Genomic DNA, 41,430 nt, shown 5'->3' on the forward strand with positions numbered 1-41,430 from the left:
AGGAAGAAGGAAGAAGGAAGAAGGAAGAAGGAAGAAGGAAGAAGGAAGAAGGAAGAGGGAAGAAGGAAGAAAGATTTAGCTATATAACAACCTAGAACTAATTACGTAACGCCACCTTCTAGACGGTATTATTACTGCCCAGAGGGCGGCGTTGCGTAAGTTCTTCAAGCAATAGAAATAGCTTTGTCTATCTTCGTGATTGTTATATTTCATAATTTAAACAATAGTTAGGAATAGGTAGTGTAAACCAGAACTTTGAACCAACTCCGAGATTACTATCAACTCCCATTTCGCCACCGTGAGCTTTAATAATTTGGCGAGAGATATATAGTCCTAAACCTAGACCAGTCAATTGTCTATTATTAGGGTCTTGAACGTAAAGTTCAAACAGAGATGCACATTGCTGAGGACTTATCCCTACTCCATTATCTTCAATCGTACAACGTATTATGTTACTTTCGCTTGTGCTTTTCCCTAAAGTATAAGTCGATGGATGGGGGATTGAGCATTGTCTTGTTTTGATAGCTGCATTAATTACATCTATCTTAAGGCTTAAATTTATTCCGGGTGGGTTGTGTTTGAGAGCATTCGTCAGCAGGTTTTCAAATACGCGCCGCAACTGTTTAGCGTCGCCATTTACTAGCGGTAAATCTGTGGGTACGCTTTGAGTTAAAGTTGCGTTGTTTTTACCTAAAATATGTTCTAAATCCTTTACAACGTCTGCACTCAAATCGCTTAATTGTAGTGGGGTGCAGTTGAGGACAATTCCGTTTACTTCGCTGGCGTGAGCATCTAAAAGAGAATTAACCATACTTAACTGGTGTTCGCTACCCTGCACCATCCGTTCCAAAATTGAGCGGAGAACTGGTATCTTTTGGTGATTTTCCGCTGTTGAATTGCCCGTGCAAGGCTTACTAAGTAAACTTTTCAGTAAAATTAACATTCCCATAAGTGGGGTGCGGAGATTATGAGAAACTGCGTGGATAAATAAGTCTTTAAGCCTGTTACTTTCTTGCAGTTCTTGCATTTTTTGCTGAAGCTCTTGGGTGCGTTCTTCCACTTGGCGTTCCAGGTTAGCATTGAGAGTTGTTACTTGCTTTAACAACTGCGCTTGTTGGAGAGCGATCGCGACTTGCGTGGCTAGTTTTTCTAACAAATCAATTTCAAATTCTTGCCAATGGCGCGTTCCCGAACACTGATTGACTACCAACAGTCCAAATAGCTGTTCTCCTAGCATAATTGGTACGTTTAATGTCGCCCGCACTTGGTAATCCTTATAGTATTCGACCATTGCGGCGGGTATTTCTATTTGAGTCGTATCAGCGATGGCACGCACGGCATTATGGGCGTAAAATCTTTTGACTTCGTTAATATGATTTTCATCCGCAAATTTCCAGCCTAAAATTGTAGGAAAAACGGGATTTACGGACTCAGCAACTATTATACTGTACTGAGGATTTACCTGTGATTCTTCTATACTATTTAAAGTAGTAATAAAGGCGCGGTCTGCTTTCAAAAATTGTCGGACTTCGGCGACAGTGGTATTAAGAATTTGGTCGAGGTCAAGCGATCGCCTAATCCGTAGTGCAATCTCACCCAACAAGCGATCGCGCCAAGCTGACATCCGCAGAGCTTCTTCTGTCCGCTTACGCTCCGTGATATCCTGCACCACCGCCGCAATACCATTCTGCTTAAAGGCCGAGTGTTCCCGCAAGGTGCGATCGCTTCCATCAGGGAGAACAATTCTATACTCAATGCAGTAATGTTTCTGCTCAAATACTGCTCTCTGATGCGATCGCGCCACTAATTCCCGATCTTCTGGATGCACTGCTCGTAAAAACGCTTCCTCGCTGGGTTCACAGCAACTAGGACTGTAACCTAGCAAACGGTAAAGTTCCGCCGACCACCGCAACTCAATTATAGATTTTATTTCCCCTCTTAATTTAGGTGCAGAAAGATAGTCAATTAAGGAGTGAAAATTATCGCCTGGTGCATTACAAATTGCATATTTTAAATCCCAGTTACCTAATTGGGCAATACGTTGAGCATTAGCCAAACTCGCTTCACTCTCCCGCAATAAAGAAGCCGTCCGATGTACATCTACCAATGCTTGTTGGCGTTCCGCTACAGCAGCAGCTAATATTAAAGCAGTACTCGCGATCGCACCCATAAAAACTTGTAAAAACAACACAGCCTGATTGAGATTTAAGCTCTTAGTAACAAAAGGGCCGCCTCCCTGCACAGCACCAAAAATCGCCAGAGTCGAAACAATCACGCTAGCCAAAACGGCACCTTTCTGACCAAATCTTAATGCCGCCCAAACTACTAGAGGAAAAGGCAAATATTCCAAGGGATAAAGTGCGATCGCTGCGTCATTTTTCGAGCAAAATACCAACAAGCTCACGCCTATCAATAAACTTAACCAGATACTCACCTCAAAATAATTAGCAATAAAAAGTTTAAAGTTAAAATTGGGATAACAAGTATTTTTTATCTTTAATTTGAAGCTTTTAATTCCCAGACTCCCCATCAACAACAAGGGAGTCACAATCAAAATTCCCATGCCATCTCCGATCCAAGTCGTCCACCAATTCGTCCAAAAATTACTCCACTTACCCAGACCGAAAATACATCCACTCAAGTTGCCCAAAGTAGCAACCACGATTGTAGAAATCACAGCACCAGCCAGTAATGCCATCACATCTCGCAGACGTTCCAGACGGGGAGAAAAACCGATGCGATCGAGCAGCATTTTCCCAGCGATCGCTTGTAGGGTGACGCTAAAAGCACTGGTAGCGATCGCCGGCCAAGGTATCGCCACTCCTCCTGTTGAGTTCAATACAAAAGAACCGATCGCTACTCCCGGCCAGATCCTGGGGCCCTTCAATAACATTGCTCCTAAAGCGATTCCAGCCGGTGGCCACACCGGGGATGCCTCTGCTTTCACCAGTCCCAACATCGACGCGGCCAGTTTTCCCGTCAACAAGTAGGCTAAGGCGAGAATACCGATGTGCAATATCAACTCATAGCGGTTATTAAGCAGTTTCATCTGAACTATTGATGCTACATCTGCCAGAGGTAGTAGAATTATTAATCGAGCATTACTTTTAAATTACCCTTTACCAAAGCGATCGCACTTCCTCCCACTGCATTACCTGATTGGGGGAAGACCGTGAGTAAGGGAGCCAGGGCAATCGCGAGGAAAACGAGGGAGAAGGTGGAATTTCTGAGTTTTTTAACTCAAAACTCAAAACTTTCCTAAAGCCCAAAGCCCCGTTTACCGTCCGGCTTCACCGTCATCCAATTCGTCTTAGCCATAGCTAATTGCTCGTCAGAAACCGTTGCATCGATCAGATTCGCCCCGCACAAATTTGCCCCCCGCAAATTTGCTTTGCTCAAGTAAGCGCCCGCGAGATTAGCACCTCTAAGATCGGCTGATTGCAGATTCGCCGTACTACAATAAGCTTGAGTTAAATTCGCATCACGCAAGTTCGCTTCCACTAATCGCGCGTGACCCAAATTTGCCTCCGATAAATCTGCTCCTTGCAGATTTGCTCTAGTTAAGCGAGCCTCGTAAAAATTTGCCCCCGCCAAATTTGCTCCTTTCAAGTTCAAACCGCCCAAATCGCAATCGGCAAAATCTCTCTTGCCTTTAAAATAGGCAGATCGCAGCATATTCGCATCCCACTTCGGCGGAAGTTTCGAGCCTTTTCCGCCCGAAGTGTGACTCGTCATCCCTGTCATTCCAGTTCTCGAAGCAGTGGGATTGCGCCCATTTTTAGACTGCATCCCCGTTCCCCCAGTTTGAGAGAAGGAGCTTTTATTACCCAAGCGAGTTTGTCTAGCCCGAATATCCTGAGCCATTTTCGCCGCCGGAGACAGCCATGCCGAACCCTCAGCGTTAAACACAGTCGGGTCTTCCGGCTGCTGATGGGATCTTCTTTGGCTCACCATACCATCGGAGAGGCTAGAAGTATCTTCTAGTTCGTGATTGAGGGCTCTGAGAACTTCGTTAGCTGACTGGTAACGGTAGCCAACCATCGGCTGAAGCATTTTGTCGAGGATACCCTCAAGGTGCTTGCTGACGTAAACATGGGACTGCCAGATAATTTCGCCGCTTACTGGGTCGAAATCCAAATCTTTAGGGGATTTGCCTGTCAGCAGGAACAGGCACGTCATGCCCAAAGCGTAGATGTCGCTGGCATAGACCGGCCGCATCGCCATCTGTTCGGGCGGCGCGAAGCTAAATGTGCCGACGGAGAATTTGGTATTGGCCGTCTGATCCGTCATGTCCAGCAAGATGGTCTGACCAACTTGATCTTTTACCGCTCCGAAGTCAATCAGTACCAGGCGGTTGTCTTGACTGCGGCGGAGGATGTTCGCAGGTTTGATATCCCGGTGGATAACTCCTTGACTGTGGATGTAATTGATTACTGGTAGTAGTTCTGTGAGAAAGTCTTTTATGCCAGCTTCATTGAAGGGGCCGGATAATTTGACCTCCTGTTTCAAGGTCGCGCCTTTGATATACTCTTGAACCAAGTAAAATTGCTGACCGGCTTCAAAGTAATCTAGCAGTCGCGGTACTTGGGGGTGATCGCCCAATTTGCCGAGGGTTTTGGCTTCGCGCTTAAATAGCTCCCGCGCCATTTCTAAAATTCGCGGCGATGTGGCGTTAGGGCGTAGTTGTTTGACTACACAAGTCGGCTGACCGGGCAAAGAGATGTCTTTGGCTAGGAATGTGGCTCCAAAACCCCCTTGTCCTAGGGGTTGGATTACTTGATAGCGAGCTCGCAGCAGCAATCGCGAACCGCACGCCTGACATTGGATGGCTTCAGGCGGGTTCTGAGGTTGGGGGCAGGCCGGATTTATGCAGTAGCTCATGTTAATCAAGTGTGCCTAAGTTTTGCTAATCTAGCCAGAGCAGCTTGACTACACAGACCCCTTGTGGATACAGCAGCTAGAAATATGATTTTCTACCAGTTGTCGGGGGGTAGTGGGGGCTGCTAATTTTCGATGCACCTACGTCTTTTAGCTTGATATCCTTACTATATTTTAATTATCTCGCTATTCTGGTCGATTTTTCGATAAATTCTTTAAAGACTCTTTAAAGACTTGCGGAATTTAGTATCTATTATAGAATTTATTTGTAAACTTAAGTGCTTTTTGCAGTTTTGGATACTTTTATAGCAGAAGGCACAAGGCACAAGAGGCGAGGGAAATGCAATCTTCGACAATGGTTTGAGCAATTAAGAATGTCAGTCAGCTTTGCCGTTGCTATATCGTCAATCATTCTCTGTTGAGAATGTTGCTTCTCCCCCTAGGGGCTGTGAGCCTTTAGCTAATTATTAAAATTTATTATAGTCTCGTTTTCCGGTTGACACTTTTAAGTAAATATGCTGTCAAAAGTGGGAAGCGATCGCGATCGCCCTCTGGATGCTACGTTACGGAAAGGACAAGGAAAGAGGACAAAGGATAAAAGAATGCGTATCTCTATCAACTGGTTGCGGGAACTGGTAGACATCGCCTTAACGCCAGAAGAACTAGCGGAAACCCTGACAATGGCTGGGTTTGAGGTAGAAGAAATCGAAGACCGCCGCACTTGGGCCGATGGCGTAGTATTGGGCAAAATCATCACTTGCGAGCAGCACCCTAATGCTGACAAGCTGAGAGTCTGTCAAGTGGACATTGGTAAGAGCGAACCCTTAAACATCGTTTGCGGAGCTCCCAATGCTAGAGCTGATATCTATGTAGCTGTCGCCACTGTCGGAACTTACCTACCGAATATCGACTTGAAAATTAAACCCGCTAAACTTCGCGGCGTTGCTTCTGAGGGGATGATTTGCTCTGTGGCGGAATTGGGACTGGCGAAAGAGTCCCCTGGTATTCACATTTTTGACCTAGAAAATCCTGAATTGGGCAGTGATATTCGGTCACTATTGGGCTTAGATGATGTAATTTTAGACTTGACAGCAACGGCAAATCGCGCTGATGCTTTGAGCATGGTGGGCGTGGCCAGAGAAGTGGCGGCGCTAACTGGATCGAGTCTGAGAATTCCCGAAGCGGCGGGGGTGCTAATTCAAGGGAAAGAAGGTGGCGAGAGTGGAAGTTTAGCAATCGATATTTCCCAGTCTCAAGCTTGCCCAATTTACATCGGTACTGCAATTGAAAAAGTGAAAATTGCGCCTTCTCCAGCATGGTTGCAGCAGCGGTTGCAAGCGGCGGGAGTAAGACCAATTAGTAATGTAGTTGATGTTACTAATTACATTCTTTTAGAATGGGGTCAACCGCTACACGCTTTCGATAGAGATCGGTTGGAAGCTGTTGCAGGTAGCAGCGATTTAACTATTGGCGTTCGTTTTGCCAATTCTGGGGAATCGCTGAAAACTCTTGACGGTCAAACACGGAATTTGCAAGCACAAACGCTTTTAATTACTGTTAATGACAAGCCCGTAGCTCTAGCTGGTGTTATGGGTGGGGAAGAGACAGAAGTTTACGAAGGTACGCAAAATTTGGTTTTGGAAGCGGCCATTTTTGAGCCTGTAGCAATTCGGCGTTCTGCTCGCTCTCAAGGTTTGCGAAGTGAAGCTTCGACTCGCTACGAAAGAGGTGTAAATCAGGCAGAACTAGCCTTAGCTTGTCGCCGTGCTTTAAAGTTGATTGTTGAACTGGCAGAAGGAGTTCCTGTTGTTCAGGAAACTGCGAGCATTGGTGTAGACAAGTCAAATTTAACCCGCAATGTAGAATTGCGTTTGGATCGAGTAAATCGGGTTTTAGGACAACTTAAACGTGGCGAAGGTACGCTTTATGAAAAGTATCTGCAACCTGATGAAATTAAGGGAATTCTGACAGCTTTAGGTTGCGGTGTTGCTCCAAGTATTGAGGAAAGAGTCTGGACAGTGACAGTGCCAGTTTATCGCTATCGGGACTTAGAACGGGAGATTGATTTAATTGAGGAAATTGCGCGGCTTTACGGTTACGATCGCTTCTGCGATACTTTACCGAGTAAGACGGCGGCGGGTTTTTTACCTTTAGAATATGCAGCAATTCGTAATATTCGGGCAGCTTTTCGTGCTGCTGGTTTAACGGAGTTGATGCACTATTCACTTGTGAAAACTGAGGGGGAAAATCAAGTAGTTTTGGCTAATCCACTCTTAGTTGAGTATTCAGCTTTGCGGACGGAGATGCTATCAGGATTGATTGATGCTTTTGAGTACAATTTAGAACAAGGAAATGGGCCATTAAATGGGTTTGAAATTGGTCGTATTTTCTGGAAAGATGGCGAGGAAATGCAGGAAGGGGACAGAGTTGCTGGCATTATTGGCGGCGATCCCATGCAAGGTAAATGGCAACAGGGGGGACGCGATCGCGCTTTGACTTGGTTTGAGGCGAAGGGACTCTTAGAGAGTGTGTTTGAGTCCTTGGGTTTGGCGGTGGCTTATGAGAGCGATCGCAGTGATTCACGACTGCATCCAGGCCGGACAGCAGTGTTATCTTTAAAGGGTAGCCGGTTAGGAATATTCGGGCAATTGCACCCACAATTGCAACAGGAACGAGGTTTACCAGAGGCGGTTTATGCCTTCCAATTTGATTTGAAGGTGTTGTTAGCGGCGTTGAATGAAGCTGATAATTTAACTCGCAAATTCAGTGTTTATTCTAGCTATCCTGCGGCTGACAGAGATTTAGCTTTGTTTGCACCTATTGAGGTTTCTGTTGTTGAGATTGAAGGTGCGATGAAAAAGGCTGCTGGCAAGTTGTTAGAGTCGGTAGAATTGTTCGATGAATATCGCGGCGAGAATGTACCAGAGGGTCAAAGAAGTTTGGCTTTTCGGCTAATTTATCGGGTAAGCGATCGTACTCTTGCTGACGGTGATATTGAACCTGTGCAACAAAAAGTTCGCGATGCACTGGTGAAGCAGTTTGCTGTTAGTTTGAGAAGTTAGGCGATTGTTAATGATCGCAACATTTCGCTAACGATAAAGCAAGTGTCAGGAAAGTGCAAAGGTGAAATGCTGACGCTATCGGCAAGTATTAGCTCACTTTTGTAGCCTTCCTGACTCGGTTCTCTAAAGAAGTGGAGTTGGCGGTCATCGACATCTATTTAGTATAACAGATTAAATAACAACAGTATCAAACCAGATGGAAGAATTAATAGAATTAAAAGAGTTATTGCACCGAGGCAAGGTTACAGAGGCGCTGCTACTGGTGGAAGAATTGGAAGAGATGAGTAAATCTGATAAGCTGAATAAAATTTTTAGTTATGGTATAATTTTGCTGTTGCATTTAATTAAAAAAGTTGCTGAAAACCGCACTACTAAATCTTGGGAAACTTCGATTTTTAATGCAGTTAAGCAAATTCAACGTACCAACAAACGGCATAAGGCTAAAGGAAACTATCTCACAGAAGAGGAATTGCTGGAGACTTTACAGGATGCTTATGAATCCGCGTTAAAGTCGGCGGCTTTAGAAGCTTTTGAAGGGATATATAATTTTGAAGAACTTGCCAAAATGATCGAGGAAGATGATATTCTAACAAGGGCAATGGATTTGATTTTAGATCGACAATCGGAAAGTTAAATTATTAAGGAGATTGAAGGTTATGACTAAGTATGTGATGTGGGGAAGTTACTGTGAAGATGTTCTTGAAAAACGCGCGCCTTTTCGGGATGCTCATTTGGCAGGATTGGCGAAGCAAAAAGAGTCAGGTGTGTTGATTACGATTGGGCCAACTAAGGATTTAACTAAGGTTTTTGCGATTTATGAGGCTGAGAATGAGGCAAGTGTGAGACAATTGGTGGAGGCAGATCCTTATTGGGAAAATGGGGTTTGGACTGAGTATGATGTGAAAGAGTGGATTCAGGCTTTTTAATTGCTTAGCGATCGATTAATGTAATACTCCGATCAATAAAAGAAAAACTAAGTACACTTGGAGACAGCAAAAGTGTAAAATCAGAACACGGATTATACGGATTAAAGGATTACACTGATTTTAAGATCGAAGAAAACAATCAGTGAAATCAGTGTAATCCCTATAATCCGTGTTCTGAATTATGTACGATCGCGAAACCTACGAAAAAAATGCGCTAAAAGTCTTCAAACTCTACTAGAACTTCATGGAGTGAGATATCTATAAACTGTGATGATTTTGAAAGTAGCGTGCGTAATTTTGTCTAAAGTATTGTTAGCTAAAATCCCTGTATATGCTCCACATAATCTCAGATTTTATTGACCAAAGTTATCATATCAATAACTCAGCTCCCACCTATTACTACGAAGGAATCTCTCCTCAAAATGGTGAATTACTCAGACTTCCCCGCACTCCCATAGCTAAAGAAATTGCCAAAGGTTTAATGCAGCAACTCGCAAATAATGATGATTATTCCCGCGAAGGTAAAATGTATGGCATACTCTTAGTTGAACTCCCTAATGGCGAACAACGGATACTCAAAGCCTTCTCAGGCCTTCTCAATGGTTGTCACACCATTGATGGCTGGGTTCCACCAATTCCGGGACGAGATAAAGTAGCATTAGCAGAAGCTTATACCTTAGCTGAATTAGATGCTATTAAACAAGAATTAATTACTCTAAAGCAACTTCCGCAATGGCAACAATACCAAACATTATCTAGCGAGTTTGAGCAGCAGTTAAAATTAATGAGCGATCGCCATCGCAGTTGCAAACAACAGCGACAGGAAAAACGCCAAATTCTCAGCCAAATTCTCACAGATGATGCACTTAATTTAGCTATCAATAATCTCGATAAAGAAAGTCAACAAGAGGGAATTGAACGACGGAACCTTAAACGCGATCGCAATGAGAAATTACAGCCTTTAAAGGCAATAATTGAGAATGCTAATGCACGAATCACTGAACTGAGACAACGGCGAAAAATGCTATCAAAGCAACTCCAAACTCAGATGTATGCTGCTTATAGGATCGCTAATTTTGCTGGTCAGTCTCGTTCATTACAAGAATTAATGCCAAGGGGTTTAATGCCTACGGGTACTGGAGATTGTTGTGCGCCTAAGTTACTCCACTATGCAGCGATAAATAACCTTAAACCCTTGGCAATGGCAGAATTTTGGTGGGGAAATTCATCAATAAATATGGATAAAATTCAGGGCGAATTTTATGGAGCTTGTGTAGAGCGTTGTCAGCCACTAATGGGGTTTTTATTGTCAGGATTATCTCAAAATTGTTTTTTAGAAACCTCTAAAAATCCCAGAAAAGTAGGGACACGGCATTGCCAGATCCCTACCATAACAGAAGATTTGCCAATTATTTATGAGGATGAATGGTTAATTGCAGTTAATAAACCATCAGGTTTACTTTCTGTTCCTGGTCGTTATCGCGATAGGCAAGATAGCGTTTTAAGTCGCTTGCGTCAGTTATTACCGGATAGCATGAATATTATCCCTGTCCATCGTTTAGACCTCGGAACTTCGGGGATTATATTATTAGCGCGTTCCTTACCAATTTATCGGGAATTAAGCCGTCAATTTCAATATAAATTAGTTAAAAAAGTTTATGAAGCGGTACTTTCTGGTAATGTGGTAAATGATTGTGGCGAGATTACATTACCACTCTGGGGAGATCCCGATCGTCGTCCTTATCAGCAAGTTGATATAGAGAGGGGTAAACCTAGTTTAACTCATTTTCAGGTGATGGCGAGGGAAGGAGAATACTCTCGTGTGAAATTTATACCGCTAACCGGTCGTACTCATCAAATTCGGGTTCATGCAGCAGATAAAAGAGGGTTAGGAATACCAATTTTAGGCGATCGCCTTTATGGATGTCAAGCCGATGTAAGTAGGTTACACTTGCACGCGAGGGAGCTTTATTTTCAGCATCCGCAGTTAGGAAAAAACATTAATTTAGAGGTAGAAACTCCTTTTTAATGTGAAATCAATTGTTAACTATTGCGTATAATCAATTCTAAAGTTTTGAATGAATCTCTACTATATCTCAGTAAGTTAATAGTAGAGACTCATTCAAAACTTTAGATAAACACGAAATTCTCAGTGGTAAAGTTGCCTTGAATTACAGCAATTTGATCGGAAGTACCAGCCAAGTTGATAGAATTACCAACAATAGTATAATCAGAGAGCTGCCCGTGTAACTGAATGACATCTCTGTTTTGCTGGAAATCCTGAATGAATGTAACTCCTGCTCCCTTATAATATGTATTTGTGGCATCACCGAGCACAAAAGTATCTCTACCTTGACCGCCTATCAATACATCTGTTTCATCACTTCCAGGTGTAGCACTAGATCGATCGACTCCAATCAAAGTATCATTACCACGCAAACCTGAGAGGGTATCGTTACCGCCTCCTCCTACTAAATTATTATCTTGGCGATTGCCGGTAATCACATCTACATTGGGAGTACCGACGACGTTAACGAAATTGTCTACAGTAAAATTCAGCGTGCCAATTCCAGGTAGATTGTTAACGGCTAAACTATTCGTTGACAAATCTACATTAATAGAAGCTACGCCGCTACCTGTAGAAGCATCAATGGTATTAGCCTGTCCTAAAGGAGCGGTAATGTGTTCGATACTGTTAAGGAGATCGCTACCTGCTGCACCTTTGTCTACAATACCTTTAGCCTGAAGATTAATGGCACTATTTAAGGAAAGATAGCTAACTGTATCGGTACTTTCTCCTCCACTCAAAGTATCGCTGCCAGTACCACCTAGAATGAAATTATCGGAAGCGTCCCCAGTAATATTGTCATTCCCTGATGTGGTACTAATACTATTAGCTGGTGGAGCTGGTGGAGTTTGATTTTGAGGAGGATTGGGAGGATTAGGATTGGGAGGATTTTGATTTTGAGGAGGGTTGGGAAAATTGGGGTTGGGTGGTATTTGGCTTTGCGTAATAGGATTATTGCCCGGTGCATTGGTTAAATTAGGAAATAGTGTTGCCATTGGGTAATTGCCTCAATTAGTTTTCTCAATGTGGTTAAAGAAGCTTTTTGGCTAAGGGAATGTAGTATCAATTAGCCTTTAATTGCCTCTCTATAATCATTGAGCTTGCTCAAGATGACATTTATCCCTGTATTTGAATTACAGTTTTGTAATATGGAGCAACTAACTTTTTCCTAATTGTGAGCTATACAGGACTTACGTAACGCCGCCCTCTGGGCGGTAAAAAACTACCCAGAGGGCGGCGTTAGGGAGATTAGTTATAATTACTTTGCTGGTTTCTATATATTGCGATCGCTACTCTCAACCTCCTCTGGTAATCGCCAACTCGTGAAACATCAACAGCGATAAAAAGAAATCAGCCATAAAAATCGACACCCAAGAAGTCACCACCGCCGCCGTTGCCGATCGCCCTACACCCTTCCCTCCCCCAGTCGTTGTTAACCCCCAACCGCAACCGATAATGCCAATAATCGCGCCAAAAATCACTCCCTTAACTACCACTGTCACCAAATCCCAGGGTTCCAAAAAAGTTCGCACTGATTCCAAAAACATCCCCGGAGGTAAATGGTAAAAAGTAGCCGCCGCAAACGCGCCGCCGCCAATACCCACAACCACAGAAAAAATAGTTAAAATCGGCAACATGATGCAGCAAGCTACCACACGCGGTAAGACTAAATAATCAACGGGATTTGTTTTCAGCATATAAAGAGCATCAACTTGCTCCGTCACCTGCATTTCGCCAATTTCCGCCGCAAATCCAGAACCCACCTGTCCCGCTACCACACCCGCCGTTAAAACGGGTGCTAACTCCCGACAAAATGCGATCGCAAAAGCACCTCCCACCGCCCCCACCGCCCCAAACCGAATCAATTCCCGCGCCGATTGAATCGTAAAAATCATCCCTGCAAATAGAGCAATCAACAATACCGCCCTCAGCGAACCCAACCCCACCGTTACCAAATGCTCGATCACCAGCTTGCGGCAAACCTTGCCCTTAAGCAGCCGCAACCACACCTGCCCCCCCAATAACAAGGTTACGAAAAACCGCTGAAACCATCTATCATCCAATGTTTCATCAAAGGTGCGATCGCGCCCGTCGCGGTATTTAGCCAACTCAGTTTTGACTGGGACAGATTTCTTAACTAAACCATTCTTAAAATTCAAGCTTAACTTCAACATGATGACGCTCCCCGGTAGTCTGGGTACAGCCGATGTTAATATACCTTATACCTTTGATATTAATTTATATCTTCCCAAAATTAGAGCTACTTTAGGCCAAAGACGGATGATTTTTAAGGAAAATTAATGAATTGGAGCTAGCGAAATTAATCTGGGCTTCCCATTTAATTAAAGCCTAATCTGTAGCAATTTTTACTTAAAAACTTACGAGTTACTTACGTAGCACTGCTGAGGATCGCAGTATTAAGGCCTCTATACCAGTTTTCCAGTGCGTAGGTAATGCTTTTAATCAGCAATTACCAATTAGCCATTAGCGAGCTGCTACCATATAGCGAAAAATATACTCAGCAACTTCAATATGATTGTAAGCTTTAGCTGTGGAGTCACCCCAGACGGTAACACCATGATCGCGGATTAATAAAGCGGGTATTGGTGGCGGCGAAATCGCAAATCTATCGCAAATCTCATCAGCAATTCGCGGCACTTCAAAATGATTAGTAAACAGCGGTATTGCTACCTCTGGATTCTCTTCCCACACCCCCAAACCTTTGAGCATTTCAATCGCAGGTAAAGGTAATCGATCTTCATCAGTAAATCGAGAGACTAAATTAGCCTCAATCGAGTGTACGTGATAGCAAGCTTGAGCTTCTGGAAAAGATTTGTAAATTGCCTGATGAATACTGGTTTCAGCAGAAGGACGACAATCTGAATGCGGTTGCTCGATAATTTTACCATCTACATTCATACGAATAAAATCTTGCTCTGTTAATTGTCCTTTTGCACGGCCACTAGCTGTAATCCAAAAGCTACCGTCAGTCAAACGAGCGGAAAGATTACCAGCAGTACCAACCATCCAACCGCGATTATAAAAGTGGCTTGCTGCTGCAATTAAACTTTGTCTTAAATCACTATTCATTGTTAATTGTTGGTTGTTAGTTGTTGGTGGTTGGTTGCTTATACTAATTCTCTAAATACTTGAAATAGGTAATTTAGCTATATAATAGCTTAACAGTTCAGGACTTACACACCCAACCAAAGAAACCGGGTTTTTTGACGAAAATACTTCGTTTTGACACCCAGATTCTCTCAAAAACCCGGTTTCTAAGACTCTCTGTGTAAGTCCTACAGTTAACAGTTAACAGTTAACAGTTAACAATTAGCAATTAACTCCATCGCTGGGATAAACTCTCAATTACATCAAAAAAATCATTCCAGTATATGTAAGATTTCTGCTCCTTGTCCAAATATTCCGCCAAGCGATCCCGCGCAAAGACCACAGGCGCAACCCTAGCCATATTCAAATCCGTCACCGAATCTCCAATTGCCACCTGCTCATCAGCCTCATACAGCCCCATTACCCGCACCTTAGAGACAAGTTCCGTATCCCCTTCAAACTCAGAACACACTTTCAGGTGAGAGCCGCTAGGGTCTAAATCTACCGCATAAATAGCTTCTGTACGAGCCGCCAAATCGCCCATCACTGTCTCTACCATCACCCGAATACCACCTGAAACTACCACAAAAGGTACTTCGCGATCCTTAAGAAAATCTAGGAGTTCTACTAATCCGGGCCGCATTAACTTCCCTTGAGAAAACTCGATAATCTCCTGATAACGTTCCGAAGGAATAGACTCTAATAACTGTCGGACTCCTGCCCGCAGCGTCAGCCTTCTAGCGTACATTTCTGGGATTAGTTGAGCCGACAACTCCGGTGCGAAGTGCTTTAGCATCCCGACAAAAGTTTCCTCAATGGCGATCGTACCGTCAAAGTCACAGAAGACCACTCGTTTCAGTTGATTGGAAGTTAGAGATATTTGTCGGTCATTAGTCATAATTAATCGTACCCTGCAAGAATGCCAAGGGATTACAGAATTAATCGTACATTATTCCCATACCGTTACAGTCAACCGCCCACAATTAAACAGTTAAACAGTTAAAATCTTTTTAGTTTTGGTCAGAGTCGGTAGGCAGACAAATTAAATTATCATCTTGGGTATAAATCAAACCTTTGGAGCGCAATTTGCCCATTAAGCGCGTCACTGTCACTCGTGTAGAACCGATCGCACTGCCAATTTGAGCATGAGTTAAAAGCCAAGGCAAACGGTAGCCCCGGACTAGATCGGGATCTGCTTCATTAATGTAAGGTTCGCCAAATTCCTCGATCAGCAAAGTTAGAAATCCGTACAATCTGTCAAGAGTTCGCCGTTGGCCTAATGTACTGAGCCATAAAAGTTTTCGCTGATGCTGATAGCGAAAGGCATCTAAGACTTCCCGGCGGAAGTGGGGCCAGTTGTCTAGATCGTGCCAATACATCCACAGTACATTTGTTTGGTCAGTATGGGCGTAAGCTTGGAGTGTAAAAGGCGACTGAGCTACGAGTTCAAAGGGTTGACCTGCACCCACGAAGCCTAAAAAAGCTTCTTCAGGATTGCGACGCGGGGATTTTTTGGTACCGCTGGCGCTGATTAGGGAAGATCCTACCAGTCGGATAGAACCGCGCTCTACTAAATATAGCAAGCCGGGTCTGGCAGGAATCCGCTCGTCTTTGTTAAAAGTTCGATAGCGGTAGTGTTCTTGTGCCCAGTCTATAATGCGCTGCCAAGTTAAAAAAGGTCGATTGCTGTCTGAAGTTGTGGAAGTTGTTTGCATAAAAGGGATGTTGGGAGATATATCCACAAGGGACGAATATGGCACGCCCCGCTGTGTCGGGAAGTTAGATACTCAAATGCTCAGAACTTGCGATCGCGATCGCGATACATCTGACTATGTAAGTCTGAGGTGGAATTTCAATGTAGCAAAAAATACATCGCAATGGTTAAGTTGAGGAGACAGTTTGGTTTGATGTAGATATACCGAATACAAAAAAACTGTAAGAGTGCCCATCACTTAGATATCCTGCTACACAGAAGTACAGAGGCCTCACGGAGGTTAAAGTTAGCTGTAAGACGTACTTAAGTAGGTCTAGGGAAATCCTAAGTAATCCCTCTTTTGTCACTTCGGGGAGAGGATAAGACTATAAAGCAGCAGTCCGATCTGGTGTATGATAGAGCCACATCATCGGTAATATGTATGGGTCGTCTTACCAATCGGGCTTTTGATATCCTACGGGCAGAAGTTGATCGATGTGCCGCCGCTGAAAGTTTCGGGGGTCAAGTGCAGCAGCAAATTGTGATGAAGCGGTTAGAAAAACTGCGATCGCAATCAGGGACTTTTGCTTCGGGGGAAGAATTACGCCAGACGGTGAAAGATATATTTCCCAATTTTAGTAAGAAGGCGATCGATGCAGCAGCCAAAGCCAATCGTCCAGCGGGGATATTAAGTAAAATAGTTTGGGTCGGTACTTTTGTAATTGGGGCGGCTGGTTTTATTTCCGTACTCAATCTGCCTTTTCCGATGATTAGATGGCCAGTAGCGAAAACAGCACCGATATTATTGTTACCTAGCTACATTAGCATGGATTACAACTATCGGCAAGCGATCGCTAAAGTCGAACAAGCAGATCAACTTGTTAATAAAGCTACGGCCAGTGCCGATTTCGATTTAGGGGAAATTAAAGCTAAAGAAGCACAAAAACATCTCGACGCTTTACCCGTTTGGTTTTTAGGATATTATCCTAGAGCCTACTGTACTTTTTTTGGTTGTACTTGGCGATTTACCTTCGATGAATTTGAAGCTGCACGCAAAAATATAGGGCGCATGGAAGCCCAAATTTTCCAGCAGAAAAATGCCCTAACTCAGCTAACTAAAACAGAACAAGAACTTAATACAGCCAAACAACAATATCAGCAAGCAAAAACAGCCCCAGATCGACAAAAAGCTAGTGCAGCTTGGCAAAGTGCAATCGATCGATTGGATGAAATTCCTAACGAAACTTTGGCAGGAGAAATGGCAGAGAAAAAACTGCAAGCTGCTAAAAGAGACTTTCAAGAAGTTGGTGGTGTCGCTACTGGAAGTCAACTTACTGATAATTTAATTGAAGCAGCAAAAGAATTTGGGATGTCAGCCGCAGTTGCTTCTCAAAATCCACCCCATTCTGCCGAAAAATGGGAACAAATAGCAGATTTATGGCAAGAATCTATCCAGCGACTTGAGCAAGTGAGTTCCGATAATCCCGGTTATCTTGATGCTCAAAATAAATTAGCTCAATATAAAACAAATTTGGGGACTGCACAGTTAAGGCAGAAGATTGAGCAACAATCGGCGGAGGCTTTAAATGAGGCAAAATCAGCGATTGCAGATTGGCAAAATTTAGCTCTTTCTGAGAGTCCAGATCGCGGTAACTTAGTTGGTAAACTGCGCGAAATAATTAACAAGTTGGAAAATATAAAACCTGGGACAACTACATATTTAGAAGCTCAAAAACTGCTACAATTTGCTAAGAAAAAGCAGCAGGAGTTGCAGAGGTAAAAGACGACTTATTTCTCTGGAAATTTATATTTTTTGGGCGAACTACACAGGAGACAAAAGCACAGAGTATGTTTTCAGATATTCAAAATCATTGGGCGAAAGAATGTATACTCCAATTGGCGGAACGATCGCTCGTTAAAGGCTATAGTGACGGCAAATTTCGCCCGGAAGCGCCCCTCACCCGTGCCGAATTTGCTTCCTTGATGGTTGGCGCTTTTGGCAAGTCTCCAGATGTACAAAAAGCAGTTAATTTTAAAGATGTTCCTAAGAATCACTGGGCTTGGCAATTCATTCAAACAGTTTCTAAAAAGAGATTTTTTAGCGGTTATCCCGATGGAACTTTTCGGCCAGAACAGCCTATTTTGCGCGTGGAAGCTATTACAGTGATTGCATCTGCGCTCAATTTACCAAGCCCTAAATTGCCAGAAGTAACTTTAAAGGATGCCTTCGATGATGCGGCTGAAATTTCCAATTATGCTAAAAATGTGATGGCAGCAGCAACTCAAAGAGCGATTGTGGTCAACTATCCTAATGTTAGAAAGCTTAGACCCAATCAAAACGCTACCAGAGGTGAAGTAGCTGCTTTATTGTGCAGGGCCTTAAGAATTTTGGTCGTTGTGCCAAAAAAATACATTGCTGTCAGCATTGCAGGTACTACAACACCGCGTCCTATCTTTGGTCGCACCCCCGAAATCATAGAAAGTTACTTTGGAATTCCCATAGACGGGACATCTGGAAGTAATTATGCTTCACCAGCTTATGCTTCAACAGCTATTGAACGTTTTTGCTGTACGGATTTTATTGGAAATACATATTTTTCGGTAGGGTTTGAAAACGGCAAAGCTGTGAGGATAGGTTTTGACCTGGGTGATTTTCAGCAGACTAAAATTAGTATAGATCCTAAAAAAGTATTTGAGTATGTCTTTGGCTACCAGCCCCCTACTTGGAAATCTATGAAAGATCCATATACTCTGGACGGAGGCTTTTTAAATTTTGATTATTGTTTAGGAGATGGAGTACGACTATTTTGGATGGATTATGCAGGAGAAGCAATAGTTAGCACTGTGTTATCCTATGATTCCGCCTGTGAGCCTCCTTACAATTAGCAATTAGCAATTAGCCATTAGCAATTAGCCATTAGCAATTAGCCATTAGCAATTAGCAATTAGCCATTAGCAACTACCAAGTCGGATCGAAATTAAGATTTACTGTCATTTGTTCGCGTCCTCTGGGAACTCCTGCGATACAAGCACAAATGATATTACCGCCATCAACTTCTACCTCACAGGCGTGACAGGAACCCATTAAGCAACCTGTAGGAATGCAAACTCCCGCGCGTTCGGCCACATCCAGCAAAGCTTCTCCTGCCTCAGCTTCAATTGTTATATCATCTGGTAAGAAATGAATTTTCATTTTCTAAGCAACTTATTGACTAACAACCAACAACTAACAACTAACAACTAACAACCAACAACTAACAACTAACAACTAACTAACTCAAAACGTGCTTTAAATCCAAGTGACTTTCAATTGTATCTGCGAGAGAATCTAAAAGAGCTTCCCGCTGTTCGCGATAGTTAGGGATGCCAGTAGGTAAAGCTTGTAAACCTCTTTGTTGGCGCAAATGATTTAACCAAGAACGCCGCCAAGCGCCATTATCAAAAATACCGTGTAGATAAGTACCCCAAACTGATTGAGAATTATTAATAACCCCTAAACCAGTGTCGTCAAACAGGGGTTTAGTCATATCAGCCTGTAGCAATTGAGTTCGTCCTTGATGAATTTCATAACCTGCAACAGGTAAACCAGGTTGCGGATAATTGGAAGTTACTACTCGCTGACGCGCAATTTTCATCGGAGCCATGATGGTTTTTAGGGGCAATAATCCGAGTCCATCGCATTGTCCTATTTCGCCTTCAATGCCATCTGGATCTGTAAGAACTTGTCCTAACATTTGAAAGCCTCCGCAAATTCCCATGACTGTACCCCCTGCACTCATATAGTTTTTAATAGCATCTGCCATACCAGTTTGTCGGAGTACGATCAAATCAGAAATTGTCGTTTTAGAACCAGGGATAATCACCGCATCAGGGTATCCCAAGGAGTCTTTAGGGTTAATATATTTTACTGTTACTGTAGATTCTGATTCTAGGGGGTCAAAATCTGTAAAATTAGAAATTCTAGGCAGGCGGATGATAGCAACAGTAAGATCGGAATGGGAATTGGTAGAGCGCCGCTCTAGTAAAGTTAGGGAATCTTCGGCGGGGAATACTTCATCTATCCAGGGAATAACGCCAGCTACGGGAATACCTGTGCGCTCTTCTAACCACGTAATACCGGGCTGTAAAATTGAGCGCTGGCCTCGAAATTTATTAATTACAATGCCCTTAATTAAAGCTCGTTCCTCTGGTTCTAGCAACTCTAAGGTACCGACGACGTGAGCAAAAGCTCCACCTCTGTCAATATCAACTACTAGCAGGGTTTTAGCTTGGAGATGTTTAGCTACCCGCATATTAGTTAAGTCGCGATGTTTAAGATTAATTTCCGCAGGTGAACCAGCTCCTTCACAAATCACCAAGTCAAATTCGTGTGATAAAAATTCGAGGGATTCTTGGATTGCTTGCCAACCGATATCAAAAAATTGTTCGTAGTATTGGGCCGCTTTGACATTGGCTACGGCGCGGCCTTTGATAATAACTTGGGAAGTCATATCTCCTTGCGGTTTTAATAAAATTGGGTTCATTTCTACCCAAGGGGCAATCCCAGCCGCCCAAGCTTGTACCGCCTGAGCGTAGCCAATTTCGCCGCCATTAGCTGTAACATAGGAATTCAAGGCCATATTTTGACCTTTAAAGGGAGCAACGCGCCAACCACGACGAGATAGAAGCCGACATAAAGCGGCGACGAGTAGAGATTTTCCTGCGTGGGAGGTGGTACCCACAACCATAATTGCTTTCATAAATAGTTAACCTAGCTATTAGTTATTAAGTGGTAAATTCTCGGCAAAGGAATTTAAAGATTTGACTATCTCAATTATAAGCGCTAGGGAGTTAAAAATTAATAATTAACAACTCGGAATTGACGCACTTGTACCATTGCATAGATGAATGCGTCAAAAGCGGTCGATCCCTATACTTAAACTAAAAGGGTAGTCGCAGCCAACGGCTTAAGGTATTGTAAATGCGATCGCGCCAAGAAGGGGGCGGTAAAATGTCTCCTTGCTGTTGGAATTTCTCGATCAGTTGGCGACCTAATGGGGTGAGACGGAAACTATCGGTGATTCCCTGTCCATCTACTTCTCGCCGCAGTACGCCGACTTGGATTAGCCAAAGTAGGGAGTTTTCGGCGGTTAATTCTGATAGGGGCGATCGCGTATAGCCGCTTTCAACACCGGGATGTGATGCGATCGCGCCGAGAAAAACGCTGGTTTGGCGCATTGTCTTGAATAATTGTAATTGAAAAGGAGCACAGCGGATCGCGCGATCGGCTCTTTCTACGGTGCGGCTGGGGTAATTAATAGATTTAAGTTGTGAGGAGGGGATAAAAGTCATTGATTTGCCTGGAATTAGGTATTATATTTTTTATTATTACCGATTTTAAAGCCAAAAAGGAAACGCTGCGCGATACTCCCAAAATTAACCTCCTATAGGATTAATCTAGAAAATCTATTATTCTATATTATGACAGATTAGACAAGTTCGGCTGTAAAAATAATTCTCAGATCGCCACTGTCTACTTCACAGAATCCCAAAATCAATTAAACTATCCTTATAAACCACAAGAAGAAGAAAACTATGACCTTACCAGTTGGGTGTGCTGCTCCTCCTTTTACTGCCAAAGACACAAACGGTAACACCGTTTCCCTCTCCGACTTTGCCGGTAAAACCGTAGTCTTATATTTCTACCCCAAAGACGATACTCCCGGCTGCACTAGAGAAGCCCAAAGTTTCAAAGCCGCCCACACCCAATATCAAGGTAAAGATATGGTAGTGCTAGGTGTTAGCCGCGATAACGAAAGCTCTCACAAACTCTTCACGGAGAAATACGGTTTACCTTTCACCCTATTAGCCGATGTTGATGGGGCAATTACTAAAGCTTACGATGTCGAGAAAGGTGATTATTCTAAGCGTGTCACCTTTGTCATCGACAGCACCGGCAAAATCACTCAAGTTTATGAAGGTGAAACGCTCAAAGTAGATACTCATGCTCAAGATATCTTAGCTGCAATTAGCTAATTTCTAGTAATTTTTCAACCGTAACGCCACCCTGCTTATTTTACCGCCCAGAGGTGGCGTTACAATAATAATAAAAGTATCAACTCCAAACCTCAGTTAAATCTAAAATAAACCCAGGTAAGACATCTTCCCCTGACAAAATAGAAGGACTATCCAGCACTTCCACAACCATAACGGTCTCTCCATATCTAGATTTCTATTCCCTGTCTCGCTTCCCGTCGGTGGCATCACTATCAATTCTCCGGTAGCAGTTCGTTCTAATTGTAAATCTTGATTTGCTTGCGCTAACTCAAAAAATTGTTCGTGAGTAACTGTAAGTGTTACTGTTGTTGGGATATTGACTGCAATAGCTTGCATAATGTTTACTGGTGTCATAGTTTTGTCCTAAAATTGACCCAATGCTTTCAGCTCCATCCAAATTGTACAAAATTTCAATCTAAAGCTGCTCAGCAGACGTAAAGTTAGTATGGGCAGTTTTGTTAAAGCTTGTACAATAGGTGCCGCCCTTGTATGCTAAGGCAGAAGGCAGCTATGCTGAAGGCAAAAGGAAAATGCAATAAAATCAATGGTTTTAGCAATTAAAAACATCCTCATCACCTTAGCAGTTGCGATATCTGCAAGCTAAACAATAAAAATCCCGAAAATTATACCCTACGCTAATTGACAAATATGAGCAGTGTAAGTTATTTAGGCCCCAAAGAAATTGCAGTCAATCAAGGAAGCGTCCTTGTTGGCACTTTTGACCCTAGTTTAGTATCAGCCATTTCTCTAGTAGCCGAAGATAAATATCCGCTTCCCATTACGATCAACGGAACGTTAGGCATCTGGTATTCTAGTTTAGAAAAAGGACTCAATCAAATAGGGATTCGCAGCCTCCGCCTCAAAGGAACTAACAAAGCTGGTCAAGTTATTAGCGAACAGGTAATTAAAATTTTAGTTGCCAATGCTACATCCAATGAGCCAATTATCAACGCGATTCCTCTGAGAGAAACCTTCTTTAAAATTAAACCAGCCGACAGCATTAGCTTGACTCAGCAACAAAAAATTCCCGTCCCAGCAGGTCAAACTTATCAAGTAAAAAGTTATGAGTTTACTAATGGTCATCTAAAAGTAGAACTGAGCAATCCAATTTCTCCTATCGGCAAAATTGGCTACTTCTACGAACTGCACTTACTCCTAACTAAAGGTTCACAAATTCTCAGCTTTAACCAATCTAGCTTGCCAACCCCCCCGTCAGGGACGCAGTTATTGTGGATAACTAAAACTACAAAAATCAAACTTTATCCCGAAGATTCTTCCAGTCTAGGGCAAAGTCAGCAAGTAGAAATCGGTCAAGGTGAAACTTACACAATTCTTGGCTACGCCTGTATTGAAGATCATTTTCGAGTCACCTTATCTCAACCTATACCAGGGTTTGGAAATTCTGGATACCTCTACTGGCCGCACGTCCAAATCTTACAAGAAGGCAAATCAGTAGTCTTCAATCAAAATGCGACGACCTTAACAGTTCTCAACACCACTCCTTTCAAAAAGCAACCTATAGATTCTTCTAAACTCAAACTAGAAGACAAAACTACTCTGCCAGCGGGCATGATTTATGGAGTTTCTAGCTACAGCCTTGGAGACGGACATATCAAAGTTTCACTAACAGAAAACCTGCCGAATTTTGGCAATACTGGTTATGTCTATGCTGACTTTGTACAGCTAAGTCGTGGAGGCCAACCCTTCAATCCTGCTCCTAATTTAACTTATACTGGGCCGAGAGAAGTTTTGGTCAACCAGCAAACTCAATTAACCGGTACTTTTGACCGCCGCGAATCAGTTAGGGTTAGTGTGGTAGCAGAAGATAAATATCCCCTCAATGTTGCGATCAATAGCAATGCAGGCACTTGGCAAGTCTATTTACCCAAAGGATTTAGTACCCCTGGTTCTCGCTGGTTAAGAGTGAAAGCTACTAACAGTAAAGGGAACGTTACTGGCAGTCAGATCGTTTATATTACAGTCACTTCCGATCCCTTAACTGTAGGGCAATCTTTAAAACTGCAAATCCTCAAAGATACATTATTTAAAGTAGCGCCGATTGATTCTTCTTTGCTCGATAGACAGCAAAAAATTCTTGTCAAAGCTGGTCAGACTTTTACTGTTAGTAAATATGGATTAGTTGACGGCCATTTAAAGGTATTGCTCGATTCTACAATCGCACCTATTGGAAATTTTGGCTACTTTTACGAGCCCGCCGTTCAGCTTAGTAAAGGCTCAAAAACCTTGAAGTTCGACATTGCCGATATCCCCGACACGCACCTGACTGCCCAGATGTTGGTAACGCGAACAACTCAGATTAAAGCTAGTCCTCAAGATTCATCCAATCTAGCAGCTAATCAAAGTGCTGAATTAATTTTAGGTAGCACTTATCCCATTACTGGTTATGCCTGTGTTTCCGGCCACTTTCGCGTCACTTTAGCCGAATCAATTCCGGGTTTTGGGAATGTTGGATATATCTATTGGCAACACATTCAAATTAAGCGAGATGGCAAGGTTATAACTTTTGATACCGACGCAATCACGATGACCATGATGCAAACTACTGTGTTCAAAAAAAGACCAGTAGATGCTGTAAGTTTAAGCGATTCAGAGAAAGTAACGCTGCCTTTAGGTCGAGTTTACGGAGTAGAAAGTTATGGGATAGATGGCAATCATTTAAAAGTTTCCCTCACAGAAGAATTGCCTAACTTTGGGAATACGGGTTATATATTTCCCAGTTATGTTGTGTTTAAGCGTGGAGATAAAACTTTCAATCCGATTCCAAATTATGTGGAATTGAATGTAGCTTATTTTTCGCAGCGCGATAATCCCCGTTTTTACTGGTCTACTTGCAATGTCACATCGATCGCAATGGTGCTTTATTATTATGGCGCGCGCTCTAAGGGGGGCGGCGATTTCGTAGATGAGTTGTTGCAGTGGTGTTTCAACTACGCGGGGCAAGGTTCTCAGACAGATCATAGCGTACTATCGGCAATGATCCGGGCCTACGGATTCAAGACAAGTTTTAGCACGACTCGCGGTTGGTCGGAGCTTAAGTCAGAATTAATTAATCGGCGGCCAGTGGTATTAGCGGGTAGTTTTACCGCCACGGGCCATATTTTGACCGTCATCGGCTACACTTCGACTGGTTATATCGTCCAAGATCCTTGGGGTAATGCTCTGACTGGTTATAGCGATACCGAGGGCCGAAAATTGCTCTATCCCTACAGCTATCTAGATCAAGTCGCTGGGCCTGATGGTAATATCTGGGCGCATTTTATCAGTCGGTAAAGTTTTATTACAAAAATCGGCATTTCGCGTAAAACCGAGGAGGTTCTGGAGATATAGATATAGTGAAGGTCAAATCCTGAAGGCCTCCAATAAGTAGATGTTGACAGTACAAACCTGCCTGAAAAGGCGGGTTTTTTATTGTTTAGACTGATCTGATAATTTTTCTAAACCTTTCTTCACTTCGAGTCCTATACAAGCTACAGTTAATAGGTTTTTGTGAGAATTGATATTCTTTAGTATGGTCTACATTCTAATATCTGTCGTGTGCTAAACTGGTACAGCATATAACAAAATGCTGAGCGCTTATCGAATTTAGAGGCTGGATTGTGACCATTAACTACCGAGTTGCAGAAATTACCGATATCACTATCCTTTTAGAACTTATTAAAGAATTTCATGAAAAAGAAAAATTAGCCTTCGATGAAAAACTAGATGGCAATGCCTTAGCAATTTTTTTAGCTAATGCCTCTTGGGGACAAGTGTGGCTAATTCAGCAAGAAGATGAGGCGATTGGCTATATGATTTTGACGCTAGGTTACAGTTTGGAATACCGAGGACGAGATGCCTTTATTGACGAGTTTTACCTTCGCCCCAAGCATCGCGGACAAGGTATTGGAACTCAGATGTTAGCATTTGCAGAGGAAACCTGCCGAGTTTTGGGAGTCCAAGCACTTCATCTAGAAGTAGACTTTGAAAATCCCGATGCACAGCGTCTTTATCACAGAGTCTGTTATCAACGTCATCACCGTTTTCTGATGACTAAAATTTTGCCAGTCCCTTGATTATAATTCGTTATAGAGTAGTTGAAAATTGACTTTTAATTTTCGATCCTTACTTAAAATCCAAATCTGTTACACCATCCCATCCTTCAGGAACTCCATATTGTTGATATTTTTGACAGCGTTTTACATAAAGCATAGCTGCTTTATCTTGAGAATTAATTTGTAAAACCTCTTGAAATATTCCCTGCGCTTCTTCAAACTGCTGCTGATAGTAAAGAAATACTGCTACTTCAAAACGTGCCTGAGTTTGTGTTTTTAATTGTTTGATATTTGCCGGATCTCCATCATAAACTTCAAACACTGCCACCGCCGATTTTTTGCCTTTGACCATTACCCGATCCAAAAATCGGAAGCATTGTTCTTGAGAATAGTCAAGACAACAAAGAGTGTTATGGCTGATTAAAATTCCTGCTCCATAGAGCTTAGTTAAACCTTCCAAACGAGAAGCCAAATTCACAGCATCAGCAATTACTGTTGTTTCCATACGTTCTGACTCGCCAATGGTTCCTAGCATTAAGTTACCTGTATGTAAACCAATGCCTATAGCAATAGGAACCGTATTTTCTTGTTGCCTTTGTTTATTATAAATTGCTACTTGTTTTTGCATCGCGATCGCAGCTTGCACTGCATCATTAGCCGACTCAGGAAATAAAGCCATAATCGCATCGCCAATATATTTATCAATAAAGCCCTTATGCTGGCGAATAACTGGACTGACTTGACTGAGATAGGAGTTAATAAAATTAAATGTTTCTTGAGGTGTCATTGATTCTGACAAGGTAGTAAATGAGCGGATATCAGAAAACATTACTGTCATTTCTTGCTGGACTTGATCTCCAATTTGGACATCAATAATGCTTTCTTTCTCTAAAAACTTTAGAAAATTACGCGGCACAAATCTACTATAAGCTAAAGTCAGTTTGGCAAGAGAGATATGGGTTTTAATCCTGGCCAGCATTTCTTGTTTTTGAATCGGTTTAGAAAGATAATCATTTGCTCCTGATTCAAATCCCTCCACGATATCTGCCACTTGATTTTTAGCCGTGAGCATGACAATGGGTAATTCATAAGTCGGAAAGCGAGCGCGGATTTTTTGACACACCTCATAACCCGTCATTTGCGGCATCATCAAATCGAGTAAAATCAAGTCGGGGATAAAACCATTTTCCATTGCTGTCAAAGCTTCTTGTCCGTTACTAGCTTCGGTAATAGCGTAATTATAAAGCGAGAGATTATTGATTAGTACCTGACGATTAATCGGTTCATCATCTACAATCAAAACTTTAAACTGTTTCTCGTTACTAATTTTTGGATCTAAGTTTTTACTGGTAATTGATGTCAGCAACTCTAAATCGGGATTGTATTTACTAGCATTTATTTGGGGTGTAGATTCAGCTTTAACAGTGGACGCTGGTAGAGTAAAGGTAAATTGCGAACCCAATCCAAGTTGAGATTTAACATTAATTTTACCTCCGTGCAATTCTACCAGTTGTTTAGTCACAGCTAACCCTAGTCCTGTACCACCATATTCTCTAGCCGTAGAGCCTTCTGCTTGTTCAAAGGATTCAAATATTCTGTCAAATTTATCGGCAGGAATACCAATTCCTGTATCAGATACAGTAATAGCTAATTGGTAATTAGCAGTGGGTAATTGGGAATCGGTAATTGGTAATTGTTCAGAGCCTATTACCACTTCTGCTGACACTGTAACAGTACCAACAGGGGTAAATTTAATAGCATTGCCTACCAGGTTATGCAGTATTTGTTGCAGGCGATCTTCGTCGGCTGCTGCGGGGGGAAAATCAGCAGCAATAGCATTGATTAATTGTAAGTCTTTTTGATCGGCTAGGGGCTGGCTAAGCGTTAAAACTACATTGGTAACTGCCCGCAAATCTATAGGTTTTAGCCGTAGTTCTAAGTTATTATGCCTGAGTTTTGAGAAGTCGAGAATATCGTTAACTAGGTTAGCTAGACGGCGACCACTAGAGGCAATTAAAGTAAGGTTAGCTTGTGTACTTTGGGGAAGTTCTCCAGTAGCACCATCAATTAGAGATTCAGCAATACCAATGATACCATTAAGAGGTGTACGAAGTTCATGAGAAGTGTTAGCAAGAAATTCATTTTTAAGCTTGTCGAGGTCTTTTAAGTCTTCGTTTTGCTTCTCTAAGGCAGCAAAGGATTCTTGGAGTTGCTTTGCCATGCTATTAAATGAATTTGCTAGTTTTTCGATTTCTATAATATTCGTAGGTTCAATGTTCTGCTCTAACTTACCTGTTGCAACTTCTGCGGAGGCTTGAGAAACTTTTAGAATAGGGCGCGTAATCCAACGAGCTGTAAGAATACCGACAATAATTGCCACTATCAAAGTAGCAATACATAGCAGGAGACTGGTACGAGTATTGGCATCAATCTCTGCGGTGAAGTCTGATTCTGGTACAACCACGATAACTAGCCAATTTAAAACACCTAATTCATCTTGAAAGGGGGAAACTTGTAAAAACTGTTTCTCACCATTGAAAAGAAATTCCATTTGTTGAGGTCGATCGATTTTATTTAAATCGCCAAATTGTCTTAATAAATATTGAGTGGTTTTTTGTGTTAAAGTATCGCCGACTTTCTCAGCATTAAGTCGTTCAACTTTACCATCATTAGAGAGAATAAAAGGTTCTTTGATACTGGAACTGGCTACTAAAAGCCCGTTGCGTTCGATCACAAAAGTCTTCCCTGATTTACCAATAGTAAAGCTGTGAAGAAAGTCACTAATTTGTGAAAGGGAAAGATCGGTAAGAAAAACGCCCTGAAGCTCTCCTGTACTGTTGTAGAAGGGGGATACTGCTGAAAGATCCAGCCTTTTACCTAATGCCGATGGTTCAATCGTGCTCCAAGTTTGTTTGCCCGCACTAACAGCAATTTTATACCAGTCGCGAGTCCGAGCATCATAATTGGGTCTTTCTCGAATAAGGTTGAGGCGTTCGCCTTGATTATCGACCGCATATCTGCGAATAGCATTACCTGTGATTTCATTGGCTACAACTGTATATTTTTCCGCTTTATTAGCTCCTACAAATTCTCCTTTTGCATTGGCAAAAGCCATCGTTCCAATATTTGTATCCAGAAATTGGCTTTGTAGCCAGAAATAACGCTCCATTTGGTCAAAATTACTAGGATCTAGTAATTGTTGGCGAATGGTGTTGATATGAATTTGCTGAATTAAATGAGGTTTTGCCAAGTAATTTCTGAGGTGAACTTGGACGCGGGCAACTACTTCACGTCGTAGCTGACTGGCAACATTGTTGACAGCTTTCTGTCCGTTGCGGAAGGAAAGATAGCCCACGAGTCCAACAGCGGCAACTATTTGCAGGACGAAGGGTACGACTAGCGCCGTGCGGAGACGGAATTTGCGGGTGGGGTGGCTCATAGGGGCGCAAGGAAGATGATACTGGAGCTTATGATGCAGTATAACTCTATTGATTTAGGGACTGCCGCAATTTATAAATTCCTTAGTCGTGCTAGATAAATTATTCTGATCGTTTAGCGAGCAACAATTGGTGTAAAGTTCTTAAATATAGATGTGACATTCTATAGTGGGTTTGAATTGGATATCTAGTGCTAGCAAATTAGCCATAAGCAATTCGCAATTCTGTACTTATTCAAGTCAAACCCGCTATATCTCACTGCTATAAATTGTCTGGACTCACTACTTTTTAGTTGTAGAAGATGCAAATTACCAATAAGATTCATTTCCGAAATCTTCAAGGTGATATCTTTGGTGGTGTCACTGCTGCCATTGTTTCTTTACCCTTAGCTCTCGCCTTCGGGGTTGCTTCTGGTGTTGGCCCTGTGGCGGGTCTTTATGGTGCGGTTTGTGTTGGTTTCTTTGCTGCACTTTTTGGTGGGACACCTACCCTAATTTCTGAACCCACTGGCCCAATGACAGTGGTGATGACTGCGATTGTTAGTTCTCTAATTGCTGCTAGCGATCCAAAAACTGGCTTGGCAATGGCTTTTACCAGCGTAATGTTAGCGGGAATTTTCCAAATTATTTTTGGAGTTTTTCGCTTAGGTAAATATATTACGTTGATGCCCTACAGCGTAATTTCTGGCTTTATGTCAGGGATTGGGGTAATTTTAATTATCCTACAAATTGCCCCATTCTTGGGACAAGCTACCCCCAAAGGTGGGGTGTTGGGAATATTACAAAATTTCCCTCAATTGTTTGCTAATATCAATCCTGTTGAGACAATCTTAGGGCTGATGACGATAGCAATTATCTTTTTGATGCCCAAAAAATTAAAACGCTACGTCCCCCCACAATTAGTAGCTCTAATTGTGGGGACGGTTGTCTCATTGACGGTATTTGGGGATGCAGATATTCGCCGCATTGGGGAAATTCCCGTCGGATTACCAACTTTGCAACTGCCAACTTTTACAGCAGCACAAACTACTAGCATTTTTGTCAATGGCTTAATGTTAGGAATTTTGGGTTGTATTGATACACTGTTAACGGCAGTAATTGCTGACAGTTTGACCCGTACAGAACATGATTCTAATAAGGAGTTAATTGGTCAAGGAATTGCCAATCTGGTTTCAGGAATCTGTGGCGGTTTACCCGGTGCAGGGGCGACAATGGGTACGGTAGTAAATATTCAGACTGGTGCAAAAACAGCCTTATCTGGGATAACTCGTGCTTTGGTGCTATTAGTTGTAGTCTTGGGTGCGGCGAAACTCACCGAACCAATTCCGATGGCAGTTTTAGCAGGAATTGCCCTAAAAGTGGGGATTGACATTTTAGATTGGAGCTTTTTGAAGCGCTCGCACCAAGTATCAGTTAAGGGTTCCATAATTATGTATGGAGTCTTATTACTAACCGTGTTTGTTGATTTGATTGTTGCTGTTGGGGTGGGAGTGTTCATTGCCAATATCTTAACAATCGATCGTCTCAGTGAGCTACAAGCACAAGAAGTTAAAGTGATTAGCGATACTGACGATAATATTCTTCTAACTCCTGAAGAAAAGCAGTTGTTGGATCTAGCAAAGGGACGGGTACTGTTATTTTACCTGAGTGGCCCGATGATTTTTGGAGTCTCGAAAGCAATTTCGCGCGAACACAATGCCATCAATAGTTGTGATGTTGTGGTTATGGATATTAGTGATGTACCAATGATGGGAGTAACGGCATCTTTGGCAATAGAAAATGCCATTAAAGATACTATCGAGCAAGGCCGTAAAATCTTGATCGTAGGTGCAACTAGCAAAGTGAAGCAACGCCTAGACAAATTTGGTATTACTCAGATGGTTGGTGTGGATAACTTTCTACAAAATCGCACAGAGGCTCTTCAGAAAGCGGTTTTGCTTGTTAATATCTAGCAGCGGAAAAGGCTGATAGATAGTTAAGTAAAGAAATCGGGTTTCTGTGAAAAATAGAAGAGGATCGATCGGATATTACAAAGAAACCCGATTTCTAGTTTCTCTAGAAAGATGAATAAGTTAGAATAGCTCTGCTACTATTATGTTTCCCCAACACCCTGCATTTTTTGCTGAGCAAGTAAAGCTTTAGCTTTTTGCCACAATTTTTCTAATTCTTCGATGCTATAATCTGAAAGTGGGCGATCGCAAGCTGCTTCGACTTGACTAAATCGCTTCACAAAGCGATGATTAGTTTCCTGCAAAGCTACTGAAGGATCTAAGTCATACCACCGAGCAATATTAATTAACGCAAACATAATATCGCCTAATTCTGACTCTTGGCGGGATTTATCTTCATGCTCAATAGCATATTCAAATTCTGCTATTTCTTCCCTAAATTTATCCCAAACTCCCTCAACATTCTCCCATTCAAAGCCGACTGCGGCCGCTTTTTTAGAAATTTTCATAGTGGCAGAAATTGGCGGCAAAATTCTAGCAATGCGACTGAGTTTAGATGACAAAGAAGTATTGTCTAAAGTTTCCCCTTTTTCAGCAGCCTTGATTTGTTCCCAGTTTTCATGAACTTGATCCAGGCTATTTACTTGTACATCCCCAAAAACGTGAGGATGTCGTCTAATTAACTTTTCGGTAATGCCGTTGGCGATTTCAGTAAGTGAGAATTGATTTGACTCGCTAGCAATTTGAGCTTGAAGAACAACTTGTAATAATAAATCCCCTAACTCTTCCGTAATTGCACTTCGATCCCCACTACGAATCGCATCCACAACTTCATAGGCTTCTTCAATCACGTAGGGAGTTAAACTTTCAGGAGTTTGTGCCAAATCCCAAGGACAACCACCATCTGGCGATCGCAATTTGGCTACAACTTCTATAAGCTTTTGGATTGCTGTTAATGCAGCATTGGGTGTAGTTGGATTAGACATCTGGATATTTTAGAATTTAGATTTACCGGAAGTGCGAGTAGGAGGTTTTCGCCTGCGTTTCTTGATTTTGGCAGTAGCAGGTAATAACCCACTCAATCCTTGTTTTTTGAAGCGTTTGTAAGCCGAACCACTCCAATCACTTAAGGAATGAGACATTGCTCCTAATTCTAGGCCAACGTACAGGGCGACGCACTCGGTATAATATTCAGAGAGCGATCGCAACATCAGTCTGACAAATTCATCCCAATTCCACTGTAAACCCCAAAAGATTTTAGCAACCTGAATGCCGACGATTCCTAACACCACTATCCAAGTAGCCAGATACAATATTCTCAACGCAGTACCGATTAAAGGGCCGTGAGATAGCAAAGAACGGTGGCGGAGGCTTTTTTGGTATGGTAGCCACAGCCACCGCAGCCAGCCCCAGCGCTGATACTGGCAGGAGTAGATATCTAAGTCGGGGCCGAACATCAGACCGCCGAATAAGAAACCGCCAGAAACCAGTAGAGTTAGGTTGCCGTTCTGAGTCTGCCCAAAAGTCAGACCCGCCACAAAGGGCAAGCTCCAGAGAGTGATGCTATCGTGGGTGCGACCAGAAGGCATGGAGGATAAGGGTTTGGGGATGGAACGGGAATTTTCTAGGGAAAATTTGCCCTTGGTGATTGCTTTTTGATTTTACAGTCTGCTATGATAAAATTTAGTTAGTTAAATCGGGCGGTTAGCTCAACGGTAGAGCGCCTGCCTTACACGCAGGATGTTACAGGTTCAAATCCTGTACCGCCCATACATTCATAGTCTGAATTATCTAACAAGTAAAGTCGTTACTACAAACTGTTATATTTGTGGTAACGATTTTATTTTTTTACTAAAGAAAGATAAATATAGGACTTACGCAGTTAAGTTATATGTAGCGTAGTAATGAGTTAGCGATCGCTAAGGAACTCAAACGCAATCGTCAAGCCAAAGGAAATCTCGAAACGGATAATAATCAATGCTAGAATAGCATCAGAATTGATGCTCAAAAATATAAGCATCAATTCTGATGCTATTGCCAATATCTCCAGATTGGTCAGAACTTCAAGAAGAACAGGGAAAGCTAATCAAAATAAATAAATTTCTCCCAGACAAAAAGGTAAAACTTTTCGGGTGAATTTTTCTGCTAAGAGAACGGAATATGTAGCTACCAATGATTTAACTCATTCTTCAATAGATGAAGTGAAATCTCAATGTAAACTTCCATGTAAAATTGAGTACTTTCATGGAGAGATTAAATAATTAGCCGAGATAGAATCTTGTCAATATCGGGCTAGTATTCAAATAGATCGCATTTATTGCGCTTTATCAGTTTTGGTTTTGATCGCTCGCAGAGCAAAGAAAGTTTCTCAAACTATCTATGAGTTAAAAGCTAGTTTGTTAGCAAATCATCTCAGCTAAGAGCTTAAATATCCCTCTCTGAACGAGTAAACAAATGATTGAATTTAGATATCCTCGAAAACTAGCAACAGAGGTAATTAATTCTTTTAATTATTTATTAAGATGAAACAATTTCCATTTCCCCTACGCTTTTCAATTCCGATCATTCTCTTGCTACTTGGCAGTTTTATGGGATTATTTTCTTTTAAACAAGAGATATCCCAGTTCGATGTAGATGCCGAAGAAGAAATTAGCCATGATGCCAAATTCACTGGGACTCAAACAGCAGAAACTTTAGAGTATTTATATCGAAAAGGAGATATTGAGCAAGCAGAAATCATAATTAGCAAGAGCCAGGGAGATATCAACATAAAATTAGCCTTATTATGCGATGAAAATAATCAGGTACTCTTAGCGACTCGTTACGAACTACGGCAAAAACAAGTTAGTAATACGCCAGCAGTAAATATGTTATTAGCCTTAGAAAAAAGTCGTCAAACAATGTCAGCTCAAACTATTATCTCCCAAGATAAACAGACTCTATGGGCAATTCATCCGGTACTTTTGGGAGCTATACCTGGTGAACTGCGTCCGTCAAGAGTTGGCATACTTCTACTAAAGTATGATTTAACAGCGCTCAAACAACGTAGATATAATAATGCTTTAGAAAGATCCATCAAAACGATTATTGGACTGGCTTTAGTTTGCGTGATTCTTTGGTTCTTTTTTGATAAAACTATCACCCAACGTGCTGCTAGATTAGTCGCCACTAGCAAAAGTTTGACTGTCGGAGAATTAGGTACTCGCGCCTCATTACAAGGCTCTGACGAACTAGCTCAAATAGCAGCGGCTTTTAACAAAATGGCAACCTGGATTCAGAGGAATACGGAGCAACTTCATCACACCCTAGAAGTAAAAGAGGCACTAGCAATTACTGCTGTTTCTCAAACTAAAAACCTGGAACAAACCTTACAGGAATTAAGAAAAACACAAGCTCAATTAATTCAGACTGAAAAAATGTCTAGTCTAGGTCAGATGGTAGCAGGTGTCGCCCATGAAATTAACAACCCCGTCAACTTTATTCATGGCAACATTACCCATGTTACTGAATATACAAATAATTTATTCAATTTAATTGACTTATATCGCCAGCGCTATCCCGATGATAGCATCATGCAAGAATATCTTGAAGATATCGACCTAGAATTTATGAGTGAGGACTTACCCAAAATATTAAACTCTATGAAAATAGGGACTAACCGCATTCGAGAAATTGTAATGACTTTACGAAATTTCTCGCGATTAGATGAAGCCGACATGAAACCTGTTAATATCCATGAAGGGATCGATAGCACTCTATTGATTTTGAACGATCGTCTTAAAGCAAAAGGAGATAATCCCGCAATCAATGTGATTAAGGAATATGGAAACTTACCAGAAATTGAGTGTTATGCGGGGCAATTGAATCAAGTGTTTATGAATATTCTCAGTAATGCTATTGATGCTTTGCACGAATATGATAAAGAGCGAGAGCTAAAGCAAGCTTCCTTAGCACTGATGGGATTAACTCCCCAAGCTAAAGCACTCATCAAAACAATTAATCAGCCTAATAATATTACCATTAAAACTCAGATTTTCAACTCTAATTGGGTGACTATTTCTATCCATAATAACGGCTTAGGAATCAGTCAACATACGATCTATAAACTCTTCGATCCCTTTTTTACTACCAAACCAGTAGGTCAGGGAACTGGCTTAGGATTATCTATCAGCTATCAAATTGTGGTAGATAAGCATCATGGTTCTCTAACCTGCATTTCCGAGCCAGACAAAGGTGTAGAATTCTTGATTAAGATTCCTATCAAACAGTCGTTAACACAGATTAAACAAGGATAAAATACAATGGAGTTTAACAAGTCTGGATTAAAATCTGCGATCAAATTTAATTTTGAATTGTGGAGCCGCTCGTGTTGGCAGTTGCGTCGCTGGTTGCCCGCAGCTTTGGCAACATTAACTGCCAGTGTTTTAATTCTAGTTAGTTGTGCCAAAGAACCTGCTGTTCCCTTGCGGGTCGGTTCCAATCTTTGGCCTGGTTATGAGACTTTGTATCTGGCTCGTAGCTTAGGCTACTATGATAATACTCCCATTCAATTACTTGATTATCCTTCAGGGACAGAAGAGGTGAAAGCCTACCGCAATGGTGAAATTGAAGCAGCAGGAATATCGATAGATCAAGCTTTAGTTTTGGCCGCAACTAATCCAGATGTACGGATTATTGGGGTGATGGATTTCTCCGAAGGGGGGGATGTAATTATAGCCAAACCTGACATTCCTAATATGCAGGCTTTAAAAGGTAAAAAAGTGGGGGTAGAATCAAGTGCCTTGGGAGCATTTTTTATTACCCGTGCTTTAGAGAAATCAGGAATGTCCCTCAAGGATATAGAAGTTGTTCCATTAGGTGTATCTGAACACGAACGCGCTTTTAAGAATGGTACTGTGGATGCTGTTGCTACTTTTGGCCCTGCTTATACTAATCTGATGGCAGTAGGGGCAAAATTAGTGTTTGATAGTTCACAAATTCCGGGTGAGATTGTGGATGTTTTGATTGCACGTCAGAGTGTAATTGATAAGCAGACAAGTGTGGTGCAAGCTTTAGTTAATGGTCGCTTTCGTGCTTTAGATTATTTAGCGAAAAATCCCCAGGATGCGGCAAGTCGAATTGCCCCTCGGACTAAGATTACTCCTAATCAATTTTTGGCATCGTTAAAAGGGCTTCGCAGTCCTGATTTACAGGAAAATCAAAAGTTATTAGGTAAAACTGATTCTTCGTTGCTGAATGCAATTAAACGTCTATCAGAGGTGATGTTAGAGAAGAAGTTGTTACCGGGAAATGTAGATCCTTCGCTGTTGTTGGACGATCGATTAGTGAAAAATGTGAAAATTTCTAATAGCTAATGACTAATGGCTAATGGCTGAATCGATCAACTTCAGCCTTTTTCTATCATCGCACTAATCCACAACCCCAGACACTTTGGAGGGAGTGACAATTGTGGCGTGTTGGTACGGTTGGTACTTGATTTCTGAAGAATGCGATCGCTACCCATATTTAGCTAAGTGTAATTTTTTATACATGGCGTTTATACGTGCGGAGAAAGTTTATAAAGTTTTCGATAAGATGTACTAAAAAATACTCTTTCTACAAGCACTGAAAAATAATTCGATAATATGCTTGACAAGATGTAGAAAATACTTTCTATATATACATAAGGTGCATTCTACACACTGTATTCCAGAACATATAACTCACGACTTAAAAAGGTCAAGGAGAATATCTTGATAAAACTTAAATCTTTAGGTTCAATAGCAGCAGCCGCGATCGCGATCGGCACAGCAGCACTACCACAACCCAGCCAAGCTCAAACCCCTCGTCGTACATTTTCCTGCGGCATGAGCCAGGGTCGCCCAGCCACAATCGTCCGCACCGTCAGAGGCCCAATGACTATGGTGATTTGGACTAACGAGGATTTTACCGCTTCTGGCTGGAATCCAGAACGTCGTTGCAAAGAAATTTCCAGTAGATTTGAGCGCTTTAACAGCAACGGCCAGCTCAAGTTTCTTAAAGCTGGAAAAGTTAGCGGTCAACCAGTTATCTGCGCTGCCAGCACTAGAAACAGTGGTTGTTCCAGTAACACAGTGCTGATTACTCTGCCAGCAGGAAGTAATGCCAATGTAGTGCTCGATCGCCTACTTAATACTCGCGCCGGCGCATCTGCGACCCCCATTTACCTGAGCGCAGACGACGACAAAGCGGTAAGACTCACCTACGATCAAAATGGCGATGCTTCCGTTGACGTAGATGCCATAGTCGATCAGATAAACTGGTAGTGTTTTCGATCGAATCGCAGGGAAATAGTGATGGTGAATTGGCGCACATTGCTGCTAGTTGTCTGTGTTGGCAGTCTATCAATAGCATTGCCAACACAGGTATCGCAGATTAAAGCTTTAATTGGCAAACCGCCAATTCAACTCTCCGCCCCGCAGTTAAATCAGCGGGCGCGGTCAATCACTGTGAAAGTGATTTCAGGAGAAGCGTTAGGTTCAGGGATTTTAATGTATAAACGAGACTCAGTTTATACGGTTCTGACTAACGACCACGTACTCAAAGCCGGGAATCCCCCCTATCAAATTCTGACACCAGACGGAAAAATCTACGAAGCTACAAAGATTTCTCCAGCCAACTCTCTACAGGGAAATGATTTAGGTCTATTGCAATTTGTAGCCGCCGACACAGATTATCCAATTGCCCAACTGGGAACAACACCCACAGCAGAAACTCATGTAGTTGCTGCCGGCTTTCCATTTTCTGCCCAAGGGTTTAAAGATGGTTTTGTAATCAAGTCAGGGCAAGTAAAATGGGTGCTAGACAAAGCATTAGAAGGTGGCTACCAAATCGGGTACACTAATGAAGTTGAAAAAGGCATGAGCGGAGGCCCCCTGCTCAATCGCGCTGGCGAATTAGTAGGGATTAACGGCGTACACGCCCATCCAGTTTGGGGCGATCCATATCTATTTCAAGATGGCTCGGAGCCGAGCGACTTGGATCGAGAGAAAATGAGCCAATATAGTTGGGGCATTCCAGTGGCGACCTTTGAACCCTTGGTTTCCTCCGCAACGACGGCGAATTAGCCGCGATCGTATTTTTTAGTAGAATTTCGGCAGTGCTGAGGCAGTGAAGCAGATGACTTTTCCGTATAGATTATCGGCTGTTTTGATGGGGAGCGCGATTGCTCTAGTGCAGTTTCAACAAATAGCAGCGGCCTTAAAGCCAGAAGAAATTGCTGATATCGCCAAGCAGGTGACAGTAATTATTGGCGGCGAAGACGGCAAGGGTTCTGGGGTAATTGTTGATAGGCAAGGCGATACTTACACCGTCGTGACAGCGCATCATGTGATCGCTAAGGCTGGAAGTTATGCGATCCAAACTATAGACGGTCAAAAATATGAAGTCCTCCGCAGCACTCACATAGCCAATGTAGATTTAGCGCAATTGCAGTTTACTAGCAAGAAAAACTACCAAGTTGCCCAGAGAGGCGATCCGAACTTGCTCAAAGAGGGCATGACAATCTATTATGCTGGCTATCCCAGCAATGACTCCGTTACTACCCGTGATTTTCGTTTTTTTCCTGCACCCATTACTCGTCGAGCGCAAAATTCTAGTGACGGTTATGATATCTCGTATAAAGGAGATCCTCTACCTGGAATGAGCGGCGGCCCAGTGCTCAATGAGGATGGCAAGCTGATCGGCATTCACGGAAAAGCTGAGAGTGTTATTGTTCGCGAAACTATAAACATAGTCGGGACTCAAGCGATACCCATTGATAAGTTGTTGACGCAGCGTTCTAATCCAGAACCGCCAACTATACCCACACCAACTCTAAAGCCAACACCCACACCTACAGTTATACCTACGCCTTCACCTTCACCATCTATTGAGCCTCAAATTTCTGCTTCTCCATCACCTACTCCACAAATTGAGGTATCCAGAAATATCCCGGAATCCCCAGCCGAATCTGCACTTAGTAAAATGCTTCAGGGTCAAGCAACTTACCTGAAAAACAACCGCAATTTTACTAGCGACCCGAAATTACTAGAGCGGACATTTAAAATTCAGCCCCCTTCTGATTATGATTTTGCCATCCTCACCAATAGCGTCGCCAGAGGGATGATTCATTATGCCATTCCTCGCAGTCCGAACTTGAGAAGTTATGTAGGAGGCGTGTTTTTAGAGCAGAATGCCGATCAAAATAATCCGGTGACGGTATCAATTATCTGCCAAACAATCGAGCCAATAAGGAGTCGCCCACCATATCCAACCTACCTGGAAGGTCGCCTGAGTTGTGGTGCGGGAACTGAGCTTAGAAGTGCGAGCAATTTGCCTCAACAAAATTCTCAGTCAGTTCAACCGCCGGGAACAACATCTCCTCAATTGGGAGCTAATTTCAACTTAGTTAGCTTTTGCACCGCTTACGACCATCGCTCCTCACAGCAAAGTCAAGCTTTAGAGTGGCTACAAAGTCAAATTCCCCCAGAAACGCTATTAATATTTGCTGATAAATGGCGCAGCAGACTAATAGATAAAGGCAGGGGACAGATTAATTTAACGGATGCTTGTAGGTATTTCGATCGCACTGGGAAGCATCCTCACCAAAATCAGGCTTTAGAATGGTTGCAGCAGCAAGTTAGCCAGGAACAGTTAGATGATTTTGCTAGAAGGTGGCAAAACCAAGCAGCGGGTGGTTAAGTGGATGTATTACAGCCGTCAGGTGATTTTATAAGTGGTTCTGATAGAAGAGGGGGAACATTTTCTTTAGATAGGAAGTGCGTGTTGTAACAATATTGCGAACCTAGCGAACCCATCTTCAATCCCGATCGTTGCCAGAGAGGAGCGAGAAAATTAGTATCAATTGCAAACGTTGATACATTTGTAAAGCGTCTGTTACCATTATTGTCTTAATTATCTTTACAACACTACAACCTCATGAAAAAGTTTCAAGTATTAGCTGCTATCATCTCTGCAACTGCCCTATCAGGCGCGATCGCTTTCTCTGCGTCAAATTCCGTCGCAGCTTGTCCATTCAGCAAAGTTAGCGCTTCTAAATCTGCTACTGGATCGACGTTTCCTGCTTCGGGGTCTGATAAAATGAACCCTTGGAATAAAGCTGCGATCGCATTTACAGGTATCGCTGGCATCCTCGCATTAGGGGCAGGCTATATGAGTTGTCGTGCGGGTCAACAAGCTAAAGCTGCTTGTGCTGCGATGACTGACTCTTTCGACGATATTGAGGATTCAGAAGAGCTCGTTGCAGATGAACTTGTTTGCAAACACCCCGAAGCGCCTGGGGGTGAACTTGATTTAGTTTTACAGGAAGTTGTCAGCGGTGACACAGTGGAAAAAGAAGTTGCGATCGCAAAATAGTTACTCTCCGGCTAAAAAACAGGCAATTTTCTCTGAAACCTCCAGTTTCTAAAGGCTGGAGGATTTTTGTATGCTCTTTTAAATCAATCTCAGGGTAGACGGCAACTGTTCAACTCGCCGTTATAGTATAATTAAGTACAACTAAAGTCTAAATACTGGGTAATGAATTCTTGGCACGATCGCTTTAATCAAATGAGAGGTAAAACTCGGCTGGCAGTTTGTCGCTTATTCGTCCATCTAGAAGGCGAAGAAGTCGCACCGCTATTAGGAGTTGTTAACCGCACGGCAAGACAAGCAATTGATGCCGAAGGTGACTTAGAAGTTTTAGGGCAAGGACTGGTAGAAATTTGTACTCAGTTATTACAGTATGATACATACTGGCGCTCTGCCGCCAACGAAGGCGATATTTTTTGGGATGAAAGCCAAGCTGCTAACTATGTAGATGAATTGTTTACTGATTCTGCTCAACGCTACCTGAGCGAACCAGACTTTAGCAGATACAATCAAAGCAAAGATTCGCCTTTGTCGTTGCCAGTAACGAAAAATTTGATTGTAATTATTACAGTCGCTTATGAGGGTGAAATGCCTACCCTAGAAAATGATTTAGCTAACATAAGTGCTCTGAAAAATGGTTTAAAAGCACTGATTAACTTACAGTATCAAGAAAAGCTCCGAGCTATCCAAGTTCACTTCTCTCCAGCACAGTTTGGAGATGAATTGACAGACGAGCAAGTTCTGATGAATTTCCCTGAATTAATTCCCTTGTAGGGATCTTTTGAGCAGGGAGCAGGGGAGCGGGTGAGATTTTGTTCTGGCTTATGCTATGCCAGTTAACAGTTAACAACTA

34 protein-coding genes, 1 tRNA gene and 1 pseudogene are annotated in these 41,430 nt (G+C 42.3%); 21 read left to right on the top strand and 15 right to left on the bottom strand.

What is annotated here, in order from left to right; translation table 11 throughout:
- Positions 1 to 202 precede the first annotated feature (202 nt).
- Positions 203 to 3,049 (bottom strand): sensor histidine kinase, encoded by a 2,847-nt coding sequence (locus PN499_RS18600; RefSeq protein ID WP_272033590.1) that lies wholly within the window; start codon positions 3,047 to 3,049, stop codon positions 203 to 205.
- 209 nt (positions 3,050 to 3,258) lie between these two features.
- Positions 3,259 to 4,881 carry a serine/threonine-protein kinase gene (locus tag PN499_RS18605; protein WP_272033591.1) on the bottom strand — a complete coding sequence of 541 codons (1,623 nt, stop codon included), beginning with the start codon at positions 4,879 to 4,881 and terminating at the stop codon, positions 3,259 to 3,261.
- 599 nt (positions 4,882 to 5,480) lie between these two features.
- Between PN499_RS18605 and pheT the strand changes: the two genes are divergently transcribed.
- The 4 genes from pheT (at position 5,481) to PN499_RS18625 (ending at position 10,895) form a co-directional block, all read left to right on the top strand.
- Positions 5,481 to 7,940 (top strand): phenylalanine--tRNA ligase subunit beta, encoded by a 2,460-nt coding sequence (pheT, locus tag PN499_RS18610; RefSeq protein ID WP_272033620.1) that lies wholly within the window; start codon positions 5,481 to 5,483, stop codon positions 7,938 to 7,940.
- 196 nt (positions 7,941 to 8,136) lie between these two features.
- Positions 8,137 to 8,574: a DUF29 family protein gene (locus PN499_RS18615; RefSeq protein WP_272033592.1), complete on the top strand. Its 438-nt coding sequence runs from the start codon at positions 8,137 to 8,139 to the stop codon at positions 8,572 to 8,574.
- Positions 8,575 to 8,596: 22 nt separating this feature from the next.
- Positions 8,597 to 8,866, top strand: a complete 270-nt coding sequence (locus tag PN499_RS18620) for a YciI family protein (RefSeq protein WP_272033593.1) — start codon at positions 8,597 to 8,599, stop codon at positions 8,864 to 8,866.
- 331 nt (positions 8,867 to 9,197) lie between these two features.
- Positions 9,198 to 10,895, top strand: coding sequence for an RluA family pseudouridine synthase (locus PN499_RS18625; protein WP_272033594.1), 1,698 nt, complete (start codon positions 9,198 to 9,200; stop codon positions 10,893 to 10,895).
- A gap of 101 nt (positions 10,896 to 10,996) precedes the next feature.
- On the opposite strand, the gene PN499_RS18630 is transcribed toward PN499_RS18625, so the two are convergent.
- Positions 10,997 to 11,929, bottom strand: coding sequence for a calcium-binding protein (locus PN499_RS18630; RefSeq protein WP_272033595.1), 933 nt, complete (start codon positions 11,927 to 11,929; stop codon positions 10,997 to 10,999).
- A 300-nt stretch (positions 11,930 to 12,229) separates the two neighbouring features.
- Positions 12,230 to 13,108 (bottom strand): MlaE family lipid ABC transporter permease subunit, encoded by an 879-nt coding sequence (locus PN499_RS18635; RefSeq protein WP_272033596.1) that lies wholly within the window; start codon positions 13,106 to 13,108, stop codon positions 12,230 to 12,232.
- On the opposite strand from PN499_RS18635, the gene PN499_RS18640 reads away from it, so the two are divergent.
- Positions 13,107 to 13,235, top strand: a complete 129-nt coding sequence (locus tag PN499_RS18640; RefSeq protein WP_272033597.1) for a hypothetical protein — start codon at positions 13,107 to 13,109, stop codon at positions 13,233 to 13,235. The two genes, PN499_RS18635 and PN499_RS18640, sit on opposite strands and share 2 nt — an antisense overlap.
- A 183-nt stretch (positions 13,236 to 13,418) precedes the next feature.
- Here the strand turns inward: PN499_RS18640 and mtnB are convergent, their stop codons facing one another.
- The 3 genes from mtnB to PN499_RS18655 all read right to left on the bottom strand — a co-directional run bounded on the left by mtnB (position 13,419) and on the right by PN499_RS18655 (position 15,757).
- Complete coding sequence (mtnB, locus tag PN499_RS18645) at positions 13,419 to 14,024, bottom strand: methylthioribulose 1-phosphate dehydratase (protein WP_272033598.1); 606 nt, start codon at positions 14,022 to 14,024, stop codon at positions 13,419 to 13,421.
- 247 nt (positions 14,025 to 14,271) lie between these two features.
- A complete protein-coding gene (locus tag PN499_RS18650; RefSeq protein WP_272033599.1) occupies positions 14,272 to 14,940 on the bottom strand; it encodes an HAD-IB family phosphatase in 669 nt (222 codons plus the stop codon).
- A gap of 112 nt (positions 14,941 to 15,052) precedes the next feature.
- The gene (locus tag PN499_RS18655; RefSeq protein WP_007354316.1) at positions 15,053 to 15,757 is read right to left on the bottom strand and encodes a Crp/Fnr family transcriptional regulator; all 705 of its coding nucleotides are present in this window, start codon (positions 15,755 to 15,757) and stop codon (positions 15,053 to 15,055) included.
- Between the two features lie 7 nt (positions 15,758 to 15,764).
- Here PN499_RS18655 and PN499_RS18660 point away from each other — a divergent pair, with 7 nt between their 5' ends.
- The 3 genes from PN499_RS18660 to PN499_RS18670 all read left to right on the top strand — a co-directional run bounded on the left by PN499_RS18660 (position 15,765) and on the right by PN499_RS18670 (position 18,621).
- Positions 15,765 to 15,932 carry a hypothetical protein gene (locus PN499_RS18660; protein ID WP_272033600.1) on the top strand — a complete coding sequence of 56 codons (168 nt, stop codon included), beginning with the start codon at positions 15,765 to 15,767 and terminating at the stop codon, positions 15,930 to 15,932.
- Positions 15,933 to 16,177: 245 nt separating this feature from the next.
- Positions 16,178 to 17,515, top strand: coding sequence for a hypothetical protein (locus tag PN499_RS18665; protein WP_272033601.1), 1,338 nt, complete (start codon positions 16,178 to 16,180; stop codon positions 17,513 to 17,515).
- A 68-nt stretch (positions 17,516 to 17,583) separates the two neighbouring features.
- On the top strand, positions 17,584 to 18,621 hold the full coding sequence (locus tag PN499_RS18670) for an S-layer homology domain-containing protein (protein ID WP_272033602.1): 1,038 nt from the start codon (positions 17,584 to 17,586) through the stop codon (positions 18,619 to 18,621).
- A 73-nt stretch (positions 18,622 to 18,694) separates the two neighbouring features.
- On the opposite strand, the gene PN499_RS18675 is transcribed toward PN499_RS18670, so the two are convergent.
- From PN499_RS18675 to PN499_RS18685, 3 genes are all read right to left on the bottom strand, one after another.
- On the bottom strand, positions 18,695 to 18,928 hold the full coding sequence (locus PN499_RS18675) for a 2Fe-2S iron-sulfur cluster-binding protein (protein WP_007356091.1): 234 nt from the start codon (positions 18,926 to 18,928) through the stop codon (positions 18,695 to 18,697).
- 79 nt (positions 18,929 to 19,007) lie between these two features.
- Positions 19,008 to 20,474, bottom strand: a complete 1,467-nt coding sequence (gene cobQ, locus PN499_RS18680; protein ID WP_272033603.1) for a cobyric acid synthase CobQ — start codon at positions 20,472 to 20,474, stop codon at positions 19,008 to 19,010.
- Positions 20,475 to 20,655: 181 nt separating this feature from the next.
- On the bottom strand, positions 20,656 to 21,066 hold the full coding sequence (locus PN499_RS18685) for an Npun_F0494 family protein (protein ID WP_272033604.1): 411 nt from the start codon (positions 21,064 to 21,066) through the stop codon (positions 20,656 to 20,658).
- A gap of 243 nt (positions 21,067 to 21,309) precedes the next feature.
- On the opposite strand from PN499_RS18685, the gene PN499_RS18690 reads away from it, so the two are divergent.
- Positions 21,310 to 21,750, top strand: a complete 441-nt coding sequence (locus PN499_RS18690) for a peroxiredoxin (RefSeq protein WP_272033605.1) — start codon at positions 21,310 to 21,312, stop codon at positions 21,748 to 21,750.
- Positions 21,751 to 21,852: 102 nt separating this feature from the next.
- Here the strand turns inward: PN499_RS18690 and PN499_RS18695 are convergent, their stop codons facing one another.
- Complete coding sequence (locus tag PN499_RS18695) at positions 21,853 to 22,125, bottom strand: Uma2 family endonuclease (protein ID WP_334311700.1); 273 nt, start codon at positions 22,123 to 22,125, stop codon at positions 21,853 to 21,855.
- A 294-nt stretch (positions 22,126 to 22,419) separates the two neighbouring features.
- Between PN499_RS18695 and PN499_RS18700 the strand changes: the two genes are divergently transcribed.
- Positions 22,420 to 25,062 (top strand): C39 family peptidase, encoded by a 2,643-nt coding sequence (locus PN499_RS18700; protein WP_272033606.1) that lies wholly within the window; start codon positions 22,420 to 22,422, stop codon positions 25,060 to 25,062.
- Between the two features lie 326 nt (positions 25,063 to 25,388).
- Positions 25,389 to 25,844, top strand: a complete 456-nt coding sequence (locus PN499_RS18705) for a GNAT family N-acetyltransferase (RefSeq protein ID WP_272033607.1) — start codon at positions 25,389 to 25,391, stop codon at positions 25,842 to 25,844.
- 49 nt (positions 25,845 to 25,893) lie between these two features.
- On the opposite strand, the gene PN499_RS18710 is transcribed toward PN499_RS18705, so the two are convergent.
- Positions 25,894 to 29,262: a response regulator gene (locus PN499_RS18710; protein ID WP_272033608.1), complete on the bottom strand. Its 3,369-nt coding sequence runs from the start codon at positions 29,260 to 29,262 to the stop codon at positions 25,894 to 25,896.
- A 299-nt stretch (positions 29,263 to 29,561) separates the two neighbouring features.
- Between PN499_RS18710 and bicA the strand changes: the two genes are divergently transcribed.
- On the top strand, positions 29,562 to 31,211 hold the full coding sequence (gene bicA, locus PN499_RS18715; RefSeq protein WP_272033609.1) for a bicarbonate transporter BicA: 1,650 nt from the start codon (positions 29,562 to 29,564) through the stop codon (positions 31,209 to 31,211).
- A 140-nt stretch (positions 31,212 to 31,351) separates the two neighbouring features.
- On the opposite strand, the gene mazG is transcribed toward bicA, so the two are convergent.
- Both mazG and PN499_RS18725 read right to left on the bottom strand, forming a co-directional pair.
- Positions 31,352 to 32,194 carry a nucleoside triphosphate pyrophosphohydrolase gene (gene mazG / locus PN499_RS18720; RefSeq protein WP_272033610.1) on the bottom strand — a complete coding sequence of 281 codons (843 nt, stop codon included), beginning with the start codon at positions 32,192 to 32,194 and terminating at the stop codon, positions 31,352 to 31,354.
- A gap of 9 nt (positions 32,195 to 32,203) precedes the next feature.
- On the bottom strand, positions 32,204 to 32,797 hold the full coding sequence (locus PN499_RS18725; protein WP_272033611.1) for a metal-binding protein: 594 nt from the start codon (positions 32,795 to 32,797) through the stop codon (positions 32,204 to 32,206).
- Between the two features lie 109 nt (positions 32,798 to 32,906).
- Here PN499_RS18725 and PN499_RS18730 point away from each other — a divergent pair.
- A tRNA-Val gene (locus PN499_RS18730) sits at positions 32,907 to 32,978 on the top strand.
- A gap of 139 nt (positions 32,979 to 33,117) precedes the next feature.
- On the opposite strand, the gene PN499_RS18735 is transcribed toward PN499_RS18730, so the two are convergent.
- Entirely contained in the window at positions 33,118 to 33,249 is a 132-nt protein-coding gene (locus tag PN499_RS18735) for a hypothetical protein (RefSeq protein ID WP_272033612.1), read from the bottom strand.
- An 11-nt stretch (positions 33,250 to 33,260) separates the two neighbouring features.
- Here PN499_RS18735 and PN499_RS29770 point away from each other — a divergent pair.
- The 8 genes and pseudogenes from PN499_RS29770 to PN499_RS18770 form a co-directional block, all read left to right on the top strand.
- Positions 33,261 to 33,628 (top strand): annotated as a pseudogene (locus tag PN499_RS29770) (IS701 family transposase); the annotation flags it as partial.
- 102 nt (positions 33,629 to 33,730) lie between these two features.
- Positions 33,731 to 35,503: a sensor histidine kinase gene (locus PN499_RS18740; protein ID WP_272033613.1), complete on the top strand. Its 1,773-nt coding sequence runs from the start codon at positions 33,731 to 33,733 to the stop codon at positions 35,501 to 35,503.
- Positions 35,504 to 35,509: 6 nt separating this feature from the next.
- Complete coding sequence (locus PN499_RS18745; RefSeq protein WP_272033614.1) at positions 35,510 to 36,562, top strand: ABC transporter substrate-binding protein; 1,053 nt, start codon at positions 35,510 to 35,512, stop codon at positions 36,560 to 36,562.
- Positions 36,563 to 36,940: 378 nt separating this feature from the next.
- The gene (locus PN499_RS18750) at positions 36,941 to 37,492 is read left to right on the top strand and encodes a COP23 domain-containing protein (protein ID WP_272033615.1); all 552 of its coding nucleotides are present in this window, start codon (positions 36,941 to 36,943) and stop codon (positions 37,490 to 37,492) included.
- 30 nt (positions 37,493 to 37,522) lie between these two features.
- A complete protein-coding gene (locus PN499_RS18755) occupies positions 37,523 to 38,293 on the top strand; it encodes a S1 family peptidase (protein WP_272033616.1) in 771 nt (256 codons plus the stop codon).
- A 52-nt stretch (positions 38,294 to 38,345) separates the two neighbouring features.
- Positions 38,346 to 39,908: a trypsin-like peptidase domain-containing protein gene (locus PN499_RS18760; RefSeq protein WP_272033617.1), complete on the top strand. Its 1,563-nt coding sequence runs from the start codon at positions 38,346 to 38,348 to the stop codon at positions 39,906 to 39,908.
- Between the two features lie 237 nt (positions 39,909 to 40,145).
- Positions 40,146 to 40,583, top strand: coding sequence for a hypothetical protein (locus PN499_RS18765; RefSeq protein ID WP_272033618.1), 438 nt, complete (start codon positions 40,146 to 40,148; stop codon positions 40,581 to 40,583).
- A gap of 162 nt (positions 40,584 to 40,745) precedes the next feature.
- Positions 40,746 to 41,351: a DUF1517 domain-containing protein gene (locus tag PN499_RS18770; protein ID WP_272033619.1), complete on the top strand. Its 606-nt coding sequence runs from the start codon at positions 40,746 to 40,748 to the stop codon at positions 41,349 to 41,351.
- The last annotated feature ends 79 nt before the right edge of the window (positions 41,352 to 41,430 follow it).

Origin of the sequence: Kamptonema animale CS-326, assembly GCF_028330895.1 — a bacterium.
Lineage (GTDB): Bacteria > Cyanobacteriota > Cyanobacteriia > Cyanobacteriales > Microcoleaceae > Kamptonema > Kamptonema formosum.

Excerpts from the sequence above, each read along its gene's own strand:
- PN499_RS18600 (WP_272033590.1), bottom strand. The coding sequence starts at position 3,049 with ATGAAACTGCTTAATAACCGCTATGAGTTGATATTGCACATCGGTATT.
- PN499_RS18605 (WP_272033591.1), bottom strand. The coding sequence starts at position 4,881 with ATGAGCTACTGCATAAATCCGGCCTGCCCCCAACCTCAGAACCCGCCT.
- pheT (WP_272033620.1), top strand. The coding sequence starts at position 5,481 with ATGCGTATCTCTATCAACTGGTTGCGGGAACTGGTAGACATCGCCTTA.
- PN499_RS18615 (WP_272033592.1), top strand. The coding sequence starts at position 8,137 with ATGGAAGAATTAATAGAATTAAAAGAGTTATTGCACCGAGGCAAGGTT.
- PN499_RS18620 (WP_272033593.1), top strand. The coding sequence starts at position 8,597 with ATGACTAAGTATGTGATGTGGGGAAGTTACTGTGAAGATGTTCTTGAA.
- PN499_RS18625 (WP_272033594.1), top strand. The coding sequence starts at position 9,198 with ATGCTCCACATAATCTCAGATTTTATTGACCAAAGTTATCATATCAAT.
- PN499_RS18630 (WP_272033595.1), bottom strand. The coding sequence starts at position 11,929 with ATGGCAACACTATTTCCTAATTTAACCAATGCACCGGGCAATAATCCT.
- PN499_RS18640 (WP_272033597.1), top strand. The coding sequence starts at position 13,107 with ATGATGACGCTCCCCGGTAGTCTGGGTACAGCCGATGTTAATATACCT.
- PN499_RS18635 (WP_272033596.1), bottom strand. The coding sequence starts at position 13,108 with ATGTTGAAGTTAAGCTTGAATTTTAAGAATGGTTTAGTTAAGAAATCT.
- mtnB (WP_272033598.1), bottom strand. The coding sequence starts at position 14,024 with ATGAATAGTGATTTAAGACAAAGTTTAATTGCAGCAGCAAGCCACTTT.
- PN499_RS18650 (WP_272033599.1), bottom strand. The coding sequence starts at position 14,940 with ATGACTAATGACCGACAAATATCTCTAACTTCCAATCAACTGAAACGA.
- PN499_RS18655 (WP_007354316.1), bottom strand. The coding sequence starts at position 15,757 with ATGCAAACAACTTCCACAACTTCAGACAGCAATCGACCTTTTTTAACT.
- PN499_RS18660 (WP_272033600.1), top strand. The coding sequence starts at position 15,765 with ATGTTGGGAGATATATCCACAAGGGACGAATATGGCACGCCCCGCTGT.
- PN499_RS18665 (WP_272033601.1), top strand. The coding sequence starts at position 16,178 with ATGGGTCGTCTTACCAATCGGGCTTTTGATATCCTACGGGCAGAAGTT.
- PN499_RS18670 (WP_272033602.1), top strand. The coding sequence starts at position 17,584 with ATGTTTTCAGATATTCAAAATCATTGGGCGAAAGAATGTATACTCCAA.
- PN499_RS18675 (WP_007356091.1), bottom strand. The coding sequence starts at position 18,928 with ATGAAAATTCATTTCTTACCAGATGATATAACAATTGAAGCTGAGGCA.
- cobQ (WP_272033603.1), bottom strand. The coding sequence starts at position 20,474 with ATGAAAGCAATTATGGTTGTGGGTACCACCTCCCACGCAGGAAAATCT.
- PN499_RS18685 (WP_272033604.1), bottom strand. The coding sequence starts at position 21,066 with ATGACTTTTATCCCCTCCTCACAACTTAAATCTATTAATTACCCCAGC.
- PN499_RS18690 (WP_272033605.1), top strand. The coding sequence starts at position 21,310 with ATGACCTTACCAGTTGGGTGTGCTGCTCCTCCTTTTACTGCCAAAGAC.
- PN499_RS18695 (WP_334311700.1), bottom strand. The coding sequence starts at position 22,125 with ATGACACCAGTAAACATTATGCAAGCTATTGCAGTCAATATCCCAACA.
- PN499_RS18700 (WP_272033606.1), top strand. The coding sequence starts at position 22,420 with ATGAGCAGTGTAAGTTATTTAGGCCCCAAAGAAATTGCAGTCAATCAA.
- PN499_RS18710 (WP_272033608.1), bottom strand. The coding sequence starts at position 29,262 with ATGAGCCACCCCACCCGCAAATTCCGTCTCCGCACGGCGCTAGTCGTA.
- bicA (WP_272033609.1), top strand. The coding sequence starts at position 29,562 with ATGCAAATTACCAATAAGATTCATTTCCGAAATCTTCAAGGTGATATC.
- mazG (WP_272033610.1), bottom strand. The coding sequence starts at position 32,194 with ATGTCTAATCCAACTACACCCAATGCTGCATTAACAGCAATCCAAAAG.
- PN499_RS18725 (WP_272033611.1), bottom strand. The coding sequence starts at position 32,797 with ATGCCTTCTGGTCGCACCCACGATAGCATCACTCTCTGGAGCTTGCCC.
- PN499_RS18740 (WP_272033613.1), top strand. The coding sequence starts at position 33,731 with ATGAAACAATTTCCATTTCCCCTACGCTTTTCAATTCCGATCATTCTC.
- PN499_RS18745 (WP_272033614.1), top strand. The coding sequence starts at position 35,510 with ATGGAGTTTAACAAGTCTGGATTAAAATCTGCGATCAAATTTAATTTT.
- PN499_RS18755 (WP_272033616.1), top strand. The coding sequence starts at position 37,523 with ATGGTGAATTGGCGCACATTGCTGCTAGTTGTCTGTGTTGGCAGTCTA.
- PN499_RS18760 (WP_272033617.1), top strand. The coding sequence starts at position 38,346 with ATGACTTTTCCGTATAGATTATCGGCTGTTTTGATGGGGAGCGCGATT.
- PN499_RS18765 (WP_272033618.1), top strand. The coding sequence starts at position 40,146 with ATGAAAAAGTTTCAAGTATTAGCTGCTATCATCTCTGCAACTGCCCTA.
- PN499_RS18770 (WP_272033619.1), top strand. The coding sequence starts at position 40,746 with ATGAATTCTTGGCACGATCGCTTTAATCAAATGAGAGGTAAAACTCGG.